The 52,894-nt window shown below is 60.5% G+C and carries 63 protein-coding genes; 44 read left to right on the top strand and 19 right to left on the bottom strand.

The window, feature by feature from the left end; all coding sequences use genetic code 11:
- The first annotated feature begins 88 nt into the window (after nt 1-88).
- Nucleotides 89-568 (top strand): hypothetical protein, encoded by a 480-nt coding sequence (locus HMPREF0178_RS08045; protein ID WP_009368267.1) that lies wholly within the window; start codon nt 89-91, stop codon nt 566-568.
- A 354-nt stretch (nt 569-922) separates the two neighbouring features.
- Complete coding sequence (locus HMPREF0178_RS08040; RefSeq protein ID WP_009368266.1) at nt 923-2,392, top strand: outer membrane homotrimeric porin; 1,470 nt, start codon at nt 923-925, stop codon at nt 2,390-2,392.
- A 336-nt stretch (nt 2,393-2,728) separates the two neighbouring features.
- Here the strand turns inward: HMPREF0178_RS08040 and gpt are convergent, their stop codons facing one another.
- The 10 genes from gpt to HMPREF0178_RS07985 form a co-directional block, all read right to left on the bottom strand.
- A complete protein-coding gene (gpt, locus tag HMPREF0178_RS08030) occupies nt 2,729-3,211 on the bottom strand; it encodes a xanthine phosphoribosyltransferase (RefSeq protein ID WP_009368265.1) in 483 nt (160 codons plus the stop codon).
- Between the two features lie 28 nt (nt 3,212-3,239).
- The gene (locus HMPREF0178_RS08025; protein WP_009368264.1) at nt 3,240-4,085 is read right to left on the bottom strand and encodes an LpxI family protein; all 846 of its coding nucleotides are present in this window, start codon (nt 4,083-4,085) and stop codon (nt 3,240-3,242) included.
- 91 nt (nt 4,086-4,176) lie between these two features.
- Nucleotides 4,177-4,674: a 4Fe-4S dicluster domain-containing protein gene (locus HMPREF0178_RS08020; RefSeq protein ID WP_009368263.1), complete on the bottom strand. Its 498-nt coding sequence runs from the start codon at nt 4,672-4,674 to the stop codon at nt 4,177-4,179.
- Nucleotides 4,675-4,713: 39 nt separating this feature from the next.
- Nucleotides 4,714-5,055: a hydrogenase maturation nickel metallochaperone HypA gene (gene hypA / locus HMPREF0178_RS08015; RefSeq protein ID WP_009368262.1), complete on the bottom strand. Its 342-nt coding sequence runs from the start codon at nt 5,053-5,055 to the stop codon at nt 4,714-4,716.
- Nucleotides 5,056-5,384: 329 nt separating this feature from the next.
- Nucleotides 5,385-6,473 (bottom strand): nickel-dependent hydrogenase large subunit, encoded by a 1,089-nt coding sequence (locus tag HMPREF0178_RS08010; RefSeq protein ID WP_009368261.1) that lies wholly within the window; start codon nt 6,471-6,473, stop codon nt 5,385-5,387.
- Nucleotides 6,470-7,030, bottom strand: a complete 561-nt coding sequence (locus HMPREF0178_RS08005) for an NADH-quinone oxidoreductase subunit C (protein WP_009368260.1) — start codon at nt 7,028-7,030, stop codon at nt 6,470-6,472. The genes HMPREF0178_RS08010 and HMPREF0178_RS08005 overlap by 4 nt, the downstream gene beginning before the upstream one ends.
- A gap of 141 nt (nt 7,031-7,171) precedes the next feature.
- Nucleotides 7,172-7,909 (bottom strand): 4Fe-4S dicluster domain-containing protein, encoded by a 738-nt coding sequence (locus HMPREF0178_RS08000; RefSeq protein WP_009368259.1) that lies wholly within the window; start codon nt 7,907-7,909, stop codon nt 7,172-7,174.
- Nucleotide 7,910: 1 nt separating this feature from the next.
- Entirely contained in the window at nt 7,911-8,345 is a 435-nt protein-coding gene (locus tag HMPREF0178_RS07995; RefSeq protein WP_005028005.1) for an NADH-quinone oxidoreductase subunit B family protein, read from the bottom strand.
- A gap of 13 nt (nt 8,346-8,358) precedes the next feature.
- Nucleotides 8,359-9,318 carry a respiratory chain complex I subunit 1 family protein gene (locus HMPREF0178_RS07990; RefSeq protein ID WP_009368258.1) on the bottom strand — a complete coding sequence of 320 codons (960 nt, stop codon included), beginning with the start codon at nt 9,316-9,318 and terminating at the stop codon, nt 8,359-8,361.
- Nucleotides 9,312-13,313 carry a complex I subunit 5 family protein gene (locus HMPREF0178_RS07985; protein WP_009368257.1) on the bottom strand — a complete coding sequence of 1,334 codons (4,002 nt, stop codon included), beginning with the start codon at nt 13,311-13,313 and terminating at the stop codon, nt 9,312-9,314. The genes HMPREF0178_RS07990 and HMPREF0178_RS07985 overlap by 7 nt, the downstream gene beginning before the upstream one ends.
- Before the next feature lie 335 nt (nt 13,314-13,648).
- Here HMPREF0178_RS07985 and HMPREF0178_RS07980 point away from each other — a divergent pair, with 335 nt between their 5' ends.
- Nucleotides 13,649-14,383: a hypothetical protein gene (locus HMPREF0178_RS07980; RefSeq protein WP_009368256.1), complete on the top strand. Its 735-nt coding sequence runs from the start codon at nt 13,649-13,651 to the stop codon at nt 14,381-14,383.
- 395 nt (nt 14,384-14,778) lie between these two features.
- Here the strand turns inward: HMPREF0178_RS07980 and HMPREF0178_RS07975 are convergent, their stop codons facing one another.
- Nucleotides 14,779-15,486, bottom strand: a complete 708-nt coding sequence (locus HMPREF0178_RS07975) for an XRE family transcriptional regulator (protein WP_005028001.1) — start codon at nt 15,484-15,486, stop codon at nt 14,779-14,781.
- Nucleotides 15,487-15,813: 327 nt separating this feature from the next.
- Between HMPREF0178_RS07975 and HMPREF0178_RS07970 the strand changes: the two genes are divergently transcribed.
- From HMPREF0178_RS07970 to HMPREF0178_RS07940, 7 genes are all read left to right on the top strand, one after another.
- Nucleotides 15,814-16,317 (top strand): Mor transcription activator family protein, encoded by a 504-nt coding sequence (locus tag HMPREF0178_RS07970; protein ID WP_232281235.1) that lies wholly within the window; start codon nt 15,814-15,816, stop codon nt 16,315-16,317.
- A gap of 88 nt (nt 16,318-16,405) precedes the next feature.
- Nucleotides 16,406-16,768, top strand: a complete 363-nt coding sequence (locus tag HMPREF0178_RS07965) for a putative holin (protein WP_009368254.1) — start codon at nt 16,406-16,408, stop codon at nt 16,766-16,768.
- Nucleotides 16,769-16,827: 59 nt separating this feature from the next.
- Nucleotides 16,828-17,472: a transglycosylase SLT domain-containing protein gene (locus tag HMPREF0178_RS07960; RefSeq protein WP_009368253.1), complete on the top strand. Its 645-nt coding sequence runs from the start codon at nt 16,828-16,830 to the stop codon at nt 17,470-17,472.
- On the top strand, nt 17,465-18,058 hold the full coding sequence (locus tag HMPREF0178_RS07955; protein ID WP_009368252.1) for a hypothetical protein: 594 nt from the start codon (nt 17,465-17,467) through the stop codon (nt 18,056-18,058). Before HMPREF0178_RS07960 ends, HMPREF0178_RS07955 begins: the two co-directional genes overlap by 8 nt.
- Nucleotides 18,055-18,327, top strand: coding sequence for a hypothetical protein (locus HMPREF0178_RS07950; RefSeq protein ID WP_005027993.1), 273 nt, complete (start codon nt 18,055-18,057; stop codon nt 18,325-18,327). Before HMPREF0178_RS07955 ends, HMPREF0178_RS07950 begins: the two co-directional genes overlap by 4 nt.
- Before the next feature lies 1 nt (nt 18,328).
- The gene (gene terL / locus HMPREF0178_RS07945) at nt 18,329-19,918 is read left to right on the top strand and encodes a phage terminase large subunit (RefSeq protein WP_009368251.1); all 1,590 of its coding nucleotides are present in this window, start codon (nt 18,329-18,331) and stop codon (nt 19,916-19,918) included.
- A 234-nt stretch (nt 19,919-20,152) separates the two neighbouring features.
- A complete protein-coding gene (locus tag HMPREF0178_RS07940) occupies nt 20,153-21,373 on the top strand; it encodes a DUF935 domain-containing protein (protein WP_009368250.1) in 1,221 nt (406 codons plus the stop codon).
- A 66-nt stretch (nt 21,374-21,439) separates the two neighbouring features.
- Here the strand turns inward: HMPREF0178_RS07940 and HMPREF0178_RS07935 are convergent, their stop codons facing one another.
- Nucleotides 21,440-21,742 carry a DUF6506 family protein gene (locus HMPREF0178_RS07935; protein WP_009368249.1) on the bottom strand — a complete coding sequence of 101 codons (303 nt, stop codon included), beginning with the start codon at nt 21,740-21,742 and terminating at the stop codon, nt 21,440-21,442.
- A gap of 331 nt (nt 21,743-22,073) precedes the next feature.
- Between HMPREF0178_RS07935 and HMPREF0178_RS07930 the strand changes: the two genes are divergently transcribed.
- Together HMPREF0178_RS07930 and ahcY are read left to right on the top strand one after the other, a co-directional pair.
- Nucleotides 22,074-23,003, top strand: a complete 930-nt coding sequence (locus HMPREF0178_RS07930; protein ID WP_009368248.1) for a metalloregulator ArsR/SmtB family transcription factor — start codon at nt 22,074-22,076, stop codon at nt 23,001-23,003.
- 24 nt (nt 23,004-23,027) lie between these two features.
- A complete protein-coding gene (ahcY, locus tag HMPREF0178_RS07925) occupies nt 23,028-24,455 on the top strand; it encodes an adenosylhomocysteinase (RefSeq protein ID WP_009368247.1) in 1,428 nt (475 codons plus the stop codon).
- Nucleotides 24,456-24,694: 239 nt separating this feature from the next.
- Here ahcY and HMPREF0178_RS20950 read toward each other — a convergent pair whose 3' ends face one another.
- From HMPREF0178_RS20950 to HMPREF0178_RS21495, 4 genes are all read right to left on the bottom strand, one after another.
- The gene (locus HMPREF0178_RS20950; protein ID WP_009368245.1) at nt 24,695-24,823 is read right to left on the bottom strand and encodes a 4-hydroxythreonine-4-phosphate dehydrogenase PdxA; all 129 of its coding nucleotides are present in this window, start codon (nt 24,821-24,823) and stop codon (nt 24,695-24,697) included.
- 639 nt (nt 24,824-25,462) lie between these two features.
- The gene (locus tag HMPREF0178_RS07920; RefSeq protein WP_009368244.1) at nt 25,463-26,467 is read right to left on the bottom strand and encodes a site-specific integrase; all 1,005 of its coding nucleotides are present in this window, start codon (nt 26,465-26,467) and stop codon (nt 25,463-25,465) included.
- A complete protein-coding gene (locus tag HMPREF0178_RS21500; RefSeq protein WP_157134911.1) occupies nt 26,464-26,769 on the bottom strand; it encodes a helix-turn-helix domain-containing protein in 306 nt (101 codons plus the stop codon). The genes HMPREF0178_RS07920 and HMPREF0178_RS21500 overlap by 4 nt, the downstream gene beginning before the upstream one ends.
- A complete protein-coding gene (locus tag HMPREF0178_RS21495; RefSeq protein ID WP_157134910.1) occupies nt 26,744-27,022 on the bottom strand; it encodes a hypothetical protein in 279 nt (92 codons plus the stop codon). Before HMPREF0178_RS21495 ends, HMPREF0178_RS21500 begins: the two co-directional genes overlap by 26 nt.
- Before the next feature lie 399 nt (nt 27,023-27,421).
- Between HMPREF0178_RS21495 and HMPREF0178_RS20440 the strand changes: the two genes are divergently transcribed.
- The 12 genes from HMPREF0178_RS20440 to HMPREF0178_RS07865 all read left to right on the top strand — a co-directional run bounded on the left by HMPREF0178_RS20440 (nt 27,422) and on the right by HMPREF0178_RS07865 (nt 36,096).
- A complete protein-coding gene (locus HMPREF0178_RS20440; protein WP_009368242.1) occupies nt 27,422-27,892 on the top strand; it encodes a hypothetical protein in 471 nt (156 codons plus the stop codon).
- A complete protein-coding gene (locus HMPREF0178_RS07905; protein WP_009368241.1) occupies nt 27,889-30,552 on the top strand; it encodes a hypothetical protein in 2,664 nt (887 codons plus the stop codon). Before HMPREF0178_RS20440 ends, HMPREF0178_RS07905 begins: the two co-directional genes overlap by 4 nt.
- Before the next feature lie 16 nt (nt 30,553-30,568).
- Nucleotides 30,569-30,862: a hypothetical protein gene (locus HMPREF0178_RS21490; protein ID WP_009368240.1), complete on the top strand. Its 294-nt coding sequence runs from the start codon at nt 30,569-30,571 to the stop codon at nt 30,860-30,862.
- The gene (locus HMPREF0178_RS20945; protein ID WP_232281234.1) at nt 30,855-31,073 is read left to right on the top strand and encodes an HU family DNA-binding protein; all 219 of its coding nucleotides are present in this window, start codon (nt 30,855-30,857) and stop codon (nt 31,071-31,073) included. The genes HMPREF0178_RS21490 and HMPREF0178_RS20945 overlap by 8 nt, the downstream gene beginning before the upstream one ends.
- A 973-nt stretch (nt 31,074-32,046) precedes the next feature.
- Nucleotides 32,047-32,724, top strand: a complete 678-nt coding sequence (locus tag HMPREF0178_RS07895; protein ID WP_009368238.1) for a WYL domain-containing protein — start codon at nt 32,047-32,049, stop codon at nt 32,722-32,724.
- Nucleotides 32,725-32,859: 135 nt separating this feature from the next.
- Complete coding sequence (locus HMPREF0178_RS07890; protein ID WP_009368237.1) at nt 32,860-33,588, top strand: hypothetical protein; 729 nt, start codon at nt 32,860-32,862, stop codon at nt 33,586-33,588.
- A gap of 344 nt (nt 33,589-33,932) precedes the next feature.
- Complete coding sequence (locus HMPREF0178_RS07885) at nt 33,933-34,124, top strand: hypothetical protein (protein ID WP_009368236.1); 192 nt, start codon at nt 33,933-33,935, stop codon at nt 34,122-34,124.
- A gap of 2 nt (nt 34,125-34,126) precedes the next feature.
- Nucleotides 34,127-34,924 (top strand): hypothetical protein, encoded by a 798-nt coding sequence (locus tag HMPREF0178_RS07880; RefSeq protein WP_009368235.1) that lies wholly within the window; start codon nt 34,127-34,129, stop codon nt 34,922-34,924.
- Entirely contained in the window at nt 34,921-35,211 is a 291-nt protein-coding gene (locus tag HMPREF0178_RS07875; protein WP_009368234.1) for a hypothetical protein, read from the top strand. Before HMPREF0178_RS07880 ends, HMPREF0178_RS07875 begins: the two co-directional genes overlap by 4 nt.
- Nucleotides 35,201-35,398: a hypothetical protein gene (locus HMPREF0178_RS07870; protein WP_009368233.1), complete on the top strand. Its 198-nt coding sequence runs from the start codon at nt 35,201-35,203 to the stop codon at nt 35,396-35,398. The genes HMPREF0178_RS07875 and HMPREF0178_RS07870 overlap by 11 nt, the downstream gene beginning before the upstream one ends.
- A gap of 42 nt (nt 35,399-35,440) precedes the next feature.
- On the top strand, nt 35,441-35,617 hold the full coding sequence (locus tag HMPREF0178_RS20940) for a type II toxin-antitoxin system HicA family toxin (RefSeq protein ID WP_009368232.1): 177 nt from the start codon (nt 35,441-35,443) through the stop codon (nt 35,615-35,617).
- A 35-nt stretch (nt 35,618-35,652) separates the two neighbouring features.
- Nucleotides 35,653-36,096, top strand: coding sequence for a type II toxin-antitoxin system HicB family antitoxin (locus HMPREF0178_RS07865; RefSeq protein WP_009368231.1), 444 nt, complete (start codon nt 35,653-35,655; stop codon nt 36,094-36,096).
- Between the two features lie 40 nt (nt 36,097-36,136).
- Here HMPREF0178_RS07865 and HMPREF0178_RS07860 read toward each other — a convergent pair whose 3' ends face one another.
- The 3 genes from HMPREF0178_RS07860 to HMPREF0178_RS07850 are packed head-to-tail and all read right to left on the bottom strand — an operon-like array spanning nt 36,137 to nt 39,233.
- Nucleotides 36,137-36,385: an ogr/Delta-like zinc finger family protein gene (locus HMPREF0178_RS07860; RefSeq protein ID WP_009368230.1), complete on the bottom strand. Its 249-nt coding sequence runs from the start codon at nt 36,383-36,385 to the stop codon at nt 36,137-36,139.
- Nucleotides 36,386-36,434: 49 nt separating this feature from the next.
- Entirely contained in the window at nt 36,435-37,427 is a 993-nt protein-coding gene (locus HMPREF0178_RS07855) for a phage portal protein (protein WP_009368229.1), read from the bottom strand.
- Between the two features lie 9 nt (nt 37,428-37,436).
- The gene (locus tag HMPREF0178_RS07850) at nt 37,437-39,233 is read right to left on the bottom strand and encodes a terminase large subunit domain-containing protein (protein WP_009368228.1); all 1,797 of its coding nucleotides are present in this window, start codon (nt 39,231-39,233) and stop codon (nt 37,437-37,439) included.
- A 75-nt stretch (nt 39,234-39,308) separates the two neighbouring features.
- On the opposite strand from HMPREF0178_RS07850, the gene HMPREF0178_RS07845 reads away from it, so the two are divergent.
- From HMPREF0178_RS07845 to HMPREF0178_RS07750, 20 genes are all read left to right on the top strand, one after another.
- The gene (locus HMPREF0178_RS07845) at nt 39,309-40,115 is read left to right on the top strand and encodes a GPO family capsid scaffolding protein (protein WP_009368227.1); all 807 of its coding nucleotides are present in this window, start codon (nt 39,309-39,311) and stop codon (nt 40,113-40,115) included.
- 7 nt (nt 40,116-40,122) lie between these two features.
- Nucleotides 40,123-41,160 carry a phage major capsid protein, P2 family gene (locus tag HMPREF0178_RS07840; RefSeq protein ID WP_009368226.1) on the top strand — a complete coding sequence of 346 codons (1,038 nt, stop codon included), beginning with the start codon at nt 40,123-40,125 and terminating at the stop codon, nt 41,158-41,160.
- Nucleotides 41,157-41,843, top strand: a complete 687-nt coding sequence (gpM, locus tag HMPREF0178_RS07835; protein WP_009368225.1) for a phage terminase small subunit — start codon at nt 41,157-41,159, stop codon at nt 41,841-41,843. The genes HMPREF0178_RS07840 and gpM overlap by 4 nt, the downstream gene beginning before the upstream one ends.
- A gap of 89 nt (nt 41,844-41,932) precedes the next feature.
- Nucleotides 41,933-42,391 (top strand): head completion/stabilization protein, encoded by a 459-nt coding sequence (locus HMPREF0178_RS07830; RefSeq protein ID WP_009368224.1) that lies wholly within the window; start codon nt 41,933-41,935, stop codon nt 42,389-42,391.
- A 12-nt stretch (nt 42,392-42,403) separates the two neighbouring features.
- Nucleotides 42,404-42,850, top strand: a complete 447-nt coding sequence (locus tag HMPREF0178_RS07825; RefSeq protein WP_009368223.1) for a phage tail protein — start codon at nt 42,404-42,406, stop codon at nt 42,848-42,850.
- Nucleotides 42,847-43,509 carry a phage virion morphogenesis protein gene (locus tag HMPREF0178_RS07820; protein ID WP_009368222.1) on the top strand — a complete coding sequence of 221 codons (663 nt, stop codon included), beginning with the start codon at nt 42,847-42,849 and terminating at the stop codon, nt 43,507-43,509. The genes HMPREF0178_RS07825 and HMPREF0178_RS07820 overlap by 4 nt, the downstream gene beginning before the upstream one ends.
- On the top strand, nt 43,506-44,633 hold the full coding sequence (locus tag HMPREF0178_RS07815) for a DUF2586 domain-containing protein (RefSeq protein WP_009368221.1): 1,128 nt from the start codon (nt 43,506-43,508) through the stop codon (nt 44,631-44,633). The genes HMPREF0178_RS07820 and HMPREF0178_RS07815 overlap by 4 nt, the downstream gene beginning before the upstream one ends.
- A gap of 7 nt (nt 44,634-44,640) precedes the next feature.
- Nucleotides 44,641-45,090, top strand: coding sequence for a phage protein (locus tag HMPREF0178_RS07810; RefSeq protein WP_009368220.1), 450 nt, complete (start codon nt 44,641-44,643; stop codon nt 45,088-45,090).
- Nucleotides 45,090-45,443: a hypothetical protein gene (locus tag HMPREF0178_RS07805; protein WP_009368219.1), complete on the top strand. Its 354-nt coding sequence runs from the start codon at nt 45,090-45,092 to the stop codon at nt 45,441-45,443. Before HMPREF0178_RS07810 ends, HMPREF0178_RS07805 begins: the two co-directional genes overlap by 1 nt.
- The gene (locus HMPREF0178_RS07800; protein WP_009368218.1) at nt 45,436-46,056 is read left to right on the top strand and encodes a putative peptidoglycan-binding domain-containing protein; all 621 of its coding nucleotides are present in this window, start codon (nt 45,436-45,438) and stop codon (nt 46,054-46,056) included. The genes HMPREF0178_RS07805 and HMPREF0178_RS07800 overlap by 8 nt, the downstream gene beginning before the upstream one ends.
- Nucleotides 46,056-46,280, top strand: coding sequence for a hypothetical protein (locus HMPREF0178_RS07795; RefSeq protein ID WP_009368217.1), 225 nt, complete (start codon nt 46,056-46,058; stop codon nt 46,278-46,280). The genes HMPREF0178_RS07800 and HMPREF0178_RS07795 overlap by 1 nt, the downstream gene beginning before the upstream one ends.
- A complete protein-coding gene (locus HMPREF0178_RS07790) occupies nt 46,280-46,546 on the top strand; it encodes a hypothetical protein (protein WP_157134909.1) in 267 nt (88 codons plus the stop codon). The genes HMPREF0178_RS07795 and HMPREF0178_RS07790 overlap by 1 nt, the downstream gene beginning before the upstream one ends.
- Nucleotides 46,543-46,785, top strand: a complete 243-nt coding sequence (locus tag HMPREF0178_RS07785) for a hypothetical protein (protein ID WP_009368215.1) — start codon at nt 46,543-46,545, stop codon at nt 46,783-46,785. The genes HMPREF0178_RS07790 and HMPREF0178_RS07785 overlap by 4 nt, the downstream gene beginning before the upstream one ends.
- Nucleotides 46,785-47,045: a putative phage tail assembly chaperone gene (locus HMPREF0178_RS07780; RefSeq protein ID WP_009368214.1), complete on the top strand. Its 261-nt coding sequence runs from the start codon at nt 46,785-46,787 to the stop codon at nt 47,043-47,045. The genes HMPREF0178_RS07785 and HMPREF0178_RS07780 overlap by 1 nt, the downstream gene beginning before the upstream one ends.
- A gap of 38 nt (nt 47,046-47,083) precedes the next feature.
- A complete protein-coding gene (locus tag HMPREF0178_RS21970; protein ID WP_009368213.1) occupies nt 47,084-47,233 on the top strand; it encodes a hypothetical protein in 150 nt (49 codons plus the stop codon).
- Nucleotides 47,233-49,461, top strand: a complete 2,229-nt coding sequence (locus tag HMPREF0178_RS07770; RefSeq protein ID WP_009368212.1) for a phage tail tape measure protein — start codon at nt 47,233-47,235, stop codon at nt 49,459-49,461. Before HMPREF0178_RS21970 ends, HMPREF0178_RS07770 begins: the two co-directional genes overlap by 1 nt.
- Nucleotides 49,461-49,781, top strand: a complete 321-nt coding sequence (locus HMPREF0178_RS07765; protein ID WP_009368211.1) for a DUF2590 family protein — start codon at nt 49,461-49,463, stop codon at nt 49,779-49,781. The genes HMPREF0178_RS07770 and HMPREF0178_RS07765 overlap by 1 nt, the downstream gene beginning before the upstream one ends.
- A gap of 2 nt (nt 49,782-49,783) precedes the next feature.
- Nucleotides 49,784-50,968 carry a baseplate J/gp47 family protein gene (locus tag HMPREF0178_RS07760; RefSeq protein WP_009368210.1) on the top strand — a complete coding sequence of 395 codons (1,185 nt, stop codon included), beginning with the start codon at nt 49,784-49,786 and terminating at the stop codon, nt 50,966-50,968.
- Entirely contained in the window at nt 50,965-51,576 is a 612-nt protein-coding gene (locus HMPREF0178_RS07755) for a phage tail protein (protein ID WP_009368209.1), read from the top strand. The genes HMPREF0178_RS07760 and HMPREF0178_RS07755 overlap by 4 nt, the downstream gene beginning before the upstream one ends.
- Entirely contained in the window at nt 51,573-52,724 is a 1,152-nt protein-coding gene (locus HMPREF0178_RS07750) for a phage tail protein (protein WP_009368208.1), read from the top strand. Before HMPREF0178_RS07755 ends, HMPREF0178_RS07750 begins: the two co-directional genes overlap by 4 nt.
- Nucleotides 52,725-52,894: the final 170 nt, after the last annotated feature.

The raw sequence follows: 52,894 nt of genomic DNA, 5'->3' as shown, positions 1-52,894 counted from the left end.
GGATGGGGAAAGCCCGATGCGGATTGTGTGAGATGAAAGTGGAGTGCCCGGAGGCTCCGTTCCGGTATTCCCTTTCCAAGGAGAAGATATGTTGAGACGTGTAGTGTTGGCCGCCCTGTTGGTTCTGGGCTGGTTTTCCGCGGACGCGCAGGCTCACGCGCTGCTGGCGAAAGAGCTGGCATCCGGAGATGCCCGTGTGGTGGAGTTCTCGTATTCCACGGGCGACGTGGCGGCATATGCCGAAGCGAAGCTATACGGCCCGGACAGCGCGGATGTGGAATTTCAGAACGGGCGTACGGACGCTCAGGGAAGATTCGCGTTCCTTCCGGACAAGCCCGGCACATGGACCATCGTGGTTGCGGACAATATGGGGCATAAGGTTTCCCATCCCATGACAATCACGTTTTCCGATGAAGGTACGGTGGAACGCGAGGTCGCCCCGTCCGGATTCAGCGAATCGCTGTGGGCCCTGCCGGTCCTGTTCCGGGCGGTGCTTGGTGTGAGCCTGCTTTTGAACCTGTTCCTCGGGCTGGCCCTGTTCCGGCATCGTGCGGGGAGGCGGGCTTAGGGATGCGCTTCTGCATCCGCCGGAGGAACCGTGAGATATAGGCAAGGGATACGTCTAATATGAGATGGGGCTGATCCCGGTGGAAAGGGCCTTTCGATTTTGCCTTGGGGGGGAGGAAAAGCGGGAAGGGGCCGTGTCGCGGAGCCCCTCTTTTTTCTTTTTGCAAGCGGGCCGAGAGAACCTTCGTTAGAGGCTTGTTATAAAGATCGTACAAATAATTGAATATTTATTTCGGTGAGAGAAAATGCGCTTGAAAGCTTCACCTCGGATCCTGAAGCTTTTGGTGTTTCCGGCTCTGAGAGGAAGAGGTCGGAAATACCCCAACCTTCACCATGAAGAAAGGAGATTTTCGTCATGAAGAGACTCACCACGCTTCTGCTTGCGGCCGGCCTTGTCTGCTCCGCATTCTCCGCCGCCAATGCAGCCGACATCAAGGCTAAGGGCATGTGGGACTTCAGTTTTGAGTATACGAACGATTCGTTCGACAAGCACAACAGCAGCGACCGCTTCGGCGCGGCGCAGCGTCTGCGTACCCAGATCGACGTGATCGCATCTGAAAGCCTGAAGGGCGTCGTCTATTTTGAAATCGGCGACACGCATTGGGGCCATGCCAAGGACGGCGCGTCCCTCGGCACGGACGGCAGGACCGTTGAAGTGCGCTACTCCTACATCGACTGGGCCATCCCCGAAACCGACGTGCTGGTCCGCATGGGCTTGCAGCCCTTCGTGATGCCGGGCTTCGTGGCCGGCTCCGCCGTGCTCGACGGCGACGGCGCGGGCATCACCATCGGCGGCAACTTCACCGAAAACGTCGGCGCGAACCTCTTCTGGCTGCGCGCTGAAAACGACAACACCAATGGTTATGGCAAGTGGCATGACGATCAGAACAACGCCATGGATTTCGTTGGCCTGACCTTGCCGTTGACCTTTGACGGTGTGAAGATCACGCCTTGGGGCATGTATGGTTTCGTGGGCAGCCGCAGCCTTGGCGGCGACGCCAAGGGAGATATCGATGACATGCGCGCCGGGATGCTCCCCGTGCTCCCCAGCGGCAGCGATCTGACCACGCTTGAAGGCAACCGCAGCGAAGGCAACGCATGGTGGGTTGGCATCACGGGTGAAATGACCACGTTCAGCCCCTTCCGCCTCGCAGGTGACTTCAACTACGGCTCCGTGGATATGGGCACTGTCCGCTCGCTCAGCGGATACGACGGCGCGACCAGCAAGACCATCGACCTGAAGCGCAGCGGCTGGCTGGCTTCCGCCATCGCGGAATACAAGCTTGATTTCGGCGTTCCCGGCCTGCTCCTGTGGTACGGCTCCGGTGACAACTCCAATCCGTATGACGGCTCCGAACGTATGCCCACCGTGGACGCCGGCTGGTCCGGTTCTTCCTTCGGCTTTGACGGCGGTTACGGCATTTCCAGCGATACCATCCTCGGCACCAGCCCCGTGGGCACGTGGGGCGTCGCGCTCCGCATGAAGGACATCTCCTTCATGGAAAACCTGACTCACGCCATTCAGGTCGGCTACTATCGGGGTACCAACAACAAGAACATGCCCGCGAACGCCGGTATGACCACCTTCCATGCCAGCTATCCTGATGCCACCGGCAGCATGGTGGGCTCCACCTACCTGACCACCAAGGACGGCGCGTGGGAAGCCACCTTCGACACCGACTACCAGATCTACAAGGATCTGACCCTCGCCGTGGAACTCGGGTACATCCACCTGAGCCTCAACGACGGCGTTTGGGGCAACGTCCTCGACAACACCAACCGCAACGCCTACAAGGCCTCCGTCAACATGCGGTACGCTTTCTAAGAACAGGCTTTGCTGAACCGGGAGGGGAAACCAAGGATGCGTTTCGCGCCGCGCGGCTGAAGCTCCTCCGCACGGATTGCCTTTTGGCATCCTTCCCTCCCAAACCGCTTCGCCCTTCCGGCCACCCGGCGGGAAGGGCGGAGCCCCGGATTGGCGGCAGTCACGGGCTGCCGATCCGGAGACATTTCCTGAAGGCTTTCGGTGTCCGACAGCAGCGAAGCCGACGGCAATCCTTCCTTCTCTCCTATGCGGAAAACCGGGGCAGCCTGTTGCGCGAGGCTGTCCCGGTTTTCTTTTTTTATAATGCCGTCTGCCGGGGGCTTCCCGTCTTAACGCCTAGTTCTGTTCCACCAGCGGGGCGGTATACTGCACTTCGGAGTCCCACGGGAAAAGAATCCACGTATCTTGGCTGACTTCGGTGATGAAGGTGTTCACGAGGGGCTTTCCGGCGGGCTTGGAGTACAGGGTGGCGAAATGGGCCTTGGGGAGCATGTTGCGGATGATGGTGGCGGTGTTGCCGGTGTCCACGAGATCGTCGACGACGAGCCAGCCGTCGCCATCGCCTTCGACGGCCTTGAGGACTTCTTCGCCTCCGGTCTGCTCGCGGCCCTGATAGGTACAGATGCACAGGGTGTCGACCAGACGGATGTTGAGCTCACGGGCTACGATGGCGGCCGGGACAAGCCCGCCGCGCGCGACCCCGATGATGCCCTTGAACGGTCCCTGTTCCAGAAGGCGCCATGCCAGCGCTTTAGCGTCGCGGTGGAGTTGATCCCATGTGACGGGGTACAGTTTCTGATAACGGTCGGCCTTGCCCATACTTGGTTTCCTCTCGGGTTTCGTGTGTCTAGTCGGCTTTCGCCTGAAGGCGCAGCTTCCCGAACGAGTCTTCGGTCAGCGCGATGATGCAGAAGTTATGTTTGTCGGCAAGGGCCAGCGCTTCGGCCCTGTCGAAAAAGAGCGTTTTGCCCGCGTCCACGGCGAGACAGCGGTAGTGTTGTTCGATGAGGAGGCGGACGGTCTGCAGCCCGATAGACGGCAGATCCACGCGTTCGTCCTGTTTGGGCTTGAAGCGTTTGATCGCCACGCAACCTTCGCCGCGCAGTTCACCGCCGCGCCGCAGGGCGGCGTCCGTGCCTTCGAGGCATTCCACGGCCACCACCATGCCCTGTTTGACCACGATGCATTGGCCGATGTCAAACCGGCCGAGCGCTTCGGCGATGGGCCAGCCGTAGTCGATTTCCGCAATCTCCTCGGCTGAGGGGCCGCGCCGGGTCAGGACGCCTTCGGGACAGAGCAGGGAGGTGGAGAGTTCCGCCGCCTGGATGAGCGTGAAGCCCTCCTTTTCCAGATCCGCCATGATGGCCCGGAGCAGCGCGTCGTCGCCTTTGCCTCTGAGAGAGAAGAGGATGCGCGCCGCCCGGAAGTCCGGGCGCAAGTCCAGCGCGCGCGGCTTGTTGATCGCTCCGGCCATGCACAGCTTTCGGACGCCGTGCTTGCGGAAGTAGTCGATCACCTTGTCGAACTGGCCCAGATAGACGGTCGTGTACGTGTCGGCCAGCGCTTCAAGGCCGGGATCGGTGAAGCCGTGGAAGGCGCAGACCACAACGCCATAACCCGCCGCCTTGGCGTCTTCCGCCACGAGGCGCGGGAATTGTCCGCTTCCTGCAATAATGCCGATGGATTCGCTCATAATCCGTGCCCTGTACCATAAATGCCCGGTGAATAAAAGCGTGCCGGAGCCCCGCCCCGGCACGCTTACACCATCAATGATTGCGCTGGGATCAGCCTATCTGCACCACGCTGCGGGCGTGGACGGGGCAGGCTTCGACGCAGGCGGGCACGGATTTGCCCTCGCGCTTCATCCAGTCCTTGCACAGGTCGCAGCGCACGGCCACGGAGCGCATACTCTTTTGTGCCATCGTTTCCGACGTGGCGGAGGGCAGGCCGATGGATTCCAGCGAGATCGCGCCGTAGGGACAGGCCATGATGCAGAGCTGGCAGCCCGAACAGATCTGGGCGTTCATGGTCACGATGCCGTCGTCCTGCTGGAGCGCCCCGGTGGGGCAGATGCGGGCGCAGGGGGCGTTTTCGCACTGGCGGCAGGAGATGGGCGACTTCACCGAGCCACTCTTGACGACATGGACGCGGGCGACGAGTTCGTCGCGCTTTTTCAGGGCCTCTTTAAAGGTCAGGCCGTGGTGGGCGGCGATGCAGGCGATTTCGCAGCGGCGGCACGCCTTGCACTTTTCCGGGACCGATTCGATCATGTAACGGCTCATGGCATATTCCTTGCGAACTTTCGCAGTCAGTCTTGGTTGTCAGCAGGCGTCGATGCCGGTGATGAGGAAGTCCCGGCCTCCCTTGCCTTCTAGCCGCAGGCTTCCGCATTCCGGGCAGCGGCAGCGCGGCGAGGTCATGGGAAATTTGTGCCCGCAATCAAGGCAGCGCCCTTCGGCGGGAACGGTCGTGATGTCCAGTTCGGCCCCTTCCGCCGCCGTGCCTTCCGCGTACAGCTCGAAGCACGCTTCCAGCGTTTTGGGCTCCACCGCCGTGAACAGCCCCACCGAAAGCCGTACCCGCGTGATCCTGCTCACGTTGTGGCGTCTGGCCTCGTCTTCGAGGATGTGCATCATGCCTGCAACGATGGATGCTTCGTGCACGGGTTCTCTCGCTGGGGAGGGAAGACCGGGGGAGGGAGCTTTTTTCAAAAGAGGGGGACACCCACACGCTCCTTTCCCCGGCCCCACCCGCAAAAATGTTGACTGGTGGGGAGGCGGCTCGTCAGGAGCCCCTTCGCATCAAAACCGTTTCCCTTTCGACGCCGCTCCGGGGGACGTGCGCCGAAAAGGAGTTTTTTCGCACCTCCCCGCCCTCCGTCGACCCTTACAAAAGTCTTAGGAGAGGAGGGGGTGGGGTTTGGGGAGGGGGGAGGAGAAGCCCTTCTGGAGAAGGGGTTCTCCTCCCCCTCCCCAATCTTCATTTCAACCCCCTACCGCTCCGTGCAGCTGACGCAGGGGTCGATGCTGTTGACGATGACGGGGATGTCGGCGAGCTGGCAGTCCTTCATCATGACGGTGAGGGCCTCCCAGTTCATGTAGGACGGCACGCGCCACTTGAGGCGGGCGGGGGTGTCGGTACCGTTGGTCTGAAGGTAATAGATAAGCTCGCCGCGCGGGGCCTCCGAGCGGGCGACGGATTCGCTTTCCGGGATGCGCTCCATGTGCACGGCCAGCGGGCCTTCGGGGAGCTTGTCGAGGCACTGGCGGAGAAGCCGGATGGACTCGAACACCTCGCGCACGCGCACCATCGCGCGCGACCAGACGTCGCCGTCCTGTTCTTTGACAATGTCAAAGTAGAGATCGGGATAGACGAGATAGGGCGTGTTCTTGCGCACGTCGATGTCGAGGCCCGAGCCGCGCGCCACGGGGCCGACCACGCCGAGCGCCCACGCATCCTCGCGGGACAGGACGCCCACGCCGCGCGAACGCTTGGCGATCAGGGGATCGGTACGGAACACCTTTTCCACGCGCTTGACCGCTTCTTCGACGGTGTCGAGCCGTTCCAGCATGTACACGGTCAGGCTGTCGTCCATGTCGAACTTCACGCCGCCGATACAGTTCGCGGACAGGTTCATGCGGTTGCCGTAGATGGTCTCCTTCACGTCCTGCATGTTCTCGCGCACTTCCATGATGTGCAGGAACAGGGACTTGAAGCCCACGTTGTGCGCGAAAATGGCGATGTTGAACAGGTGCGAGGCCACGCGCTTGGTTTCCTCCGCCAGCACGCGCAGGTACTGGGCGCGGGGCGGCGGGGTCATGCCGAGCACGTTTTCAACCGCCATGCAGTAGGTCAGCGAGTGGCTGTTGGAGCAGAGCGAGCAGACGCGCTCGGTCAGCGTCGTGTTCTTGAAGAAGTTGCGCTGCGTCGCCATGCCTTCCATGCCGCGATGGACGTGCCCGGAGGTGATCTCCACCTTGCGTACCGTTTCGCCGTCGACGTCGAGATGGAAGTAGACCGGCTCCTCAAGGGCGACGTGCACCGGGCCGATGGGCAGGGAAAAACTGCTGGTCTGGCTCATTCGTGCACCCCCTTTTCCACTTCCTCGCCGGGCTCGGCGTTCACTTCCATGATGCGCTCCCACATATCCTTGGTGCAGGCCCCGTTCATCATGATGGTCAGCGGGATGACCTCGTTGAGGATGCCCTCGTCGATTTCCGGATCGAGGAAGAGGCGCTTGGGGTTGGTGTTGCCGTCGACGTGCACGTCGAACAGCTCCGCGAATTCGCGTTCGTTCCAGTCGGCGTTGCGGAACCACGGGGTGATGGTGGGCACGCTGTTCTCGGCAGGGTCCAGCGGGACCGTCACCGTCACCGTGTAGCCGTGCACGTCGAAGTGGTAGGCCAGCGTGGTGACGGGCTCGGCGAGCTGCTTGTTCAGCGCTGTGACCGTGCACAGGCGCGCCTCGTGTTTGGCGAGCAGGGCGGCGGCGTCGGGGAGCTGGCCGGCGTTCATGAGCGTCACCCACTCGAAGCCGTTGCCCCAGCTGTCCCAGTTATGCCGTTCTTCGGAAGCCAGCTCCACCAGCCCCTTGACGAGCTCGGGATTGATGGAACGGCTTGACCATGTCGTATTCATGCAAGTTTCTCCTTGCGTCATAGTGGTACGTCGGCTCAGTCGGCGGTATTGCCCGCCGCCGGAGACGGTTTTTCAGCGGCGCTTTCCGTGCCGGAAGGCGTATCGGGCCGCGTTTCGGCTGCTGCGGAAGCGGCGGCCTGTTCAGCCGGAGGCGTCTGGGTGCCCCGGCGCCGCCTTGGAAGCCGCAGGGTCGGACTTGGGCTGTACCGTAGCTTCCCGCGAGGGTGCGGCGGTTTTCGGGGCGGAGGCCGCCTGAGCGGGGGCTTCCTTTGCGTTTTCCTTGTCCGCCGGGGACTTTTCGGCCTTTCTCGGCGGAACGAGACAGACTTCCTCGCGGGCGGCCATCTTCTCGAGCTGGTCGATATGACAGGCGCGGTCTTCCTCGACCGCCACGTCGATGCGGCGGCAGTTCGGGCAGAGGTGCGAGATCACGTCCACGTCGACTTCGGAATGCTTGGCGTAGATGCGGTTGAGCACTTCCTGCGGCAGAACGCGCATCTTGGCCCCGCACACGGCACAGTAGTCGTATTTGACCTTGGCGCGGGTGATCTGGGTATATTTTTCCGTGGCCCGGTGGGCGCTGTGCCAGTCGTTGGAGAGGGTGACGGCCTTGGTCGGGCAGTAGTAGCGGCACTGGGCGCACAGGCAGCAGGAGTTGCGCCACACCGTGATCTCGAAGCCGCTGCCGTCCTCGAATTTCGAGATGTTGATGGCTCCGGCGGCGCAGACGTGGACGCACGTGCCGCAGCCCACGCACAGCGTCGGGTCGATTTCGACCCGTCCGCGCAGGCGGTCCGGGGTGTACGTCTCTCCAAAGGGGAAGGCGTCGGTCACCGGGCCCTTCTTGAGGTTGTCCCAGAGGATTTTGAGGAATTCCATATCAGCCCTCCATCCTTTCCCGCCAGATGGCGACGGCTTCGAGCACGCCTTCCATGATCGCCTGCGGGCGCGGCGGACAGCCGGGCACGTTGACGTCGATGGGCAGGTAGCGGTCCACGGGGCCCTCGATGGAGTAGCCTTCGCGGAACACGCCGCCGCTGATGGGGCAGATGCCCACGGCCACGGTCACCTTGGGCTCGGGGATTTCGTTCCAGACGCGTAGGACCTTGTCCTTGACCCGCGCCGTGAGCGGCCCGGTGATGAGCACGATGTCCGCGTGGCGGGGGCTCCCGCAGTATTTGCAGCCGAGGCGCTCCACGTCGTAACGGGAGATGCAGGCCGTGGTGGCCAGTTCCACGTCGCACCCGTTGCAGGAGCCCGCGTTGATGCGGAACAGCCACGGCGAGCGGGTGGAAAGTTTCTTGATGAGGTTCATGACCGGCCTCCCGTCAGCAGCCAATCCACACCAGGATAAGGCTCAAAAGGGCCAGCCCGGCGGGATACTTGAGGAAAAAGGACAGAGCCTGTTCGATGCGCAGACGCCCCGTGGCGGACTTCACCACGGTCAGGGTGAACAGCATGAACAGCGCGCACTTGACGACGAACCAGACCAGATTGACCGCGGGGATGTCCGAAATCGTGCCGGGGAAGAACAGCACCACCCCGAGCGCCAGCGCCACGACCATCTTGAGGGCCGAGGCCATGTGGAAGAAGGCCAGCAGCACGCCCGAATATTCGAGGAGCGGCCCTTCGAGGATTTCTGTTTCCGCCTCCGGCTGGTCGAAGGGCGGCACGCCGAGCGTGGCGGGCAGGAACATGAGCCACGCGAGGAATGCGGGCCACATGACCGGGGTGAGCCCGAATGAGCCGTGTTCGGACTGATAGTCCATGATCCTGGTCAGGGAGAATTCGGCCCCGCTGCCGCCGCCCACTTTCATGGCGACCGTCAGCATGATCATAAGCAGCGGAACCTCATAGGCAAGCATCATGATCATCTCGCGGGAGAAGCCGATGCCGCCGTAGGGCGAGCCGGACGAGGAGCCAGCCAGCATGATCGCCATCGCCGGGATGGGGAACAGGTAGAAGATGACCAGCAGGTCGCCCATCCTGGGCAGGCCGTCTGTCACCCCGGGCACGGGCAGCAGCGCCGCGCACATGGCGATGCCGCCGAGCGCGACCACGGGGGCCGCGAGGAACGCCCCGCGCACGGCGGAGGTCGGGATGATGACCTCCTTGGTGCTCAGCTTGATCAGATCGAGGAAGGGCTGGATCAGCGGCGGCCCCACCCGGCGCTGGAGCCGGGCTTCGACGCGGCGGTCACACCCTTTGAGGAACAGGCCCAGCGCCAGCGCGAACAGGCCGCCGGGGAAGACGACAAGGTGGAGAATGCCCACAAGCAGGTCTAGCATGACGGACGCTCCTTGTTGATGCGGCCGTTCCGGCCGAGGGACTGCCGCAGGGCCCGGCAGAGAGACAGGGCCAGTTCCGGCAGGGGGCATGTGGCGCTGCCGGGCTTGTTGCCCGTGCACAGGTTGACCAGCGCCGGGTAGATGGCTTCGGGCGGGATGCGCGAGGCCTCCTGAGAGGCGTCGTGCCCGCAGGCGTGCGGGGGCGCGACGCGGATCTTCACGCGGGAGAGCAGGAAGCGCAGGGCCAGCCAGCAGCCGCCGAAGGCCACGAGCATCAGCACGGCGACCGCCGTGGCGTCCCACGCGCCGGGGCCGGTGGCGAGGCCGTAGAAGGCCACGTCAAGCGACGGCATTCCGTATTCCGCCAGCGCCGCATTGAGGGGCGCGAGCATCAGGCCGGGGAACACGCCGGTCAGGATCACCATGAAGGCCATGAGCAGCATGGGCGCGCGCATGACCCACGGGGCCTCTTCGATATGGTCGAGGTTGCGCCCCGGCTGTCCGAGGAAGACGGCGTGCATGAAGCGGGCGAGGTACGCCAGCGTGATCACGCTGCCGATGAGCGAAATCAGCGCAAGGAGCGGTTCGCCTTCCGCCATGAGCGCCTGATAGATGATCCACTTGGAGGTGAAGCCGTTGGTCGGCGGCACGCCCACGGCGGCCAGTGACCCGATGAAGAAGCAGAACATGGTCACGGGCATCTTGCGGCCCACGCCGCCCAGCTCGGAGATCGTATCCGCATGGGTGCGCAGCATGACCGCGCCGACCATGAGGAAGAGCAGATCCTTGAAGAACACGTGGTTCGCCATGTGCAGGAGGCCGCCCGCCATGCCGAGGCTCGTGCCCACGGCGACGCCGAGCACCATGTATCCGATCTGGCTCACCGTAGACCAGATGAACACCAGCTTGAGGCTGTTCTGGAGCATGGCCTGCACGGCGCTGTACAGCAGCGTGAACGCGCCGATCCATGCCGTGGCGTACATGACGGCCTGCTGCGAGAAGAGCCCCGCCGTGTCCGGGGACTGCGCGTACACGCTCCCGAAGACAAGGAACAGCTTCACGAGGCCGAAGACAGCGATCTTCAGCAGCACGGAGGAGATGTAGCCGGACACGGGCGTGGGGGCCAGCGCCGGGTGCATCTGCCAGTCGATGCGCAGGGAAACCTGCGCGGCCTTCATACAGAAGCCGACGGCCATCAGGATCATGATGGAGGTGCCCACGGCGGGAGAAAGGGAGGCGAAGCCCTTGGCCACGCCCGCGAACTCGCCGGTGCCGGTGTAGGCTACGATGAGCCCGATGCCGAGGAACAGGAAGCCCGCGCCCGCCACGTTGAACAGGAAGTACTTGAAACCTTCCCGCAGCGCTTCGGGCGTGCCCTCATGCGCGATGGCGAAATACAGGGCCCACGAGCTCATGATTTCCCAGAAGGTGAAGAAGCTGAACAGATCCGAACTCGCCGCCACGCCGAGCAGTCCGCCCGTCATGAGCAGGAAGAAGGCGTAGAAGCGCCACTGCGTATGGCTGTGCTCCATGTAGCCCACGGCGTACACGAGGTTCACCGTGCCGATGGCGGGGATGAACAGGGCCATGATGAAGGACAGCGTGTCCAGATCCTGCCCGAACGCGAGCACGTGCAGGGTGGTCAGGAACAGGATGGCGGCGGCGCCCCATCCGGCCTTCACGCGGTCCTTGCGGAACCAGATCGGCACGACGGCGCCGATCATGGGCAGGATCACATACACGGGCCAGCCCACGTCGAGCGACGGCAGGACGGCCGAAAGGTGCCCCGCGCCGGAGCCGAGGTGCGGCATAAGCTCGTTGATGACCGGGGTGACGAGCGACAGGCCCGTCTGCGGGGCCACGCCGAGGATCACGCACAGGCCCGCGAGGATGATCATGGGGACGCGCATGGTCGTGGTGACGCCCTGCACGCGGCGGCGTCCCGCCGGGGCGGGGTCAAGCAGAATCGTGCGCAGGATGCGCATGTAGTAGATCGCCCCCACGAGGCTCGCCGCGATGAGCGCCGCCGCGATGAGCGGCTGCCCGGCGTCCATGCAGGCCACGATCATGAGGTATTTGCTCACGAAGCCGTTGAACGGCGGCAGGCCCATGATGGACACGATGCCGATGCTCATACAGCCCACGGCCCACGGCATTTCGTGGACGAGGCCCGCGAGATCGGAAAGCTTGCGGCTGCCGACGCGGAAGATGAGGCCGCCCGCGCAGAGGAAGAGCAAGTCCTTCATGATCGCATGGTTCAGGACATGGGACAGCGCGCCCGCCGCCGCCAGCCACGTGCCGAGGCCGAGGACGGTGAAGATTTCGCCGACCTGCCCCATGGTGGAGTAGGCGAGCATACGCTTGAGGTCTTCCTGCCTGAGGGCCATCCATTCGCCGTAGGCCATCGTGCACAGGCCCATGAACGTGACCATCAGGCCGGGGGCGGTGAGGCCGCCGTAGGTCCCGGTCGAGGCGAGCTCCTTGTAGCCGATGAGCCCGAAGTAGACCGTCACCACGCCGAACACGCCCATCTTGGTGAGCACGCCGGAGAGCGGCGCGGACACGGAGGACGGCGCGGCGGGGTGGGCGTCTGGCAGCCAGCTGTGCAGGGGCACGAGACCGGCCTTGGCCGCGAAGCCGAGCAGGGTGAACACAAGGGCGAACTTGAGCACGTCGTCGGAATGGACGGAGAGGTTGGCGACGATTTCGCCGTACTGCGTATGGTTCCCGCCGATCATGAAGAAGCCCACGATCATGAGGTAGGCCGCGCTGCAGCACAACACCACATACTTGATGGCCGCATCGCGCGCCTTGGAAGTGCGTTCCCACGCCACCAGCGCGAAGGACGCCCACGTCATGACTTCCCACTGGGAGGCCAGCGTGCCGATGTTGTCGGTGGTCACGATGTTGAGCAGCGCACCGAAGGTGAGGAGCAGGAAGAACCAGTACCAGTGCTTGCGCCCGTCCTCTTCAATGTAGTTGGTGGAGTAGCAGGCGACGAGCGTGCCGATGCCCGAGATGATCAGCGAGAACAGGCGGGACAGGGGCGGCAGATCGCTTGCATAAATGAGGATGAACGCGGCGAGGAACAGCGCGAACGTATACTTGGCCCGGTAGGCGGGCCTGATGATGCGGGGGCAGAGGACGAGGAAGGAACCCACATAGAGCAGGAGCGGGGTCACATGCCACGGGCCTTCGAGTTCCACCAGCGAATGGGGATCGATGCCGACGATCCATGCGCCGAAATCCTGCACGAGGAAGCGCCCGATCCCCAAAAATGCCAGCAGCCCGAGCAGGACGTACAGGCTGATCGCCGCCGGGGTCTTGCTCCAGCGGTTGGGGACGATGGGGCACCAGCTCCCGCTGGGGACGCCGAGCAGCTCGGTTTCCCTGTCGAAGAGGGCGCGGGCGAAGTTGCCGCCTCCGATGGGGACTTCGGTGCATATGGGTTCGTCGGGCCGGGTGAAGCACACCTGCAGGACGACTTCGGCGGAAAGCCACAGCAACACGGTGTAGCCCAGCGCCATGACGACGGCGAGGACCGGGCCGCCGAGCGGCACGTCGATGCTGTGCATGGCCATGGCGTGCAGGACCAGGTGCTGGCCTTCCGGCGTCATGGCCGGAGAGATGCCGAGCGAAGCCTCAAGCGCGAACGCCAGCAGCACGGCCCCCACGGGGTTGCGGTGCAGCGCGCCGCGGATGTCGTTGGCGACGCAGGAATACGGATTGGCGACGAGCCCGGACAGCCCTATCCATGCCGCGAGACGCGCAATGGCATGATAGATGACGATCATGATGCTGCCAACGTCGCCGGACGGTCCGAGGCCAAGCCCCATGAGCGCGAGCCCCAAATCCACAAGGCCGCCCCAGAGAATAAGCAAACCGGGTCGGCCTCGCTCGCGGTATACTTTGTAAACCCCATACAGCATTATCAGCAGGCCGGCGACGAGAATAGCCATCTCTGATGGCGAAGTCGGCGTTACGCTACTGTCCATGCTCCCCTCCTTAAAAAATAAGCGCTGTGCTTGTCCATAGTGGATAGAAATCAGACGCAGTGCCGGACTGCCCCGGCGCGAAGGCAGGGTCCGCGCCGGAAAGAGGCCGCCTTCCCTCAAACGGCGGACCTCAAGAAACAACGGACTTGTCCTTTTGTGAGCGTTTTCCCATTATCCGGCCCTCTTTGTTGTGTTTATTCAAACAAACAGTTCCGGATTGAGGAAAACACGCTGGAATATGATTCTCGCATGTTCCCGCGCTCTTTACAATCCCACTCCGCAGGGCTATCACGCAGACGTCCATCCACCTTTACAGCCACGAACCGGGAGATCCCATGTCGGCTCGATTCTCTTTATCCATGCGTCTTTTTTTCACAACCTGTTTGTGCCTGTGCGTCTGCCTTGCCGCCGGGTGCTCCGGCAAACAGGTGCACGTCACGGTCGAAAATGAGTTCAACACGATGGCGAAACGGCTGGCTCCGGTGCTCAAGGCCCACAGCGTCATCGACGAGCACGGGGCCTATGTCGCTCCCGTGTTTTCGACCCCGGAACTGCCTCCCCAGCTTGGGGAATATCTGTTCCAGCGTCTTTCTCCGGCGTTCCGGTTCAAGGTCGATCCGGCGCTGCTGCCGCCGACGTTCGCCCTGTCGCGCACGGCGGGGGATACGGTGGAGATGCAGCCTTACGGCTTCATGCTCGGGCAGGGGGCGGACATCGTGACCGTGACGCTGCTTGCCCAGACGGACTGGAACGACGACGGCCTCAACGAGTGGCTGCTGCTTTGCCGGGTCAAGCCGATCATCGGCAAGAACAACATGCGCGATTACTATCTGCTCATCGAGAAGCCCGGCGCGTCCATCCTCGTGCCCAAGCTCCTCGCCGTCTATGACTGTTTGAGCCAGAGCTGCAAGCTGTTCGTGGACGTGGATCAGAAGAAGCCGCCCTATGCGCCTGAGGAGACCACCATTGAAGTGAAGATCGGGCAGAAGGACGTCACTCTTCCCCCGAACACCCCGCCGCCGCCCGGCGCGCCGCAGCACGAGTTCAAGGAAAGCAAGCTGGGAGAATGAGGAGAAGATGGAGAAACCTGGGGAGGGGAGAAGGGACCCTTTGGAAGGTCCCTCTCCCCTCCCCCAGGACCCCCTCCCCTCATCCCCCCAAACTTTTTGACTGATGGGGAGGCAGCGCGGCGGGAGTTCGTTCCGGCCAGGGCTGAAAGAAAGATTGTATCAGACAGTGGACGGAGAAATGAGAGAACCGCCTGAACACAAGATGTTTAGGCGGTTTCTTTTTGTCCGCAGGAAAAAGGTTTCTCCCCCATTCTTCGCCCACAGGGAAAACGGACAACAGGGATTTAATAAACACGAAAGTCTTTGAAGAGGAGGGGGTGGGGTTGGGGAGGGTGAGGAGAAACGTGGGGGTACTCCCCCCTTCTTCAGAAAGTTTCCCCTCCCCCTCCCCAATCTTATTTGTACTCCCTGCCGCACCAGAGGACGCGGCCGATGACGCGGAAAGCGTCCTCGCAGTCGCCCCGTGTGTCGAGTTCGACGGGCGGGTAGGCGGCATTGGTGCTTTTGAGGATGACCTTGCCGGGGAGGATGTCGATGCGCTTGAGATAAATGGCTTCATCAAAGCCGATGGCGTAAAGGCGACCGGGGGTGACGTCGCGCTTGCCCTGATCGATGAGCACGATGTCGTTGTCCATGATCTCCGGTTCCATGCTGTCGCCGGAAACCCGCATGAGCACCATCTCCCGAGGATTGCCCTTGCGGTGCAGGAAATCGCTCCGGAAAGCATAGCTGCGCTCCGAATCGCCGCCGACCTCGAGGCTGCCGTGCCCGGCGGACAGGCGTGCCTCCACCATCGGGATCATGATCAAATCCACGTCGCACGAGGGCATTGGTTCGGCAAGCTCAGGCTGCGGAAGGGGCCGAGGCGTTTCATTGAGGCCGGAAAAGGGAGCCTCCTGGAGGACATTGCCCTGCCCCGTCAAAATCCAGTTCGGTGAAACGTTTAATTTTGAGCATAAGGATTCCAATACTTCATATCCGGGCAGGGCGCGCCCTTTCTCGTAACCGCGCAACGTATTCACATTGATGCCGACACGATCGGCAAATTCGGCCTGTGTGGCGCTTCCGCGCAAAAAAACGAGTCGATCGGCGATGCTGCTCATGGCGTCTCTGCGCCGTGGAGGCGCTCCGGGTTGAAGTGAACGGAGATCGTAAAGAAATGTTGTAATGTTTTTGGCTGTTAAGTCAATAAATAAGTTTTTGCGTCAAAAAATGATTGTAAAAGAACTGATTTTGACGTAAAGATCTCATTGCGAACGGTCGTGTACAACCTCTTTCCTTTACCTTCACCAAGCTATCCGGTCAACAATTCGGTCTGCCCCTGCGCCGCAAGCCTTCGGGCAATACGCGCTCAGGGCGTTGTTTTCCATGCCTTTCCACGCAAGGCGGAGAGGTACATCTTTTACCTAATAGGGATTCATATGGAACACATGGCGAAGAATAGGGAGCGGCGCAGCGCGTCTTCGGAGATGTTTTCCGGGCAGGCCCGGACACGGGGGCAGGGCGTGAATGAATTGGTTGAACTGATTGGCCTTCCGGCGGCGATCGAGCTTATCAGGGCCAAGGGCGGGACAAGTTTTTCCGTTCCTCTCGGCATCACGTTGCGTGGGCAGGAACAGCGTGAAAAATTGGTGCAGATCATCGGCCGCGAACAGGCGACCAAGCTGATCGGGCGCTACGGCGGCACGACGCTGTATATCCCCACCTGCCGTCAGGCTTTCGTGGACACGCGGGACAGGAACATCAACCTTGAGCGCGACGAATTGGCCCGTGAAGGGCTTTCCGAACGGGCGCTGGTGTCCGTGCTCGCCGTGCGGCACGGGCTCTCCGATCGCCAGATCTGGCGCATTTTGAAGAAGTCCGGCCCGGTGAGGCCGGATATGGCGGCCTGCGCCGCCGCGCGCAGCGTATCCCGCTCCAGCGCGAGGTGCTGACATCCTTCAACCTTTCCTGAGGCCTTCTTTCGGGCATGGTACGTTTTGCGGGCCGACGACGGTCCCGCGCCATACCACAGGAGGTCTTATGGGATTCTTCAGGCTTCTTCTCCGTCCCCGTTGGCGGCTGTTTTTCTTCGGGCTGGTTGCGCTGGGGCTTCAGATCGCATTGTTGCTGATCAGCCCGGCGCAAGTGCCCGTTGTCCTCTACAAGCTGGCCCTCGTCATGCTTGCCGCTATCTTGGGCATGTTTTTCGATGTGGCCGTATTTCCCTTCGCCACTCCCGACTCCTATCTTGACGACGACTGGAAGCGCGCCCCCGGAGCCGTGCGGCTTCGGTGCGCCGATTTCGCCATCGCCAAGGGCTGCCTCTGGCCTTTCGTCATGGCCTGCCTGCGCCGCGCCGCCGTGGTCGCGGCTTTCGTCGTGGCCGTATCCGTGGGGCTGTGAGCATGGGGGAGATGGGGAAGCGCCCGCGAAAGGGCGGTTCCCGCATGGCGAGGTTGCGCATGACGATTCGCATGGTTTTGATGATGGCGCTGTTGTCCGCGCCGTTTCCGCAGCCGGGGCTGGCGTCGGATATTCCGCGCGCCGCGGAACGGCATCGGGCGGAACTCATACGGGTTTCCCGCGCCGTATGGGGGTTGGAAGCTCCCGTGGCGGTGTTCGCCGCGCAAGTGCACACGGAAAGCTGGTGGCGCAACGGTACGGTGTCCTCGGCGGGGGCGCAGGGCTTGGCGCAGTTCCTGCCTTCCACGGCGGAGTGGCTGCCGCGTGCCGTCCCGGAATTGGAACGGGAGGCCGGCCCGCCCGCGCCGTTCAATCCCGGCTGGGCGCTCCGGGCACTGGTTTCCTATGACAAGTGGCTGTGGGATCGGCTGCACGGAGCCGATGCCTGCCAACGCATGGCGTTTACGTTGTCCGCGTATAACGGCGGGATCGGCTGGGTCGGCAGGGACCGGAAGGAAGCGGAGCGGCAGGGCCGTGATCCGGCGCGCTGGTTCGGACAGGTGGAAGAGGTCAATGCCGGGCGGAGCGCTTCCAGCCTCCGTGAAAACCGCCGCTATGTACGGCTGATCCTGCTTGAGAGGCAGTATTGGTATCGCAAGGCGGGGTGGGGGCCCGGCGTCGGATGCGGAGGGGGCCATGACTAGGAACGTGATCGCCGTAGTGCTGTTGTGTGCGGCGTGCTGTGCAGCCGGGTACGTCCGGGGCTTCGGCATTGCGGAAACGCGGGGCCGCGCGCTGCTTGCGGAACAGGCCGAAGCGTCCGCCAGCGAACGCGAGGCGTTGGCTGTCGCAATGGCGGAAGCGGAGCGCCTCGCCCGTCAGAGGCTGGAAGCGGAAGCTGAGCGGGCCGCCGCCATTGCCGGGGAACTTTCCGAAACCCGCAACCGCCTTGCCGCCGAACGGCAGGCGTTCACGAGGAGGATGGCCCGTGTTGCCGAAGATGCTTCCCGCCATTGCGCTGGCCTGTCTGCTGGCTGGGTGCGCCTGTACAACGAAGCCCTTGGTCTTGCCCCCGCCGCCCCCGAAGCTTCTGCCCCTGCCGCCGGAATTGGCGCGCCTGCCGGAAGCGCCTCCGCCACTGACGCCGGGGTACGGTCGGGAGCATCCGTGATGGTCAGCCCGGAGGATCTTTTGGCCCACGCGCGGGATTACGGCGGCTATTGCCGGAACCTGCGCGCTCAGGCCGAAGCCCTGCTTGCCGTGGAAAAAGGGCGGGAGGTCAGGCCATGACGCAGGCCGCGCTGCAATTCGATGCACACACCCTGCTGCTTGGCCTGCTCGGGATGGTTTGCGGCTTTCTCGCCTATTGGGGAACCCGGCTGGAGCAGCGGGTGGACGAATTAAAGGCCCGCCAGTGCCTGCTGGCCGAGGAGATGCACAAGAGCTACGTGCCCCGCGAGGACTGCCGGGAGCGCACGGCGCAGATCCTCGGCGGGCTGGAGCGGGCGGACGAAAAACTGGATCGCATCGCGGACGCGATCCGTACCGGGGGGCGCTGACATGCGCGGAAAGCGCCGGAACTCCCCCGAGCTTCCGGACGCCTCTGCCGGGACACCGGAGGAACGCCGGGAACGGGCCCGGCAGGACTTCACCTTCTTCCGGCGGGCGTATTTTCCGCATTATTGCCTCGTCGGGGGGGATTCCCGGCTTCACGAATGGCTGGATGCGGAACTGCCCCGCATGGCGGATGCGCCCGAAGGCGTGCGGCTGGCGATTGCGGCCCCGCGCGGGGAGGCCAAGAGCACGTTCGTTTCGCTGTTTTTCGTGCTGTGGGCCGTGCTGACCGGGCGCAAGCACTACATTTTGATCATAGCCGACGCGCTGGAGCAGGCCGCGTCGCTGTTGGGTGCGGTCAAGGACGAACTGGAGTTCAACGAGGCGTTGAAGCGGGATTTTCCCGGGGCTGGCAAGGGGCACGTTTGGAACGTGGGAACGGTGGTCACGCCGGGGAACGTCAAAATCCAGGCGCTCGGCGCGGGCAAGCGTATGCGCGGGTTGCGGCACGGGCCGCACCGTCCGGATCTGATTGTCCTTGACGATCTTGAAAACGACGGGAACGTGGACAAGCCGGAACAGCGCGACAAGCTCCAGTCGTGGCTTCAGAAGACGGTACTCAATCTCGGCGCGGCGGACGGGAGCATGGATGTGGTCTATGTCGGTACGCTGCTGCATTACGATTCCGTGCTGGCCCGCACGCTCCGCAAGCCTTTGTGGAAGGCCCGGACGTTCCGTTCCATCCTGCGCTGGCCGGATCGGATGGATCTTTGGGATGAGTGGGAAAGCCTTTTGTCGTCGCGCGGCGAGGCGGAGGCCCGGCGTTTTTACCGTCAGCACAGGGTGAAGATGGAGGCCGGGGCCGAAGTGAGCTGGCCCGCGTCGCGCCCGCTGTATCGGCTCATGTGCCTCCGTGCCGAGGATCGGGAGGCTTTCGATTCCGAGCAGCAGAACGATCCCTTGTCTGCAAACGAGGCGCCGTTCAACGGGTGCATCACCTTTTGGGTGGACCGGAGCCGGGATTGGCTCCTGTTCGGAGCGGTGGACCCGTCGCTCGGCAAACAGGGCGCGGGGCGTGACCCTTCCGCGATCCTCGTCGGCGGCTTCCTCCGCGGGAGCATGACGCTCGACGTGGTGGAGGCGAGCATCCGCAAGCGGCATCCCGATCGCATCATTGAGGATGTGATTGCCCTGCACGATGTGCATCATCCGTTGCTTTGGGGCGTGGAAGCCGTGCAGTTTCAGGAGTTTTTCGCCCATGTCCTGGTGCAGCGGGCGGCGGAGCGCGGGATTGCCCTGCCGGTGCGGCCTCTCGTCAACAGCGCGGACAAGCTGCTGCGCATCGAGTCGTTGCAGCCGCACATGGCGCAGGGGCGGATCCGGCTTCATGTCTCCCAGCAGGCGCTCATCGATCAGTTGCGGCATTTTCCCCGGGCCGCTCATGACGATGGGCCGGATGCGCTCGAAATGCTTTGGCGTCTGGCATCCACCGGATTCGTCAGCATGGGCGACGCCTACATCCGGATGCCGCTGGAAAGGGAGTGGGGCGATGACGGGGAGGATGGAAGATGGGGAGGGGGGAGGGGCCCCTTCTGAAGAAGGCTTCCCCTCCCAAACCTGCTGGCGCGGCTCGCGTCCCCTATCCCCTCGAAGCCTTTCGGCTGGTGGGGAGGCGGCCCGGTGGGAGTACCGTTGGATGGGGATGGGGCAAGGTGCGGCAGGTTTTTACGGTGAAAGAAGCTGTTCCATAAAGGCTGTGAACCGTCAAACGGGATTGCGGGCTTTACGGGCTGAGTCAACGCGGCGGCTTTGGGGCCGTTGGAGGCATTCATGAAAAAGATACGGCGATTGCAGACGCAGGGGGAAGGCCCGCGCATGTTGGCGTTGGAGCCGCAGATGAACCTGACGCACGGGCTGACCCCGAAGCGGCTGCGGAACATTCTGGAACTTGCGGATCAGGGGGACATCCTTGAACAGCATTTGTTGTTCGCGGACATGGAAGACCGTTGCGAGCATCTCGCGGCGGAAATGGGCAAGCGCAAGCGGGCGCTGCTGACGCTGGATTGGGAAATTCTGCCGGGCCGCGCCAACGATGCGCGGGCCGCCCAGATTGCGGCGGCGGTCCGGGAGCAGTTCGATGCCGTCAACGGTTTTGAAGACTTGTTGATGGATCTGGCGGACGGCATCGGGCACGGGTTTTCCGCCTGTGAGATCGAGTGGGACTATCGGCACGGGCTGCATCTTCCCGCCGCCTTCCATTTCCGCCCGCAAAGCTGGTTTCAGGTTTTGCGGGAAGACAGGAACCAGCTGCGTCTGCGGAACGGCAAGCCCGACGGGGAAGAACTCTGGCCTTTCGGCTGGATCGTGCATACGCACCGCTCCCGATCCGGTTGGCTGCCGCGCTGCGGGCTGTTCCGCACGGTGGCGTGGGCGTATCTGATCCGCAGTTATGCGCTGGAGGCGAATATCCGCTATGTGCAGGTCCACGGCCTGCCGTTCCGGCTCGGGAAGTACCCGCCCGGCAGCCGGGAGGAAGATCGGCGGGCGCTGTACAACGCCCTGCGGACGCTCGGGCAGGATGCGGCGGGCATCATCCCGCAAGGTATGGATATCTTGTTTGAAACCCCCGCGTCCTCTTCGCAGGATCTGGCGGGCGCATTGATTTCGCGTTGCGAGCTCGGCATGAGCAAGGCCATCCTCGGCGGCACGCTGACCTCGCAGTCCGACGGGGCCGCCAGCACCAACGCCCTCGGGCGCGTGCACGATCGGGTGCGCCGCGACCTGACGATTTCCGACGCCATGCAGATAGCGTCCACGCTGTCGCGTCAGCTTCTCGCTCCGTTGGCCGTGCTGAACTGCGGCGTCAGTGATCCGCGCCTGCTGCCGTGGTTCCGGTTCGATACGCGGGAGGCCGAGGACATCGCCACGTTTGCGCAGGCGCTCCCGGCTCTGGCCTCGGTGATGAAGATTTCGGCTCGCTGGGCGCACGACAAGCTCAAGATCCCGGAAGCCGAAAACGAAAACGATATATTGGGGGCCTGGAGGGCGTGACGCCGTCCCTCCCATAAAACGGAAGCCCGTCTTCGGAGAGAAGACGGGCTTTATCATGCGCTGCGATCATGCCTTGGCGAAGAACTGCCTGAATAGCTCATCCTGCTCCGGGTTGTGGACGACATAGCCCACGGCGACCTTGTTCCCCGTAGCGGCAATGATCTTGTCGGCCCATTCCTTTCCGAACGCTCCGCAGACCTCGATAGCACCCACGCCGTCCTCTGCGCAGGCCACGGCCCGCTTGAGGGCTTCCTCGAAGCTGGTGACCGTAAAAATGTAGCTGATCATATGTTCCGTCTCGAATACGGCGGTATCTTTGGCTGTGTCGAACTCTTTTCCCATGAGCAGGAATGCGAATTTCTTTTTCATGCGGCCTCCATCGGCTCTTTGCTTTTCCCTGTCATAGCAGGAAAACCCTGTCTCTCACAATGCGGCCCGTGCCCTTTTCTCCGGTGGTACCGTCACCTTGCCCGCTGTTCCCATAATCTTCCGCTGGAACGAACTCCTGTGGCGTGGCCTCCCCATTTGATGAAAGTCTTGGGAGAGGAGAGGGTGGGGTTTGGGGAGGGGGAGGAGAAGCCTTTCTTCAGAAAGGTTCTCCTCCCCCTCCCCAATTTTTCCCCTCTCCTTGACTATATGAAGATTTCTTTATATAAAACCATCCGTTCATCTTGATACATCTGTAACCCTTTGAAACCGCATGTCCAACGCTATCCGCTATTTCAAGGCACTGTCCGACGAAACCCGGTTGAGGCTTACCTATGTTCTTGAACGGTATGAACTTTCCGTCAATGAACTGGTGAGCATCCTCGAAATGGGCCAGTCGCGGGTTTCGCGCCACCTCAAGATCCTGACCGAAGCGGGGCTGCTTTCCTCGCGCCGGGACGGGCTGTGGGTGTTTTACTCTTCTGTGAAGGAAGGGGAGGGCGCCGCTTTTCTGAAAGCCGCCATGCCCTTTCTGGACGAAGACGCCGAAATGCGCGCGGACGTGGAAATGGCCGCCAGGATCATCGAGGACCGGGCGCTCAAGACGCGGCAGTTCTTCAATACCATCGCCGAACACTGGGATACCCTGAGCCGCGAAGTGCTCGGCGGGTTCGACCTCGCCGGGGCCGTGTGCGACACGATGCCCGAAGGCTGCGATACCTCGGTGGATCTGGGGTGCGGGACCGGGATCGTGCTGGAACGGATGCGTGGGCGCGCCCGGCAGATCATCGGGGTGGACGGTTCGCCGAGGATGCTGGAGCTTTCCCGGCGGCGCCTTGCCGGGGTGGAAGGGGAACCCGAAGGCGTCTCGCTGCGCATAGGGGAACTCAGCCACCTTCCGCTGCGGGACTGCGAGGCGGATTTCGCCAGCATCAATATGGTGTTGCACCACCTGTCCAACCCGGAGAATGCCCTTGCCGAAATCCGGCGCGTGCTGCGTTCCGGCGGGCTGCTCGTGGTGGCGGATTTTGATCGGCATACTCAGGAAAGGATGCGTCTGGACTACGGGGATCTGTGGCTCGGATTCGATGAAGCGACCATGTCGAGGCTGCTGCACGCGGCGTCTTTCGAGGTCGTTTCCACTGCCCGTTACCCCGTGGAACAGGGGCTGGCGCTCAATCTCACGCTGGCCCGACGCCTGTAACATACCAACTTTATGGAGACACCCATGTCCAACGCGAAGCCTCTCGATCTGTCGCTGCCCTATCAGGTGGCGGATATCAGCCTTGCCGACTTCGGCAAGAAGGAAATGCAGCTTTCCGAGCGCGAAATGCCCGGCCTGATGGAACTCATCCGCCGCTACGGTGACAAGAAGCCCCTCAAGGGTTTCAAAGTCATGGGCTCGCTGCACATGACCATCCAGACCGCCATGCTCATCAAGACGCTGTACGAGCTCGGCGCGGATATCCGCTGGGCGTCCTGCAACATCTTCTCCACGCAGGATCACGCCGCGGCCGCCATCGCGGAACTCGGCTACGCCAAGGTGTTCGCGTGGAAGGGCGAAACGCTTGAGGATTATTGGTGGTGCACGGAAATGGCCCTGACGTGGCCCGACGGTTCCGGCCCCGATCTCATCGTGGACGACGGCGGCGACGCTACCCTGATGATCCACCTCGGCGTGGATGCGGACCGCGATCCTTCCGTGCTCGACAAGCCTTGCGATTCCAAGGAAGCCCGCGTTCTCATGGATCGCATCATACTCGGCCACAAGACCAATCCCGGCCACTGGACCAAGGTGGCGGCGAAGGTGCGCGGCGTGTCCGAAGAGACGACCACCGGCGTCCACCGCCTGTACCAGCTCTCGGAACAGGGCAAGCTGTTGTTCCCGGCCATCAACGTGAACGACTCCGTGACCAAGTCCAAGTTCGACAACTTGTATGGTTGCCGCGAGTCCCTCGCCGACGGCATCAAGCGTGCTACCGACATCATGATCGCGGGCAAGGTTGTGGTCATTGCCGGGTACGGCGACGTGGGCAAGGGCTGCGCCCATTCCATGCGCGGCTTCGGCGCCCGTGTGCTCGTGACCGAAATCGACCCCATCTGCGCTCTTCAGGCCGCGATGGAAGGCTTTGAAGTGACCACGATGGAAGACGCCGTGAAGGAAGGCGACATTTTCGTCACCTGCACCGGCAACTACCACGTCATCACCGGCGAGCACATGAACAACATGAAGGACGAAGCCATCGTCTGCAACATCGGCCATTTCGACAACGAAATCGAAATGACGTGGCTTGAGGAAAATCCGGCCAACAAGCGCATCCAGATCAAGCCGCAGGTGGACAAGTGGGTACTGCCCAACGGCCGCTCTCTGATCATCCTCGCCGAAGGCCGCCTCGTGAACCTCGGCTGCGCCACCGGCCACGCCAGCTTCGTCATGTCCAACAGCTTCACCAATCAGGTGCTGGCCCAGATGGATCTCGCCGCCACGGATCACGAAGTGAAGGTGTACACGCTGCCCAAGAAGCTTGATGAGGAAGTGGCCCGTCTGCACCTCGCCCGCCTCGGTGTGAAGCTCACCACGCTCACCGATGAGCAGGCTGCGTACATCGGCGTCTCCGTCGACGGCCCGTTCAAGTCGGATCTGTATCGTTATTAAGATTGTGGATATTGGAGGGGGCGGGAGAAACTTTCTCTAGAAAGTTTCTCCCGCCCCCTCCAAACCTCCCCCCACCCTCTTCAAAGAGTTTCGACCTTATCGAATCGCTGTTCGTCATTTTTTCTGGTCCTCCAGATTGAAAAACAAGGAACTCACGGCCTGACAGACTGTGAGTTCCTTGTTTATTGGGGATGAGGGAGAGGCATTATGAATGTCCGGTTTGATGCCGGATCAGAGGTTCATGCTTTGGGCGCGGACATCTGGGCGGCGATGCGGATGGCTTCCTCCGTCGCCTTGGTCTTAGCGATGCCCTTTCCGGCGATGTCGAAGGCCGTCCCGTGTTCGGGCGTCGTAATGGCGTAGGGCACGCGGCCAGCTCTTTCGTTAAGCACTCGACTATACGACTAGCGGAAGAACGGGCAGCGTAACGCCTCCGGAGGGGATGAAGGGCATGGGACGATACTATGCCCTTTCTTTTCGCCCGAAGACCAGCGCCGGGAAAGAACGCGCTCACCCACACCAAACCTGCGGCCTTTTGGGGGTGTGCTTTATGCCATCTCAGAAGGGGTGCAATCCGGCCCTTCTTTCTTGCTGCTGGCCTTTATTTTTTAGAAGGGGCGCTGGCTGAACATGCCGAGGATTGTAGCGTATTGCGGGAGCAACGAAGGGAAGAAGAAAAACCGGCAACGAGGGAAAGCCTTGTGTGTCCGTATGTTGCTGTATTTTTCCAAAAGGGGAGCAAAATTTCCTAGCCGTAAAAAGGCCGTGCGGACAGTTTGCGGACAGTACGGAAAAAGGGGTTACATCTTTTGATGTAACCCCTTATAATCTCTGGAGCCAGCACGCGGATTTGAACCGTGGACCTACTGATTACGAAGTCTCGTATTTTGTCTCCAAATATGAAGCCTGAAAACACTATCTTATGGAAATAAAATATGTTTATTTTTTATCCGTGCAGCAATACTTGATCAACCTCTGAAAAGCTGTCCGCAAATTGTGGACAATTTTTACAGCGATATGTTCTGGCACGGAATCACTGACAACGCGGAGCGCTGGCGGCGAACTGTGATGTGGGCATAGATTTCTGTCGCTTGCCGATCCGTATGTCCCAACAGTGCCCCGATGGTATCAAGGTCGACCCCGTGATCTTTCAGGAGCGTTGCGAACGTATGCCGGAGCTTATGCAGGGAGAGTTCAGGGTATCCGCCAGCAACAAGGGCCGCTTTTGCAATGTGCGTTATGCTGTCCGGATGTTGCCACTTGTCAAAAATACGGCCCTTTTTCTTTATGCCGAGTGCGACAAGGACCGCCTTGAAAGTGGGGTGCAGAGGATACCAGCGGGAAAGGTTCGATTTTGAAGTGCTGGCGCTTATATAGTACATATCCTTTTCAAAATTGATATTTTCCCACCGGAGCCCCCAAAGTTCAGATCTGCGCCTACCTGAGAATATGTAAGCCGTCAGCAAGCGCCGCTCGTCAATATCAGTAATCCGCTCTAAGAATGCGGCGATCTCTTCCGAGGGGATGAACAAAGGTAGCTCTTTCCGTTCCTTTAATTTTTTATATCCATGAAACGGGTTTGTTTTTAGATAGTTCCAGTCGACGGCCTTGTTCATGACGGCGCTTGCGTGCCGGATGTAGTTGTTGATTGAAACGGGCTTGCATCCTTTGTTTTTTGCTACCAGCAGATCTAGATGCTTTTTAGAGAGGGCAGAAAGAGGAAGGGCGCGGGGAACGACAGCCAAGAGCTTATGCAGGGCAAGCAGGTTAGCTGAAAGCGTTTTCCGTGATTCCACGGCATCCTCCGCCCAATGTTCGTATTCATCTGCAAAATCACCGAACGTCATTTCAATGACAAGCGGAGCTCCGGCAAGGTGTTCGTAATACCGTTTGCGGATCTCCCTGAATCGCGCCATCGCCTCAGTTTTATCTTTGGTCTTGAGGCTGACCCGTTTTCTGTTGACCTCGCAGTACCAATTCTCGCCACGCTTGAATGGATCGCGAAGACTCATTTTTCAAATATCCTGCATATTTCATCAACCCTCTTTTTCCCGGGCTGATAGAGATCAAGGGAGCGCAAAGAGACACGCCACTGTCCACCAGGGGTTTTTCTCGCCTCTATGCGTCCCTCTTTGCAGTACCTACGCATGGTCACGACAGATACGCCGATTTCGCGTGATGCTATAGCCAACGGGATACAAAAGCTCTTTGCGGACATGAGAAACCTCCGCCGCGCAAAGTAGGCGTTTTTCGCCTCTCTGTAAAGTCTTTTGTAGGGAGAATTTAGCCTATTCCTTATTCTCTTTTTCTTCATACTTTTTGCATACGCGCCAAACGAGGTCGGGATATGGAATACCTAAAAATGTTGATATTCCATATGCTTCTCCCATCGTAAGGCGTCTCGGTTTCCCTTGGCTAAGAGGATCTCGAATCCTACGCCAGATTCGGCCGCCATCTTCGCCAAAAAAGCTATTTCCAAAGGTTAAGTGGTTCATGTTTCTTTTTTGTAGTTCCAAAATGACCTCATCAACAAACATACGCTCGAAGTCGTCAAATGATTTTTTCATAGAATCAGTATAAGGAAAAAAACGCCTAGTAAAAGTGCCTCTTTTGTCCTTGACCTCGTGGGCGAAAAACGCCTACAAGTGGCGTATGAAAACGAATGCATACGACCATAGTATCCGGTTCCTGTCCAAAGTTCACAAAAATTACACAACCATGTCAAAATATTTAGGATTAAAGATTAGGGGGTTCAGACAATTACGCAATAAGGAAAGTCCTTCACGTTCCGCACGGATTCGCATCATTTTAGGCGCAAAAGCGACATACCTCCGGCTGCTCATTAGTGAATTGCGCGAAATGGGAGCACTTTCCGACAGGGCACTCAGCAAGGCAAACCGGAGCATTAAAGATAGGCTCAAACAGGATCAGGCGTAACCGGACTATCAGGTCAAGGAGGTTTATACATGGTCATGGTGTCCGAACTTGCGCTTTTGGATCTGAAAGACGCGCTCAAGCTGGCATTGGTGCAAAGCGGAAAGACTCCGCTTGAAGTCGCTCGGGAAATGGGGTGGTCGGCCCACCACGCAAAACAGGTTTTCGGCCTTAACGACTACATCCCCTCGGCGCGGGCTTTTCCGGCCCTGTGCCGCGTTTTGGGAAACGGCATTCTTTCGGACTGGCTTGTGGCAAGCGTCAACACGCTTCCGGCGGGCGGTCATGAAATCGGATGTGATGAGCTTATGATCCGGCTGAATGAGTTCTTTGTTTTGCTCGGCGAGGCATCAAAGGAAGGGCTTGCCGACATAGCGGATATGAAGCTCGAACCAGCGGAGATCCGGGCTATGATCTTGCTGCTGATGAAAAGCGTGTCTCATGGGCTGGAAATGATTTCTGACTTGCGCCTGACGGAGCGCAAACTTGCGGGGCAGTCATGAGGCAGGACATAAGCCCGGACATGGTTGTCCAAGCCCTGCTGCGGGACGGCGTGTTGGGCTTCCGCGACAAGGGCGCGTTCCTGCGTGAAGGGGTTTGCCCCAACTGCCAAAAGAAAAGCCTGTTCGTCCGGAAGGCGGAACCGTGGCAGGTCATGTGCAGCCGGGAAGTGAACTGCGGCTACACTGAAAGCACGAGGAACCTCTTGCCGGAGCTCTTTTCCGAGTTCGCCAAAAAGTACCCCCCGACAGAGGAAAACCCGCGGGCGACGGCGGATGCCTACCTCGGGCTTGACCGCGGGTTCGATCTCGGGCGCATCCGGGGCTGGTATGAACAGGAAACGTACCAGATGCGCGGCTCGGGCAGGATGTTCCCCACGGTGCGCTTTTACCTTGATCCCGCACACAGCCGATATTGGGAAAGGCTCATCGGCGCGACCAAGGCGGACAAGCAGAAAGCGAACTTTGGGGGCAGAAAGAAACAGGACGGCACGCTCTACGCCGGGGATGCCTGGACGCCCTCGGGCCAGACGCTGGAAAAGGGCGACCGTGTTTACATCGTGGAGGGCATCTTTCACGCGATCGCCCTGTTCCTCAAAGGCTACAAGGCGATCGCGTGCCTTTCTTCCGGCAACATCCCCGTCCACGTCTTTGAGGAACACAAAGGAAAGGGCATCGTCTGGACGGTTGCCCTTGACCGGGACACCCTGAAAAAGGACAAGCCCCGGCGTTTCGTTGAGAAGCTGCGGGAGCTGGAGGAAAAGGCCGAGGTATGTATCCCCCCGGACGCCCGGGATTGGGACGATCTCTACCGCGCCGACTGCCTCTCCAAAGAGTTCATGGACGCGGGGCTCTACAGGGGCACGCTCTACCTGTGCGAGACGGCGGACGAAAAGGCGTACCACATATACGTCCACGCCTATCGGAAAAACCGTCTGGCCAAGTTCACCATGGACTTTAGAAATCGGCTCTATTCCGCCGAGGTCAAAGAGGATTTGCAGAAGACCCTTGAAAAGGAAGCGCAGGACGATCCCGAGATGAAGCTGGAGATCCTGCGCACGGAGCACGGGAGGGATATTTTCCGCCTGTGCTGCGACCTCAAGGAAATATCCAACATCCTCCCCACGTTCCTCTACATTGAGAACAACGAAATCTCGGGGGAAAAGTTCTACGTGTTCGAGATCGCCTATGCTTCCGGGATGCCCAAAGAGATCGTCAAGCTGGACGGGCAAGCCCTGATAGACCCGAAGTCCTTTTTCAAGGCCATCATTTCCAAGACCTGCGGCGGCACGTTCACGGGATCGGCGGGAAACCTCAAGTATCTGGTGGACCGCTGGCTCGGTACGCGCATCCCCACCATCGCCTCAGTGCCGTATATCGGCTATGTCCCGAGCCTCGGGGCGTATGTCTTCAATGAGCACGCCTACAGCGCGGGCAAGGAGATCAAGCTCAACGAGTATGAATATTTTGAAATCGGGAAAGCAGGCATCAAAACGACGCTTTCCAATTTCAAGATAGACACGACCGGGGAGTTCAACCCCGGCTGGCTGCACGATTTTTTCAGGGCGTTCCACTGGCAGGGCATGACCGTCCTCGCGTTCTTCCTCGGTTCGCTCTTTGTGCAGCAGATACGGCATGAGCAGAAATCTTTCCCGTTCCTTGAGCTCACCGGGGAACCGGGCGCGGGCAAGTCCACCTTGCTCGAATTTTGCTGGCGGCTGCTCGGACGTGACGAGTACGAGGGGTTTGACCTCTTGAAGGCGACGCAGGCCGGGCGGCGTCGCGCCTTTTCGCAGGTGTCGAACCTTCCTGTGGTCCTCATCGAATCGGACCGCGATAACGGCGAGAAGGACGCCAAGCAGCGCCAGTTCAGTTTCGACGAGATGAAGCCATTCTTTAACGGTCGCGGCACGGGAACGCTCGGCGTGGCCATGCGCGGCACGGGCACGGAGGAACATCTTTTTCAGGGAACCTTGATCATTTCCCAGAACGCGGGCGTGGACGGCTCGGAAGCCCTCCTGCAGCGTATCGTCCACTGCCACGCCGACAAGAAACACCACGTCCCCGGCACGCGGGAGATCGCCCGCTGGTTCGAGCAACAGAAGACGGCCACGGTTGCGGGGTTCCTCCGGGTGGCTCTGAAAAACGAGCGTATGCTGCTGGATACCTACCGGGCGGCCTTTGCGGAGCTTGAAGCCCGCTTTTCCCGTTCCGAGCTGCAAAACGAGCGTATCATCAAGAACCATGCGCAGGTGGCCGCGTGTGGCCATGCGCTGGCTACCCTTTTCCCGGAAAGGGATCGGAGTTTCGTTGAAGGGCTGGACGCCTACATCCTGAGCCGGGCCGTGGAGCGGGAAAGCCGCTTGCGCGCCGATCACCCGCTGGTCGAACAGTTCTGGGATCAGTTCGATTACCTCAACGGGATCGGGCCGGACAGAGGCAGGCCCGACCGCCTGAACCATTCGTCTGATGAGGCGCTTGTCGCCGTCAACCTGAATCACTTTATGGAACTGTCGCGGAGCGCTGGCCAGCCGCTTCTTGACATGCAGAGCCTCAAGAAACTGTTGCCCAACGGCAAGCGTCACAAGTTCATCAACAACCAGAGCGTGAGGAGCAAGCATGACGACCGGATCATCCGGTGTTGGGTCTTCACAAAGAAGTAACTGAGGGAGATTGGCAATGAGCTTGAAGAACCACACAATCAACATGATTGAGCTTACTTTTGGAACAAGCGGCAAGGCGACGGTAGATGAGCTGATTGATACTATGAGGACATCGCCTTTCGGTTCATCACTGATGACGTTCTCTGATGAAGAGGAGAAAACTCTGGGCTGCATCTGCATCGCCGCCGATCCCGTTTTGGCCGTAAAGATTCGTAATCTGGTGAGGGAATATGATGCCGAAGAGGGGGAGTATGAACAAGGAAGCGTTCGTCCGTGCCGTGTCTGCGCGTTGCGGGATTCTCTTGTCTGATGCCCACAACCTTGTCGGCGCATTGCTGGATAGCCTGACGGAAGGACTTGCCGAGGGCGAGCGGTGCCTCCTGCGCGGCGTCGGGACGCTGCACGTCGTCCAGAGGCGGGGTGGCAAGCGCCGCAATCCTCGAACAGGGGAAGGGGTGGAAATCCCGCCCTACAGGGCCGTCCTGTTCCGGCCCTCGCATCGATCCCGTTCCAATCCCTGACCACCCGCGACATACCCCTCTATACGCCCCCTGTCCGCATCCGGCAGGGGGCTTTTTTTGTCTCCCCCCTCATATAAGGAGTAACGGTTAATAAGTAAGTAATACTAGTATATTATATGAAAGTTCTTTTGAGGGGCAAAGAAGGGGCTCGAAAAGTGAAAGGGGGCTTCGGAAAAGCGTTACAACTGTTACAAAAAAATATTTTTATATATAATCTATTCATATAATAGCTAATCCACGGAATCAGCCAACCGTTACAAAACCGTTACAAGGCGTTACTTTGTAACGGTTTTTTGTAACGCTTATGTAACGGTTAGGGTGTTTTGTAATATATTGAATTTGTTTATGTAACGTTTTCACCCCCCATGATGTAACGCTTATGTAACGCTTTTGCTGTTACAAGATAATATGCTGAATTTATTTATGTAACGCCTACATTTTAGCCCCTGTAACGGATGTAACGCTTTTCCGATGCCCCTCCCCATTTTTTCTCTGTTGGGATGCCCTCCCGGGCAGGGGAGGCAAGGCTGCGGGCGGGGGGGGCTGGCCTTGCCAAGTCTGGAAAACGTCGCTATCTTAAAACGCAAGAAGGGCGGCAAGTGTCTCACCACTCACCGCCCCGTGTGGGGCACGTCCCCCGGATTTCGAGAATCCAGTTTTAGCGCCCCGTAGGAACTTCACTTCCTACGGGGCAACTGCGTTAGAGGTTCATGAAATGAACCGCCACAGCCGCAAGAACGGCGGCAAGCCAGGCTGCCAGCACGTCCCGGAGGAAGTGTCTCATGGGGAAAACCTCCTTTCGGGAGGCGGCCCCACAGCCGCAACCTATCCGCGAATACAGAGAAAGGCAATTCCGATTATCACGAGCCCCGGCCATGTTTCCGCATGACCGGGGCTTTTCGTTGACTAGGAGCTTTATTCCGCCTTAGAAGGAGGTTATTCTGATCATAGATTGCCTGATAGGGGGGAAGAAATGAAAGAACTAGAAGTACCTGAATCACCTATGGAGATGGTTTATGCCATTCTTTTTTGTGGGGGATTGTGTGCGCTAGCCTATTGGTTTTACTCTGATGGGGGAAGCTATTGGGCGTTGGGGGGAATGATTGTCTCCGGCTTCTTCTGCGTTCTCGGAATTGGTGAATTTTGTTTCCGTGTGAAAAAGCGGGGGCGTTATTTGAGTGAACAGGAGCAATACGAAGAGGTTGGAAAAGCCATGCTCCGCAAGGGCGCAAAATCTCCCAAGCCCGCAGGAAAGACTACCGCTGGGGAGTATTATGATCCCGATACGGGAGAAATCCTTGAGCTTGCCCCAAAGAAAAAAGCCAAGGCGAGCAAGCCCAAAGCGTCCACAAAGAAGGATTCCTTTTCCTCATGGGAAGATCGGCTTTCCACCGTATGGCATGGGAAAGAGGAAATCGAGTTTGTGTATGAGAAGCGTGACGGGGAGATGAGCCGTCGCCGGGTCACTTTGTACGCTGTGAAAAGCGACGGTGGGGATCGCGTTTATCTGTACGGCTTATGCCATATGCGGAATGAGGAACGGACTTTCAACTTGGATAACATCCCGGGAGAGATAAAGCTGAACGGCGTCATATATGACTTTGGCGAGTTCTTCGACAAGTTAGGCTTAGATCTTGATGAATTATGGTAGCTGCAATGGTTTATGTCGATAACACTTTATAGCAAGGTAGAAGATAAACTAATATTTATATAGTAGTATATAATTATTAAAAAATATTTATTGGAAAAGTTTTTTTGTATGAAAATTATATAATAGGATATTGATATGTTAAAGTATTTAGTTTTTATGATGTTTTTATTTAATAGCTTGTATGCATTTGCTAGCGTCACTGGTATTTCTAATGATGATAAGCAGTATATGATTGAATATATTAATGGAATGTATAATACTATTGAAAATATAAATAAAATAAAAAATAAAAAATATTTATCATGTGATGAATTAATGAATGATTTTAAAAAACAATTATATCTTCCTTCTGAAAAAGAGACTTTAACTATTCTTAATATAATAAATGATATATTGCATTATAGTGTTAGTAAAAACAAGAATAAAATAAAGAGTAAATGTCAAGAATATAAAAAATATATAGAAGTATCTGAAAAAGAAAACAAAGAGAAGATAAAAATTTTAACTACTATTTTAAATGAAAATGATAATATATGTATTAATAATATATTGAAAGATGAAAATACAATAAGAAATATGATTGTTGAAAATATGATTGAACTTCAAGATTTGTATGGATATTACGATCCTGATTCTTTGAAAATAAAAATATTAAAATCAGAGCCTATAGATATTGAAAGTAATAATATAATATATAAAATATATGGTAAATTTAATATAAAAAATAAAATAGGTGGATATGTTGGTTATAAAGATTTTACTGCACTTATACTTACGACAAGTAATAAAGTTTCAAACTTTCAGGAAGAAAACCAGGAGGATTTAGTACGTAGATCTTGTAATAAAGTTGGTGTCAAATTTTAGTGAACCTATTTGATATGATGACTATTCTTTAAAAATTTGTTTCTCTGGGAATGATTTGAATTGTACCCCGCTTGACAGTGTGGGCGTTTTTCGCCTAGTCTGAAATTCCCAATTCTACAAGAGGCGTCTCCGTCGCCTTCGCCATTGCTTCCCCGGCATGGTGTAAAGAGCGGATTTTCTTGTTTCTTGCCACCATTGCATCCTTTTTTCAGGGTGTGGTTAGATATTGGCAAGGCGACGTCCGGGTGTCCGTGAGGCCCCGGAAGCTTCTTGTAGAGCTTGGGAGCGTCGCCTTGCCTTTTTTTGTGTGCGGCGTTTAATCCCAAACTCTACAAGGTGGTCTTATGTCCGCAACCGTTTTCCTGTCCCGCTCCGGCAGGTGCGCCGGGCGCGTCCCGTTGTCCCTTCTCGTTTTCAAGCTCATCCGTTCCGGCGAAGAGGCCGCCGCGCAAGCGCTCCAAGAGTTGCCCTTGCCGTTCCAGTGCCGCCGCGTGTGGTGGTTGCTGTCCGGCAACAAGCTGTCTGTGGAGGTGTGAGCATGGCTACCTACCGCACGATCCGCATGGCGTTCTGGTCCGATCCCTACATCGAAACCCTGAGCGCGTCCGAAAAGCTCCTGTACCTCTATCTGTTCTCCTGCCCCCACACCAACAACCTCGGGCTGCTGGCGGTGTCGCGCCGTCGCATGGCCTACGACACCGGGCTGACGGAAGAGGCGGTCGACGCCGCCCTTGCCGGATTCGAGCGCGACGGCAAGATCGCCACGGACGGCGACGCCGTGTGGGTCTGCCACTTCATCCGCCACCAGTGCAGCACCAGCCCCAAGATCCTCGTCTCGCTCCGTTCCCTGTTCCCCACGGTCGAGTCCGCGAAAATCCGCAAGGCGATCCTTGCCCTCTATCCGCACCTGCTCGGGGCCGCGCCGTTCCCCGCCGATAGGGTATCGGTAGGCTTTCGGGAATCGGAACAGGAAAGGGAAAAAGAAGATCGGATCGGGACGGATGGATTTTTTATTCCTGTGGAGATGCTGGAAGACCTGCAGCGCGACTTCCCGGACGTTGACGTACAGGCCGAGATAACCCGCATCCGTAAGTGGCAAGCCGAAAAGCGCACGCCGATCCGCAACGTCTGGCGGTTCCTGCGGACGTGGCTTTCCAATGCGGAGACGGGGAAGCGTCCCGGCCCGGAACAGAGGGCGGAAAAGCCCGTCTCCGTTGCCGTCCCGCAGCCCCGTATGGAAGCCTTCCCGCCGTCGCCGGAAGCCCTCGCCGAGAACTGGGATCGCGGCCTCGCATGGTGCAGCCGCATCCTGAACCGTGGGAGGGTGGCGGCATGATCCATACATGGACGACACCCGAACCCGTGACATACACGACGCCGGAAGAGGCGGCACGCGGCCTTGAGCGGCTTCTGGACGATCTGGCGGACACGCGGGGGACATGCGTTGCGGCCTTGGCGAACCTGCGGGGAGGGCTTGCGGCCCATGACCCCGCCCGCCTCGCGCTGGCGGCTGAGGCGCTTTCCGCCGTCAGCCTTGAATTGGCCTATTGTTCCGGCGACGCGGCCCGCATGGGCGCGGCCCTGACCCTGTGCGGCGAAGAGGAGGGCGGTTATGCACAATGAAGATGTTGACCCGATCGCGGGATTGTACGAAAGCGCGGGCTCGCTGCGCGAACTGGCGGAGATGTACCGGGATGAGCGGGGCGGATTGTCTTCGCTTCTCCTCCTGATTGCCGACAACGTGACCCGGTGCGCGGGGAAGCTGGAATGCGAAGAAGAAAGTATGGAGAAAAATCCATATCAGGATTGACAGTATGGAGAAAAATCCATACTATGCTTTTCAGGAGGTGAGATGAAACGAGCCGACATACTGAGACTGTTGGCAAAGGCCGGATGCGAGTTCCGCGAGGGCGGGCGGCATACGCTGGTGTACAAAGACGGCGTTCTCGTGACGGAGGTTCCAAGGCATAAGGAAGTCAACGAAATCCTGAGCAAGAAAATCCTCAGAGACTGCGGCGTCAAGAAATGAAAACAGGGGGGCGGAAGCCCCCCGGAGGAACATATATGGCAAAATATTATTATGCGGCGTTCATCCCGGACGCGGAGAGCGGCTTTTCCATTTTTTGCCCGGACTTCCCCGAAGTGGCATCGCAGGGCGAAACCGTGGAGGAGTGCATGGACATGGCGGCGGAAGCCCTTGCCCTGACCGTGGAGGAGTACGCCAAGGCCCGCAAACCCTTGCCTGAGCCGTGCGGACTTGAAGAAGCCCGCCGCAGGATTGAAAAGGAACTTGCCGAGCTGGAGGTGGAAGCCGCCGGGGAAATCCTCTATCAGCTCATCCCCGCCCCGAGCGTGGATCTGACCCCGGTCAAGATTTCCCTGAGCATCGCCAAGTCCGTTCTGGAAAGCATCGACGCGAAGGCGGCGCGCTCCGGCATGACCCGCTCGGGGTTCATGGCGGCGGCGGCTCAGGCGTATGACGCACAGCGCCCCGGCGCTTCCTGCTGACGCAAAACGGCCCCGCATCATGCCGATGCGGGGCCGTCTCCTACGCCATGCCCTCAAAGAGGAGCTGTACCTGTTTTCGTGAGTTCGTTTTCCTCAGCTTCTCCCGGATCGGTTTCGGGAGGTCAAAGGCCGAGGGCGACAGCGTGTGGCTGTAGGCCAGCGTCGAGACGAAGCTGTGGGCGCATTCCGGATTGAGGCAGACGCAGTACAGCCGTGAAAGGATATTTGAAATTTCCGTGCGGGATGAAATGGTGCAGATGTGCCCACATGCCGGACAGTAAACTCTCATGATTTCCCCCTGAATCGTTGGTAAGTATAGGGGGATTCTGCCTAACTCGCTACTGATTTTCTTCCCCTTGCGTATCCGTAAACCCGATATGCAGGGCGGGCGGCAGCGCCTCGTTGATCTCGAGCAGGACTTCCCGGATCGGCATGACCTCGTTGCGGAAATACACGGCGTCGATCTTGGTGATGTCCCCGAACCCCGTCATGTTCTGCGGGATGATCGAGGCCATCGCGGGCGGGATGCGGTGCGCGGCTATGATGTCGTCGCGGCTGATGCTCTTGATCCGTTCGAGTTCGTCCTTGGTGGAGAAGTCCCCCACGGGGACGATCTGCACGTCCTTTTCCCGTCCGTTCGGGATGTGCAGGAACATATTCCGGAAGTTGCCGACGCCACGGGCGTTCTGTATGGCGTTCTTGATCGCGTCCTGCTGCGCCTGCTCAAGCTGCGCGCTCGAAGAGTAGAAGATATACCCGACATGCGCGCCGTTCTTGTAGTAACGCCGCCGGAAAAGGGTAGCGTCCTCGTTGAGCAGCATGGACTGGATCGCGCCGAGGTAGCCGGGCAAGCCGTAGATTGTCTGGCTCACGTCATAGTTTTTCAGGTGCAGCACCTCGCCCGGCCCGAACTCGTGGAACTGCCCGGAAGGGAGCAGGAGCCCGTACCTGTCCGGCTCCTTCATCCGGCGCATGTTGATCGCGGGCAGGTGCCGCATCCTTGCCACTTCCCCGAGCCAGTTCCGCGAAAGGAGCAGATAGGCGTTGGCGAAGACCATATAGTCCGTGGCCACGGCGTGCATGTCCCGGCGTGTGAGGGCTGCGGACGCCCGGAACCCGCGCATGGCCATGTTCGTTTTGAACTCAAGGATCGGCCCGTGGTAGGCGTTGGCCCGCAAAAGCCGCGCCAGCCCCGACCACGGGACGGGCGTTGCGTAGTACCGCCCGTTGTCGAGGAGCCAGACGCCCAGATACTCATACACGGCCCCGCTCAGGACGGGCTCCGGATCGCCGAAGCAGAACGCCAGCGGCGCAGGTTTCTTTTTTCCCATGTTTTCCCCTTATTGGATGAAGACGACGCAGCCGCCTTTCGGCTTGCCGATGGGCTCCGCCGCCAGCGCGTGCATGATTGCCCAGGCGACGTCAGCGTGCCCCGTGGCGCTGGTGCGGGAGGCCGAGTAGGAGATCTGCCCGCTGTCCGTGACGCCCTGCCGGATGGTGAGGAAGGCGTGGGCAATGTCGTTCTGCCCCGCGTCCCACTTGAGGCGGTGCGCCTCTATGAGTTCCTTTGCCTTCAGCACGAGTTGGGTCTTGAGCTGCACGGAGTAGTTGATCGGCGTCGCCAGCGGGAAGAAGGCGCGGATCTGCTCGAACACGCCGATGCCCGGCCCGGTGACGTCGACCCCGATATGCCGGAAGTTGTAGCGCCCGACCAATTCCCGGATGCGCTCGGCTTGCCAGATGTAGGACTTGTCCAGCCACTTGTAGCGGGCGACCACGCGGTGCTCGCCGCCCTCTTTGAGCGGCGGGGCCACGATGACGAAAGAGGCGTCGTCCCTGCTGCGCGAGGGGTCATAGCCGCCCCACACGGGGAGGTTCCCGAGCGGGCGGTCCGCCGTGGGGTTGAAGTCCGGCCATGCGTCCGTGTCCGCGTAGCAGGTTTCCAGATCCGCCAGCCTGAACACGGACTGCGTGTCGTCCACGAACTCGCACAGGAACAGGTTCCGGAACTCGTCGGCGCTGTATTCGAGCTTGAGGCTTTCCAGATCGAAGAGGTCGCACCCGCCCGCGATCGCGTCCTCAAGCGTGATGACCTTCCGGTAGAAGGTGTCCGGGCAGAGTGCGCCTTTCCGCAGTTCCTTGGATGAAGGGAACGCGGCCCGTTTCGCCTTGAAGCGTTTCTGGAAGCGTTCGCCCGTCCAGAGGTCATAGGCTTGGTGCGCCACGGCGGACGGGGTGGAGAAGAGGGTCCGCCGCCATTTCTTGTGGGAGGCCATGCCGGACGCGACTTTGTACAGCTCGTTGAAACCCTGAATCCAGAAGCACTCGTCAATGTAGACATGCCCGTGGTAGCTCTGGGCGCTCTTGCTGTTGTTGCTCAGGAAGTACAGGGTAGCCTGCCCCTTCGCCGTATTGAGCACCAGCGGGTTGCCCTTCAGATCTATGTTGAATTTCTCTTTCGCCAGCGCGACGATGTATGAGCGGAACACCTCCGCCTGTGCCCGCGTAGCCGACAGGAAGATCTGGTTGTCGCCCGTGAGACAGGCATCCTCGAACGCCTCTTGCGCGAAAAACCAGGTGAAGCCGATCTGACGGCTCTTGAGGAAAAAGCGGTTCCGGTGCCATTTCGTTTCCAACAGCTCGCGCTGGTACGGGAAAAACCGCTTGTGGAACGCCTCGGCAAAGTCGTCCTCGGTGAGCCGGGACACGTCGTTTTTCACGGCGGCTTTTTTCTTCCCCTTCCGTTCCTTCTCTCCGGACGCGCCGGGCGGGGAACCTTCCGCGCTCCTTCCCTCCCTCGCCTCTTTCTCCCTGAGCCTGAGCCTTTGTAGCCGCTCAAGCGTGCCCACCAGCGTGTCCACTTCCTTGAGGTCGCGGGGGCTCTTGTCTTCCCGCTCAAGCAAGAGCGCGAGACGGCGGGAGGCGGCTTCCTCCGCGCCCTCATGCGACAGCAGGTCATCCCAACGCCCCGAATCCGCCCAATTGTAGAGCGTCCGCACGGGGACGGACAGCATGTCCGCGATCTCGCTCACGGCATAGCGCCGCAGGTAGAGCGAGCGCGCCGCCGTCCTGATTTCATCCGGCCAGTTCTTGTTACCCATGCCCGCCAGGATACACGCCCGCCGCCGTTCCGCCATGCACGGGAAATCCTAAAAGGCCGAAATAGGACGGGCTTTTCTTGCGCGTCGGCTGGCCTCGGCTATGCTTGCCCCATGAGCAAGCTGCAAACCGAATTTGTGAAGATCGCCCAATCGGGCGCGTGCGTGGACGGGCGGGAGATCAAAGGCCAGTGGCTTCTGGATATGGCCGAGACGTACAGCCCGGGCACCTACACGGCGCTGATCTGGCCCGACCACCAGCGCTGGCAAGGTAACTTCGGGACGGTGACGGAGCTGCGCGCCGAAGAGGAGGGCGGGGTGGTGAGCCTGTTCGCCCGGCTCAACCCGAACGAACGCTACGCCTACGTCAACGAACAGCGCCAGAAACTTTTTTTCAGCATTGAAGTTGCGGAAGACTTCGCAAAAACGGGCAAGGCGTACCTCGTCGGGCTCGGCATCACCGATCAGCCAGCCAGCCTCGGCACAAGCAAAATGCAGTTTTCCGCCGAGTCCGGGGATTGCTCCGTGTTCCCCGGCGTTGAGCTGTTCGCGTGCGGCGGGGCGTTGACGCCCGAAGAGGTCGGGTTTTTCCGCAGGTTCCTTGCTCACTTCAAAACCGAACCGAAACCTGAAACCAAGGAAGAACCGATGGACAAGGAACAGTACGCCGCCCTTATGGAACGGCTCGGCAAGCTGGAAGAGGCGGTGGGCACGTTCGCCGCCAAGCCCGAACCGCAGGGAGAGGAACCCGCAAAGGCTTCTCCGGAGGCGGCCGCCCCGGATCAGTACGCCGCCCTGATGGGCAAGGTTGACGAGCTGGCCGCGGGCTTCTCCGCGCTCGCGTCGCGCCTTGAAGCCGCCAAGCCCGGGGCGGTCATCCCCGATACCACCACACCCGCGGACGACGCGGCCATCCTGTAGAGGCGCCATGAAGACACATACGAGACAGCGGTTCAACGCGCTTCTGCACGGCCTCGCCAAGGGATACGGCGTTGAGGACGTCTCCCGGCAGTTCACGATTGAGCCCACGATCCAACAGCGGCTGCAGGACAAGATCGTCGAGCAGTCCACGTTCCTCCCCAAGATCAACGTCATCACCGTTGACGAGCTTTCCGGGGAAAACATCCTCGGCAGCGCTTCCGGCCCCGTCTCCGGACGCACGGACACCAGCAAGGACGGCAATGAACGCACGCCCCGCGACGTGTTGGGGCTGGCGTCCTACAAGTACCAGCTTTACCAGACCAATTCCGATGTGTTCATGCGCTACGCGACGATGGACGCCTGGGCGAAGTTCCCGGATATGCCGGAACGCTACGCCCGTTACGTACAGGCGCGCATTGCCAACGACCGTGAGCTGATCGGCTGGTACGGGACGAGCGCGGCGGCTGATACCGATCTTGAAACCAACCCCTTGTTGCAGGACGTCAACATCGGCTGGTTGCAGTACGTCCGGGCGAACCGCCCGGAAGCCATCCTCGCCGAGGGCGCGGCCAGCGGGGAAATCCGTATCGGCCCGGAAGCCGGGGCGGACTACGCCAACCTTGACGTGGCGGTCAACGACCTTGTCCTCGGCATCCCCGAGTATATGCGTTCCGGCCTCGTCGCGCTCATCGGCGCGGAGCTGATCGCCCGCGAAAAGTCCGCGCTCTATGCGGCCATGTCCGGCACGCCCACGGAAAAGGCGGCGCTCAACGGCAGCCTGACCACGTTCGGCGGCCTCACCTGGGAAACGCCCTCGAACTTCCCGGCCCGCGGCCTTGTGGTGACGAGCTACGACAACCTTTCGATCTACATGCAGGACGGGAGCTGGCGCCGGAACATCAAAGACGCCCCGGAAAAGGACAGGGTGGAGGACTACAACAGCCGCAACGAGGGCTATGTGGTCGAAACGCCGGAAAAGTTCGCGGCCCTTGAGTTCGGGAACGTCGTTTTCTACGGCGAGAAGACCTGGAAGGCCGCGGCATGAGCCTGATGCTTTCCTACCAGAAGGCGATCCGGGCTGCGCGTGCGGCGGGGCGGAAGGTGGAACGTTCCGCCGTTCCCTCCCCCGCTGCGGGCAAGTCGCTCCTCGCGGAACGCCAGCGGGACGCGCTGGTCGCTTCCGGGCTTGCCGAGGATCTGGAAGCCCTGCACGGCGTCGTGTCCATCGACCGGAAGATCGCCATCAAGCGGGACACCCTGATCCCGAAGTACGCCGGATATGTGGCGCGGCTCCGGGAAGAGGGGCGGCCCCATGAGCTGGTCGGCTACTTCCTCGTCTGGCTGTTCGACTGCGGGCTCATCGAGCGGGCCCTTGATCTTGCGGGCTGGTGCGCCGAGCACGGGCAGGGGCTTCCCGAGCGCTTCAAGGCATCGCTTCCCGCGTTCGTCGCCCGGCAGATCCTCGACTGGTCGCAGCAGGCGTTCGACGAGGGCGCGAGCCCCGAGCCGTTCTTTTCGCAAGTCTATGCCCGCCTGTTCGATCCCGATCCGGCGCTGGCGTGGGACGTCCACGACGATGTGGCCGCCCAATTCCTCCGGCTGCGCGGGCTCATGCTCGAACGGGCCGGGGACGTCCCCGGGGCCGTGGCCGAACTGGAAAAGGCCCTTGCCAGGGGCGCGAAAGTCAAAACCGCGCTGGACAAGCTGAAAAAGAAGTCCGGCGCGTAAGTCCACCACCCCCCGCCCCCGCCTTTCCCGGGCTTTCAGGCCGTGGCCTCGTCACGCTCAGGGAAAGGCCGGGGGCCATAAGGATCGCCATGTCGTTCAATGCCATGACCACACAGGAAAAGCCGGATCGCGTCATCGCCAATGACGGCTTTTTCCCGGAACTGTCCTTGCGCACGTTCCTTGACCTCTACCGTTTGCCCGGCGAATACGCCGCGGATCTGGTGGCCGATCACCTTTCGCTGGCCGTGGTCTGGGCAAACCGCCAGCTTGAGGCGTGGAAAGCGGAGCGGAAGGGGGAGGGCTGCTCAACCCTTGGCGACGTGCCGCTGCACGGCGTCCCCGGGGCGTCGCTCGTCGTCTATCAGCGGGCCGTTTTTTGCCAGGCCAAGGGGATGCTGCTGGCGCAGTTCCGCACGGTCGAGCGCCGGGAGGCGGCCAACAACGACGCCAAGGAAGGCCGCGAGACGGCGGACGTCTTTTTCGCCTTTGCCCACGATGCGCTTGCCGATCTGCTCGGCGCTGGCCGCGTGGACATAGCGCTGATCTGAAGAGGGGGAAACATGCGGAAGCTGCAGGCCCTTGTCCGGCATATCCTGACGGAGACCGGGATTTCCCGCGAGAACGTAGCCGCGTTCCTCGATCAGGGCGCGGTCGTGCTCACCGGGCGGAACCTCGGGCACGGCGTTGAGGTGTGCGTCCTCAAATATGACGGCGTGATCGATATCGAGCGCTCGGACTATGACGGGATCGCATTGCTGGCGCTGGTGTCGGGCTGGCTCCAGAGCCACGACCCCGACCGGGACGGCCTCGAAGATCCGGAGGTGAACGCCGCGGTCAATGACCTTTCCACAACGGACGTCCAGATCGCGGTGGAATTTCAGGAGCGGATCGAAATCATCCCGGATGAGTGCGGGCCGATCACGTTCGCCGGGAAGCGCTGGCGCGTGGCTCCTGTCCCGGTCGACGTGGCCGAGCGCGTGGACGGCATGAGCGGTGGCATCCGGTGAAGCTGGACGTTGAGATCCGGGGCGTTGAAACCCTGTGCCGGCAGCTTGAGGCACTGACATCCGATTCTCAGGATCGCCGGGCGTTAGCCCGCAGGATGGGGCGGAAGGCTCTTACGCTGGCCCGCCGCCGGGTCAGGAAGCAGAAGAATCTCGACGGAACCCCTTTTGCGCCGCGCAAGGACAAGCGCAACAAGCGCAAGCTGTTGGAATGGATTTACAGCCGTGGCGTCGTGTATGGCCGGGACGACGGAGCAAAGGTGACGTTCCGGGGCAAGGCCGCGGAGTTCGCCTTTCAGCAACAGTTCGGGGTGGGGCGCGACTGGACGCCGGGGGAAATCCGAAAAGCCCGGGGGACGCCTGACTATCAAAAATCGGCAAGCCGGGGGCAAGCGCAGGAATTGCTCCGGCTCGGCTACAGGGCCGGAAGCAAAAAAACGGGGTGGCGCATCGTTTCCGTGCCGTGGATTGAAAAGAACATGACGTTCGGGACGGCTGGAAGCTTGATCGCTCTGTTGGCGAAAAAGCCCCCGGCGGCAAGCTGGCGGGATTCGCCGCCCGCCCGCGTCGCGCTCGGCGTGACGGATAAGGAAGCGGAAAAGCTGCTGGAACAGGTGGCGAAAGAATCACTCAAGCGTTTGCAAGCAAAGGGGACTCTATGAGCATCGGCAAAGTGCAGATCAACAATCTCAACCTTTCGCAGGGAGAGATCACGGCGGTGGAAAACCACCTGCTGTTTGTCGGATCGGGGAAGGGCGACAAGGTAGGGAAGCTCCTCACGGTGAACACGGACAGCGACCTGTCCGGCGTCCTTGCCGGGGCTGACGGCTTGCTGGCTCAGGTGACGGCGGCCCGGGACAACGGGGGCCAGAACTGGTCGGCGTCCGTCATGCTGTACGACGCCGAGGGCGGCGGGATCGCCTCGTGGTCCGACGCCGTGGACGAGGCTATGGAGCTGGCCAAGGTCGAGGGCGTCGTCCTGACGGAGCCCCTTTCCGCCGTTTCCGACATTGAAGCCATGCAAGCCAAGAGTGAGCGGATCATGGCCAAATACATGCGGCCCGTGTGGTTCGCCGGGCGTGCCCCGGCGTTCGACGCCGATTCCCAGAGTTGGGAGGAGTACGCCACGGCGATCAAGCCTCTGACCGCGGATGTGGCCGCGGACGCCTGCCTCGTCACGCCGACGATCTGGGGGCCGGAGCTCGGGACGCTCATGGGCCGCCTGTGCAATGCCGCCGTGACCGTTGCCGATTCCCCGATGCGCGTTGCAACCGGGGCTCTTGTGGGCTCCTGGACGGAACGCCCGGCCGACAAGTCCGGGCGGCGGCTCGACATGAGCGTCCTTGAAGGCCTCGACAAGGCGCGGTTCTCAGTTCCTCAGTGGTACCCCGACTATGAGGGCATGTATTGGGCGGACGGCAACGTGCTGGACGTGAACGGCGGGGATTTTCAGGTCATCGAAAACGTGCGCGTGATCATGAAGGCCATGCGGCGCGTCTATCCGCTGGCCGTGGCCCGCATCGCGGATCGCCGCTTCAATTCCACGCCCGCCAGCATCGCGCAGAACAAGACGTATTTCATGCGGCCCCTGCGGGAAATGTCCCGTTGCGTGACCATCCTCGGGCAGACCTTCCCCGGTGAGATCTATCCGCCCGAAGACGGCGACATAACGGTGAGCTGGCCCTCCCGTACCAGCGTCGAGCTGTACATGGCGGTCCGGCCCTACAACTGCCCGAAAAAGATCACCTGCAATCTTTTCCTCGATCTCAACAACTACGCGGCATAGGTGAACCATGCAGAGACTCAGCGGCAAAAGTTTCGACGTCACGCTCGGCGACCTCAAGCTCCACATTGAGAAAGCCTCCCTCGACATCGAAGACGGATCGGAAGTGGCCAAGACGGGCGGCGTCCCCAACGGATGGGTCGACGGCGAGGTTTCCGCCAGCGGCGAGATCGAGCTGGACGGCGAGAACGTGAAGATCCTTTCGGAGGCTGCGCGCAACGCGGGCTCCTTCCGCGGCCTCCCGGAGTTCGACCTTCTGTTCTACGGCTCCACCGGGGACGGCGCGGAGATGAAGGTGGAGGCGTTCGGCTGCAAGCTGAAAGTCTCGAAGCTCCTCGACGTCGACGGCAAGGGCGGGGAAAAGCATATCACCACCATCCCCTACATCGTGACGAGCCCGGACTTTGTGCGCATCAACGGAACCCCCTACCTCAAGCCCGAAGAAACGGAGGAACTGTAATGGAACAGGACATGCTGACCACAAGCGAGCCCTTTGATCCGGTTATGGCCGTCTATGACGGAGCCCTTGCGATTAAAGATGTGGCCGCGGGGCTTGAAGGGGATCGGCCTGGTGCCGCGGCCGCGCTGCGCATGATTGCCTGGCACCTGAAAACGGCGGCGGAACTGTTTGACGATGAAGCGTCGGACAGGGACCGCGAATCCCCACAGGGCGGCCCCTCGCCGTCTCCGGACGGAACGCAGGCGCATACCCATGCGATCCCCACGCTTTCCCTTTCTGAGATGCCCCCGCATACCCATGCCATACATTCGCCTTCATTCGGGGCGGCTCAGGGGAGGAACGCCAATGGCTGATTTCTCCACGGCGCACGCTCCGGTGGCGGTATGGGAAGGCGGCTACGGCAACCATCCGGCTGATCGCGGCGGGGAAACCCTGTGCGGCATCGCCCGCGGGTGCCACCCCGATCTCGCGCTCTGGAAGCTGGTTGACGCCGAAAAGGATCACCCCTCGTTCCGCCAGGGCAGCGCCGCCTTTACCCGGCACCTGCGCCAGATCCCCGGACTTCTTGAGCAGGTGACGGCGTTTTACCGCGGTCTGTTCCATTCGCTAGGTCTGGACTCGGAGGACATGCCGCAAGAGCTGGCGAACGAAATCTATGAGCAGGTCGTCAACCTGGGGCAGGGCGGGCACACGCGCTACCTGCAACGGATCTGCAACGCCTTTAACTACAACCGGAAGACGGGGACGCGCCTGTTCCATGACCTGAAAGAGGACGGCGCGCTCGGGACGCTCACCCGCGCCGCCCTGCGCGTACTCATCGAAAAGCGCACCACGCAGGCCGTGCTGATCCACGCCCTGAACGGGGCGCAGGCCATGCACTACATCAACCTTGCGGCCGGAAACGAGACGCAGCGCTGCTTCCTCGACGGCTGGCTTACCCGAACCTATGACCCGGAGGCTGTTTGATGGAAACCCAATTTTTCAACGCGCTTGCCCAGTTTGTGGGTGAAAACTGGGCGGGGTTTATCGTAGCGGCCTGCATCGCCGTGTGTGCTCTGGCGCAGACGCTCATGGCCCCGCCGACTGAATCCAGTTCCGCCATCTACAAGATCATCTACGCCGTGACCGCAAAATTCGGCGGGAACTTCGGGAAGGCCAGGAACGCCGTTCCCGGCAATACGGGGAAATGATGTGGCCGGGGCTGAACTGCTCGCCGCGCTGCTCAGGTGGGCGGCATGGCTGCGGGAAGGTCTGGCCGTGGTTCGCCGCCGTCTTTTCCGTGCTCGTGTTGCTGACGATCCTGTCGGCGTGCTCATCGGGCAGCTTGGGGGAAAGGGCGGCGCGTCCCGTCCTGCCGAGCCTGACCCGGGCGACGGTGAACGGCGTTCCCGGCGTGTGGATGGATGAGCGGGACGCGGGGACGCTGGCGCTGTGGATCGAAGAGGTGAGCCCGTGAGGTTGGAACAACTGCTCGAGGTGTTCGGCTCCTATGTCTGGCCGTTGCTGGTGGGGGCGTTCCTCTACCTGCACCGGATGGGCAGGCGCAACGAGCGCGAACTGTCCGATCTCAGGGTGTACGTGGCCAAGAATTACAACAACAAGGAAGAGCTGAAAAACTTGTTCAACAACCTGCAGCAACACTTCGATACGCGGATTGAAGACGTCAAACAGCTCATCATCAAAAAGGGGCAGTAATGCAGAAAACGATCAGGCTCTCCATCAATGGAACCGACCTTGCTTTCGACGTGACCACGGAACTGTACAACAAGTACGTCAACGAAATGATGCCCAACAACAAGGTGGCCCCGGCCCATAACTTCGCCATGCGGTGCGTGGCGGACGGCTCGCGGGAAGACCTGAAAAGCCTTCTGGAGCTTCCCGGCGCGGCCATCCAGATCGCGGGGGCGTTGGTCGACGAGTTCATGCCGGATCTGTCCATCGAATTGGGAAAGTAGCGGAGCGGGCGGAAAAGCTGCGGGAGAACGGCCTGGGCATGTGCCTTGCGCTTTCCCACAAGTGGTTTCCGTCCCGCGCCGTTGATCTGGACAGCATGGCCGAGGCCGTTTTTCTGGAAACGGACTATTGGGAAAAGATGCAGATCGCCGTGGCGAACGGCATAGCGAAAGCCTTTAGGGGGGCGTAGTGGCTACCAAGCTCGAAAAGCTCATGTTCCGGATTGGCGTCAAGGATGACGCTTCCGGTCCTGTGGGCAAGCTCCAGAAGGCGCTGCGCTCGACCTCCCGCATGTCGAAACAGGCATGGGGGCAGCTCGCGGGCGGGGCCATGACCGTGGCGGGGGCGGGGCTTGCGCTTGAGGGCATGGTCTCCCCGGCGCTCGACCTGAACCGCGCCCTTGCCGACGTGTCGTCTCTCGACGTTGACGCCAAGGGGCTCAAGTTGCTGGACGCCACGGCCAAGCAGTATGCCATGAGCTACGGCGGGACGGCGGCGGAGTTCGTCGCCTCTTCCTACGCGATCCAGTCGGGCATCGCGGGGCTGGACGCCTCACAGCTTGCGGACTTTACCCGCGCCTCAAACGTGCTGGCCAAGGCCACGAAAGCGGACGCGGCCACCATGACCAACTACGCCGGGACTATGTACGGCATTTTCAAGCAACAGGCCGACGCGCAGGGCAAGTCCTCGTGGATTGAGGACGTGGCCGGGAAGTCCGCCTACGCCATCCAGATTTTCAAGACCAGCGGCACGGAAATGTCGGCGGCGTTCACGGCGCTTGGAGCCAACGCGACGAGCTCGGGGATCAAGCTTGAGGAGCAGATGGCCATCCTCGGCAAGCTGCAAGCCACCATGAGCGGCTCGGAGGCCGGGACGAAGTACAAGGCGTTCCTTGCGGGCGTGGGGCAAGCCCAGAAGGAGCTCGGGCTGAAGTTCACTGACGGGCAGGGCCGGATGCTTCCCGTTTTGCAGATACTCGACAAGCTCAAGAAGAAATACGGCTCGCTCGACGTCCTAGCCGACTCCGACCTCATCAAAAAGGCCTTCGGTTCGGATGAAGCCGTATCCATGCTCAAGCTGCTCATACAGGACACGGGCGGGCTGGCCGACAACATCAAGGCGCTGGAAGACATCAAGGGCATGGGGAAGGCGGAGGCTATGGCCCGGAAGATGGTCGATCCCTTCCACAAGCTGAACGCCGCGCTCAACACGGTGTCGGCGGCATGGTGGCAGAAGCTCCTCCCGCCCGTGAACGATGCGGTCGAGGTTTTCAACCGCTTCATGGGCAAGGTGCTGTGGTTCATCGACACCTTCCCGAACATCACGCGCCAGCTTGGGTACGTCGCGCTTACGGTTTCCCTTTCCGCCGTGGCGTTCGGGCTGTTCAATGTGGTTGCCGGACTCGCCAAGCTCGGCGTTCTCGGGCTGTTCAATCCATTCAGTAAACTTATTGGCTTCCTCTTTGGAACAAAGGCCGCTGGCACGGGTGCCGCTGGAGGCGTGGGAGGCCTTGTGAATATATTCGGAGCACTCAAAAAGGCTTGGTTGCTGTTCAACTCAGCCATACTTGGAACCCCTGTCGGGTGGATACTTATTGGGCTCATCGCTGTCATTGCGGCGTTGGCCATCAATTGGGAGGACTTCAAAAAGAATTTTGGGGATACGGCGTTCGGTTCCGCAGTAATCCAGATGGTGCAGGACGTTTGTGCATGGTGGGATCGCCTGACGAATGCCTTTTCGGAAGGAAGCTGGTCGAAAATCTTCATTGAGATCATCAACGCCGTGACAGCGCCTTTGCGGAAGTTCCTGGAGCTGGTCGGGTGGGCGCTGGAAAAGGTCGGGCTCATCGACAAGGATTCCAGCTTTTACGGTATGACGAAGCCGCTGGATGAGAAGGCGTTTGAGACTGTGGGCAAGGTCGCTGGTGGCTTGGAAATGCAGACGCCTGATTATCTTTCGGGGATGCCGGGAACCTATTCCCCACTTCCCCAAGGATACACCCCTCCGGAGAAGCCCAAGACCACGGGAGGGACTCATTCTTGGTTCCGGATGCAAACCCCTGACTACACGATGGGGGTACCCTCGGGTTCCGCCGCCCTGTCTCCGGATAGGGGGATTCCGCAAAAACTGGTCCCCACTTTCCAAGGGATGCAGTATGGGAGCGGGCTGACTGCGACCGCGGGCGTACTCAACAGGCAAGGGCAGACTCCGGCCCCGTCTCCTGCCATCGCTTCATTGAATGCCCCGCGCACGCTGGACGTGCCGCGCGGGGGCATCATGCGGAGCATCACCAACACGACCAACAGCAATACCAACAACCAGAATCAGACCGTCAACATCGGCAGCCAGAACTTTACCATCGAAGGCGAGATCAAAGACGAGAAGCTCCGCGAATATATAGAACTGGGCATAATGTGATGAAGTACATCGACCTCTTGATCAGCAATGACGACCTGACGCCGGACGCCGGGGGCATCCCCGAGAAGATAGCGGACCGGGCGTCCATCGCTCAGGACTTGGTGCATATGATCCGTGAGTCCGGGCTGTTGACGGAAATGCTGGCGAACCGCGACGCGGGAGCGCGGCGGCTCAACATGATCAAGATCACGCTGGCCGTGGATGATGACGAGCGGATTGTTCCCGGCACGGCGGAAATCACCGAGACGAGCCTCGGGACATACCTTTTGACGGCGGAAACGGTCGACTACGGCCCGCTGTCCATGACTTTGGAGGCGTAGGCATGGCGGAGAAACCCGATCAGCTTTTCGAGACGATGCTGAAGGAAGCGGGCGTACCGACCACGGAAGCCGCCATGAAAGCGGAGTGGGACGCCATCAACGCGGCGGAAGGTTCGCAGATTACGAATAACTCGGCGTGGTCCCCTTTCTGGCGGCTCATTTCCGCCATCGTGACCGCCCCGGCCTTGTGGCTGGTTCGGCTCCTCATCCGTGATGCCCTGCCCAACGTGTTCTTGAAATTCGCGTCCGGGAGCTATCTGGACGTGTACGCCTGGGGCGTCGAGCTGGAGCGGAAGCCCGCCGCCCATGCCGAGGGCGTGGTGCTCTTCACGCGGGCGTCGGCGTCCGGGAGCCTGACCATCCCCCGGGGCACGGCCGTTGAAAGCCCGGCAATCAACGGGGTGGTGCATCGCGTGCTCACCAAGGCGGACGCCGTCATTCCTGACGGGCAGCTCGGGCTTGAAGTCCCCGTCCGGGCGGAAGAGGCCGGAACCGCCGCCAACCTCGGGCCGGGCTATTATTCCGTGCTTCCCGAACCCGTGCCGGGCATCGCCTCCGTGACCAACCGCGACGCATGGCTGACGTCGCCGGGAGCCGACGAAGAGGACGACGAGTCCCTGCGGCTGCGCGCCCGCAATCAGTTTCAGGCCGTGGGGCAGTACCACCATGACGCCGGATACCGCGCCGTGGTGACGGCGTTCGCGGGCGTCCGGACGGACTACATCTTTTTCGAGAAGGACGGCCCGCGCGGGCCGGGGACGGCAAACGGCTACATCATGATCGATTCGGGCATCCCGCCGGACGATCTGATCCAAAGTATCAACGCGCATATCCGGGAGTCCGGCAACCACGGGCACGGTGACGACATCCTCTTTTTCCCCATGCCCGCCGTCCCCGTGGATCTGGAAGCGACGGTCTATCCGCTGCTTTCCTGCGGCGAGGAACGCCGGGAAGCGCTCCGGACGGCGGCGGAAGACATGATCCGGGCGGCGTTCCGGGAAAATCAGGACGTGGAGGTCACGCGCACGCTTCCACAATCGCGGTTCAGCTTTTCCCTGCTCGATCGTGAGCTGCACGACGCCTTGCCGGATCTGCGATCGGTCGAGTTCAGCTTGCCGGACATCGTGTCCGAACTGTCGTTGCCCGTACTGCGGACGCTCACCGTGCGGCTTGGCGAGGGCGTATGAGCGATTTTCCGGAGATCAAGATTCCTTTTTGGATGAACGGCCCTCACGTCCGGACGCTGGCCGGGGCGTCCCGCGTTTGGTTCGGGCGCTTGGGGGAATGGGCGGCGTTTCCGCTCAGGCAGGCCGATCCCATGACATGCTCGGAAAGGATGCTCGATCTGATCGCATGGCAGCGCGGCGTCCCGCGGGCCGCGGGCGAGGCCGAGCGGCTGTATCGGTTGCGCGTCGCCCATGCCTATGCGAACGCGCGGGACTCTGGGCAGATCGCGGGTTGGAAGCGGATTTTCAAGCGGCTGGAGCTCGGGGACATCGCCTTGGAGGAACGGAAGGCGGGGCAGGATTGGGACGTCATCGGCATCATGATGGATGACGGTTCCTTTCCGAATTACCAGAACGTGCTGGAGCTCATCGTCGCCGACTACGGGCGGACATGCCGGAGATACCATTTCATTTCCCGGATTCCGCAAAGGGTCGCGGTGCGGTTCGTCCCCTTTGATGACCATCACGCTACGATCTGCGCCAGGAGCGACGAGATTTTGAAGACGCGGGCCGGAAGCGGGATCGCCGTTTTTGACAGCACGCAAACCACACTGGAGGCTCACGCATGAGCGTCATCATGACCGCGGCCGGGGAAGCGCTCAAGGCCCGGCTGCAGGCCGAGGGCAAACCGCTGGTGATCGACACCTTTGTCTTTGCCCATATCCCCAACCTTGATCCCACGGAACAGCTTACCCCCGGGATCACGGTTCCCACGGAACAGGTGGTGTACACCTATCCGATCCCGGATGAGTACCGGGCTTACGTGAACCCGAACCAGGTCGTGTACAGCGCCCTTTTGGGTTCGGACGTGGGCGACTGGTCCTTCAACTGGCAGGGGCTGGTCTGTTCCGAGTACGACACCCTGATCGCCGCGGCCACCTTCCCGACGCTGGAGAAGCGGAAATACTCGGGGGCGACGGGCGCGGCCGGCAACAACCTGACCCGCAATTTCCTGTTGGAGTTCTCCGGAGCAAAGGAGCTCACGGGGATCACGATCAGCGCCGACGTGTGGCAGCTCGACTTCACGATCCGGCTGCTCGGCATGGATGAGCGGGAACGCCTCTCGAATTTCGACCTGTACGGCGCGGGGTGGTTTTCCGGGGACGGCTGGAAGCTGGCGAGGCAGGGCGGGCAGTACGCCTGCGCGCCGGGGTTCGGCTATGTCGGCGGCATACGCGCCGGGCTTGCGGAACCCATGCCCGTGGTGGCCACGTTTACGCCCGCGGACGTCTGGCTTGACGTCTGCCTGAAGCCGCAAGGCTCGGATCGCGTGGCCACGGCCGCGCCGATGGTGGTTGAGCCGGATACGGAAGTCCCGTTTTCCGCCGCCGACGAAACGGGGCTCATGCACTACCGGGCGCGGATTGCCTCAATCAACGCGCAGGGCGAAGTGATCGACCTCCGCCCGCCCGCCTTTGGCGATCCCGTCAAGAACGGCGGGACGCTCACGGGCTTGACCGCGCCGAGCGGGGAGCTCGTCTCCCATGCGGGCACACGGGCGGCGGCTATCCCGCCCGATACGGATTGGGCCGTGCCCCGGTATGAGGTCGGCTCGAAAAAGCTGCAGGTGTTCCTCGCTGGCGTCCCCTGCTTTCCGGGGGACGATCCGGCAAAGGATCAGTTCCGTGAAGTCGGGCAGCCCGGCAGCATGTCGACGGCCATCCAGTGGCACGACGAAATCCCGACAGACTACGACATACATGTGAGGGTGAAATAATGGGGTTCCCCGGTATCCTGCAAAAGCTGTTTTCCGGTGGAGGCAAGGGCGGAAAGCTCAGGCCGGAAATCGTCCCGGACATCGAGCCGCGGGGCGTCGTCAAAATGTGGTACGGCGAGGCCTCCGCCGTGCCGGAAGGTTGGGCGATCTGCGACGGCACGCAGGGCACC

It is taken from the genome of Bilophila sp. 4_1_30, assembly GCF_000224655.1.
Classification (GTDB): Bacteria; Desulfobacterota; Desulfovibrionia; order Desulfovibrionales; family Desulfovibrionaceae; genus Bilophila; species Bilophila wadsworthia.
Note: the sequence above shows the minus strand (reverse complement) of the source record. Positions and strands in the feature narration are given on the sequence as shown.

What these genes read in the sequence shown, in the direction of transcription:
- HMPREF0178_RS08045 (WP_009368267.1), top strand. Translation starts at nt 89, where the DNA reads ATGTTGAGACGTGTAGTGTTGGCCGCCCTGTTGGTTCTGGGCTGGTTT.
- HMPREF0178_RS08040 (WP_009368266.1), top strand. Translation starts at nt 923, where the DNA reads ATGAAGAGACTCACCACGCTTCTGCTTGCGGCCGGCCTTGTCTGCTCC.
- gpt (WP_009368265.1), bottom strand. Translation starts at nt 3,211, where the DNA reads ATGGGCAAGGCCGACCGTTATCAGAAACTGTACCCCGTCACATGGGAT.
- HMPREF0178_RS08025 (WP_009368264.1), bottom strand. Translation starts at nt 4,085, where the DNA reads ATGAGCGAATCCATCGGCATTATTGCAGGAAGCGGACAATTCCCGCGC.
- HMPREF0178_RS08020 (WP_009368263.1), bottom strand. Translation starts at nt 4,674, where the DNA reads ATGAGCCGTTACATGATCGAATCGGTCCCGGAAAAGTGCAAGGCGTGC.
- HMPREF0178_RS08010 (WP_009368261.1), bottom strand. Translation starts at nt 6,473, where the DNA reads ATGAGCCAGACCAGCAGTTTTTCCCTGCCCATCGGCCCGGTGCACGTC.
- HMPREF0178_RS08005 (WP_009368260.1), bottom strand. Translation starts at nt 7,030, where the DNA reads ATGAATACGACATGGTCAAGCCGTTCCATCAATCCCGAGCTCGTCAAG.
- HMPREF0178_RS08000 (WP_009368259.1), bottom strand. Translation starts at nt 7,909, where the DNA reads ATGGAATTCCTCAAAATCCTCTGGGACAACCTCAAGAAGGGCCCGGTG.
- HMPREF0178_RS07995 (WP_005028005.1), bottom strand. Translation starts at nt 8,345, where the DNA reads ATGAACCTCATCAAGAAACTTTCCACCCGCTCGCCGTGGCTGTTCCGC.
- HMPREF0178_RS07990 (WP_009368258.1), bottom strand. Translation starts at nt 9,318, where the DNA reads ATGCTAGACCTGCTTGTGGGCATTCTCCACCTTGTCGTCTTCCCCGGC.
- HMPREF0178_RS07985 (WP_009368257.1), bottom strand. Translation starts at nt 13,313, where the DNA reads ATGGACAGTAGCGTAACGCCGACTTCGCCATCAGAGATGGCTATTCTC.
- HMPREF0178_RS07980 (WP_009368256.1), top strand. Translation starts at nt 13,649, where the DNA reads ATGTCGGCTCGATTCTCTTTATCCATGCGTCTTTTTTTCACAACCTGT.
- HMPREF0178_RS07975 (WP_005028001.1), bottom strand. Translation starts at nt 15,486, where the DNA reads ATGAGCAGCATCGCCGATCGACTCGTTTTTTTGCGCGGAAGCGCCACA.
- HMPREF0178_RS07970 (WP_232281235.1), top strand. Translation starts at nt 15,814, where the DNA reads ATGGCGAAGAATAGGGAGCGGCGCAGCGCGTCTTCGGAGATGTTTTCC.
- HMPREF0178_RS07965 (WP_009368254.1), top strand. Translation starts at nt 16,406, where the DNA reads ATGGGATTCTTCAGGCTTCTTCTCCGTCCCCGTTGGCGGCTGTTTTTC.
- HMPREF0178_RS07960 (WP_009368253.1), top strand. Translation starts at nt 16,828, where the DNA reads ATGACGATTCGCATGGTTTTGATGATGGCGCTGTTGTCCGCGCCGTTT.
- HMPREF0178_RS07955 (WP_009368252.1), top strand. Translation starts at nt 17,465, where the DNA reads ATGACTAGGAACGTGATCGCCGTAGTGCTGTTGTGTGCGGCGTGCTGT.
- HMPREF0178_RS07950 (WP_005027993.1), top strand. Translation starts at nt 18,055, where the DNA reads ATGACGCAGGCCGCGCTGCAATTCGATGCACACACCCTGCTGCTTGGC.
- terL (WP_009368251.1), top strand. Translation starts at nt 18,329, where the DNA reads ATGCGCGGAAAGCGCCGGAACTCCCCCGAGCTTCCGGACGCCTCTGCC.
- HMPREF0178_RS07940 (WP_009368250.1), top strand. Translation starts at nt 20,153, where the DNA reads ATGAAAAAGATACGGCGATTGCAGACGCAGGGGGAAGGCCCGCGCATG.
- HMPREF0178_RS07935 (WP_009368249.1), bottom strand. Translation starts at nt 21,742, where the DNA reads ATGAAAAAGAAATTCGCATTCCTGCTCATGGGAAAAGAGTTCGACACA.
- HMPREF0178_RS07930 (WP_009368248.1), top strand. Translation starts at nt 22,074, where the DNA reads ATGTCCAACGCTATCCGCTATTTCAAGGCACTGTCCGACGAAACCCGG.
- ahcY (WP_009368247.1), top strand. Translation starts at nt 23,028, where the DNA reads ATGTCCAACGCGAAGCCTCTCGATCTGTCGCTGCCCTATCAGGTGGCG.
- HMPREF0178_RS07920 (WP_009368244.1), bottom strand. Translation starts at nt 26,467, where the DNA reads ATGAGTCTTCGCGATCCATTCAAGCGTGGCGAGAATTGGTACTGCGAG.
- HMPREF0178_RS21500 (WP_157134911.1), bottom strand. Translation starts at nt 26,769, where the DNA reads ATGAAGAAAAAGAGAATAAGGAATAGGCTAAATTCTCCCTACAAAAGA.
- HMPREF0178_RS21495 (WP_157134910.1), bottom strand. Translation starts at nt 27,022, where the DNA reads ATGAAAAAATCATTTGACGACTTCGAGCGTATGTTTGTTGATGAGGTC.
- HMPREF0178_RS20440 (WP_009368242.1), top strand. Translation starts at nt 27,422, where the DNA reads ATGGTCATGGTGTCCGAACTTGCGCTTTTGGATCTGAAAGACGCGCTC.
- HMPREF0178_RS07905 (WP_009368241.1), top strand. Translation starts at nt 27,889, where the DNA reads ATGAGGCAGGACATAAGCCCGGACATGGTTGTCCAAGCCCTGCTGCGG.
- HMPREF0178_RS21490 (WP_009368240.1), top strand. Translation starts at nt 30,569, where the DNA reads ATGAGCTTGAAGAACCACACAATCAACATGATTGAGCTTACTTTTGGA.
- HMPREF0178_RS07895 (WP_009368238.1), top strand. Translation starts at nt 32,047, where the DNA reads ATGAAAGAACTAGAAGTACCTGAATCACCTATGGAGATGGTTTATGCC.
- HMPREF0178_RS07890 (WP_009368237.1), top strand. Translation starts at nt 32,860, where the DNA reads ATGTTAAAGTATTTAGTTTTTATGATGTTTTTATTTAATAGCTTGTAT.
- HMPREF0178_RS07885 (WP_009368236.1), top strand. Translation starts at nt 33,933, where the DNA reads ATGTCCGCAACCGTTTTCCTGTCCCGCTCCGGCAGGTGCGCCGGGCGC.
- HMPREF0178_RS07880 (WP_009368235.1), top strand. Translation starts at nt 34,127, where the DNA reads ATGGCTACCTACCGCACGATCCGCATGGCGTTCTGGTCCGATCCCTAC.
- HMPREF0178_RS07875 (WP_009368234.1), top strand. Translation starts at nt 34,921, where the DNA reads ATGATCCATACATGGACGACACCCGAACCCGTGACATACACGACGCCG.
- HMPREF0178_RS07870 (WP_009368233.1), top strand. Translation starts at nt 35,201, where the DNA reads ATGCACAATGAAGATGTTGACCCGATCGCGGGATTGTACGAAAGCGCG.
- HMPREF0178_RS20940 (WP_009368232.1), top strand. Translation starts at nt 35,441, where the DNA reads ATGAAACGAGCCGACATACTGAGACTGTTGGCAAAGGCCGGATGCGAG.
- HMPREF0178_RS07865 (WP_009368231.1), top strand. Translation starts at nt 35,653, where the DNA reads ATGGCAAAATATTATTATGCGGCGTTCATCCCGGACGCGGAGAGCGGC.
- HMPREF0178_RS07860 (WP_009368230.1), bottom strand. Translation starts at nt 36,385, where the DNA reads ATGAGAGTTTACTGTCCGGCATGTGGGCACATCTGCACCATTTCATCC.
- HMPREF0178_RS07855 (WP_009368229.1), bottom strand. Translation starts at nt 37,427, where the DNA reads ATGGGAAAAAAGAAACCTGCGCCGCTGGCGTTCTGCTTCGGCGATCCG.
- HMPREF0178_RS07850 (WP_009368228.1), bottom strand. Translation starts at nt 39,233, where the DNA reads ATGGCGGAACGGCGGCGGGCGTGTATCCTGGCGGGCATGGGTAACAAG.
- HMPREF0178_RS07845 (WP_009368227.1), top strand. Translation starts at nt 39,309, where the DNA reads ATGAGCAAGCTGCAAACCGAATTTGTGAAGATCGCCCAATCGGGCGCG.
- HMPREF0178_RS07840 (WP_009368226.1), top strand. Translation starts at nt 40,123, where the DNA reads ATGAAGACACATACGAGACAGCGGTTCAACGCGCTTCTGCACGGCCTC.
- gpM (WP_009368225.1), top strand. Translation starts at nt 41,157, where the DNA reads ATGAGCCTGATGCTTTCCTACCAGAAGGCGATCCGGGCTGCGCGTGCG.
- HMPREF0178_RS07830 (WP_009368224.1), top strand. Translation starts at nt 41,933, where the DNA reads ATGTCGTTCAATGCCATGACCACACAGGAAAAGCCGGATCGCGTCATC.
- HMPREF0178_RS07825 (WP_009368223.1), top strand. Translation starts at nt 42,404, where the DNA reads ATGCGGAAGCTGCAGGCCCTTGTCCGGCATATCCTGACGGAGACCGGG.
- HMPREF0178_RS07815 (WP_009368221.1), top strand. Translation starts at nt 43,506, where the DNA reads ATGAGCATCGGCAAAGTGCAGATCAACAATCTCAACCTTTCGCAGGGA.
- HMPREF0178_RS07810 (WP_009368220.1), top strand. Translation starts at nt 44,641, where the DNA reads ATGCAGAGACTCAGCGGCAAAAGTTTCGACGTCACGCTCGGCGACCTC.
- HMPREF0178_RS07805 (WP_009368219.1), top strand. Translation starts at nt 45,090, where the DNA reads ATGGAACAGGACATGCTGACCACAAGCGAGCCCTTTGATCCGGTTATG.
- HMPREF0178_RS07800 (WP_009368218.1), top strand. Translation starts at nt 45,436, where the DNA reads ATGGCTGATTTCTCCACGGCGCACGCTCCGGTGGCGGTATGGGAAGGC.
- HMPREF0178_RS07795 (WP_009368217.1), top strand. Translation starts at nt 46,056, where the DNA reads ATGGAAACCCAATTTTTCAACGCGCTTGCCCAGTTTGTGGGTGAAAAC.
- HMPREF0178_RS07790 (WP_157134909.1), top strand. Translation starts at nt 46,280, where the DNA reads ATGTGGCCGGGGCTGAACTGCTCGCCGCGCTGCTCAGGTGGGCGGCAT.
- HMPREF0178_RS07780 (WP_009368214.1), top strand. Translation starts at nt 46,785, where the DNA reads ATGCAGAAAACGATCAGGCTCTCCATCAATGGAACCGACCTTGCTTTC.
- HMPREF0178_RS21970 (WP_009368213.1), top strand. Translation starts at nt 47,084, where the DNA reads ATGTGCCTTGCGCTTTCCCACAAGTGGTTTCCGTCCCGCGCCGTTGAT.
- HMPREF0178_RS07765 (WP_009368211.1), top strand. Translation starts at nt 49,461, where the DNA reads ATGAAGTACATCGACCTCTTGATCAGCAATGACGACCTGACGCCGGAC.
- HMPREF0178_RS07760 (WP_009368210.1), top strand. Translation starts at nt 49,784, where the DNA reads ATGGCGGAGAAACCCGATCAGCTTTTCGAGACGATGCTGAAGGAAGCG.
- HMPREF0178_RS07755 (WP_009368209.1), top strand. Translation starts at nt 50,965, where the DNA reads ATGAGCGATTTTCCGGAGATCAAGATTCCTTTTTGGATGAACGGCCCT.
- HMPREF0178_RS07750 (WP_009368208.1), top strand. Translation starts at nt 51,573, where the DNA reads ATGAGCGTCATCATGACCGCGGCCGGGGAAGCGCTCAAGGCCCGGCTG.